Below are 57,671 nucleotides of genomic sequence, written 5' to 3'. Positions count from 1 at the left end.
CTCGGTTTTGGCGCGGTGCCCCCTGCCGCCGAATGGGGCACGCTGATTGCCAATGGCCGACACTTCCTGATCACCGCCCCGTGGGTGTCCCTGCTACCAGGCCTGTTCCTGGTGGCCGTGGTGTTCAGTCTCAACCATATCGCCCGCACCTTCGAGGAAACCCAGCGATGAATGCTTTAGTGGATATTCGCCAACTCAGTGTCCGCTATCGGCACGGCAACACGGCGGTCAATCGCCTGTCCTTGCGCGTCGCCCAGGGCGAAACCGTGGCGATTGTCGGCGAGTCCGGCTCGGGCAAATCGACCCTGGCCAACGCTATCCTGGGTCTATTGCCGGACAGTGCGCAGATCACCGCCGGCCAACTGTGGGTAGACGGCCAGGACGTGACCCACGCCAGTGAACGCCAAAAGCGTGCCTTGCGCGGCCGCACCATCGGCCTGGTGCCCCAGGACCCGATGGTCAGCCTCAATCCCACGCTGCGCGTGGGCCAGCAAATCGCCGAGGCGCTGATTCTGGCCAAGGGCAAACGCTACCCCGCTGTGGATGCAGACATTGTCGAGCTGCTGCAACAGGTAGGTATCGACAAGCCCGTGCTGCGCGCACGCCAGTATCCCCATGAACTGTCCGGCGGCATGCGCCAACGCGTGTTGATCGCCATTGCCCTGGCCGGCAACCCGCGCCTGATCATCGCCGACGAGCCCACCAGCGCCCTCGACGTCACCGTGCAGCGCAAGATCCTCGACCACCTGCAACGCCTGGTCAGCGAGCGTGGGATTTCGCTGCTGATCATCACCCACGACCTCGGCGTGGCCAGCGACCGCGCCGACCGGATCCTGGTGATGCAACAAGGCGAACTGGTCGAACAGGGCGCGCCGCGGCAGATTCTCGACGCGCCGCAACACGACTACACCCGCGCACTGATCGCCGCCGCGCCCGCGTTCGCCAAGCGTCGCGAACCGCTGGTGCGGGTTGATCCGACGCAGCCACCCATCCTGAGCCTGAAAAACGTCGGCAAGACCTTTGCGCTGCCCAAGGTAAAGGGTGAGCATTCGACTTTCGTGGCGCTGGAAGAGCTCAACCTGCAGGTGTACCCCGGCCAGACCTTGGCCATCGTCGGCGAATCAGGCTCGGGCAAAAGCACCGCATTGCGCATCGCCCTGGGCCTTGAGAAACCGAGCCAAGGCCAGGTCTGGTTCGAACAACAGGATGTCACGCACCTGAGCTGGCGCGACTTCCGCCCGCTGCGCCAGCGCCTGCAACTGGTGCAACAAAACCCATTTGCCGCGCTGGACCCGCGTTTCACGGTGTTCGATAGCATCGTCGAGCCGTTGGTGTCATTCGGGCTGCTCAAGGGACCCGCGCTGGAACAGGCCGCCCGCGAGTTGATTTCCCGCGTACACCTGCCAGCCAGCTACCTGGACCGCCTGCCACGCGAATTGTCCGGCGGCCAATGCCAACGCGTCGCCATCGCCCGGGCCCTGGCGTTGAAGCCGGACCTGTTGCTGCTCGACGAGCCGGTGAGTGCACTCGATGTCTCGGTGCAGGCGCACATTCTTGATTTGTTGGAAGAGTTGCAACGGGAGATGGGCATTGCGTATGTGCTGGTGTCCCATGACCTCTCGGTGGTGGCCAACTTTGCCCATGAGGTGCTGGTGTTGCGCAATGGCAAGGTAGTCGAACAAGGCAGCGTGGAACGGATCTTCAACCACCCCGCCAACGAATACACCCGTGAATTGATTGCTGCGATCCCTGGCCGACACGTCGCCACAAGGGCCGCATAATCAAGGCGCGCTCGCGAGAACACCGGCGAGCGCGCGAGTTCCTTGCAGTCCATGCAACGGTCCTTTGTCATCACGCCTATTGATAGCCCCCTAACGAAACCCCCATGCTAGAGGGCTAATCTCGCGCTTATATCATTCCGAATGATAGTTACCTTTGCTTCATTCGATTCGTGACATAGCACATCGCCGCGCATGATCCGCCCATCTCAAATACATTGGCGGATGCACCTCATGGAACAGTCACTCAAACATTTGCGCTTCCCCCTGGCGATTTTGGCCGTGGTGGTGATGAGCGCGTGCGGCAAGACCCCGGAACAAGCGGCCGCCATGCCAGCTGCCAAAGTCAGCGTGGCCAAGGTGCTGGAACAACCGGTCAACGAGTGGGATGAGTTCACCGGTCGTCTGGAAGCCCCGGAAACCGTGCAGATCCGTCCTCGGGTCTCTGGCCAGATTGACCAAGTCGCTTTCACCGAAGGCGCTTTGGTCAAGAAAGGCGACCTGCTGTTCCAGATCGACCCGCGTCCGTTCCAGGCTGAAGTGCGTCGCCTTGAAGCTCAGTTGCAACAAACCCGCGCCGCCGCCACCCGTAGCGATAACGAAGCCCAGCGTGGCGAACGCCTGCGCCAGAGCAATGCGATTTCCGCCGAACTGGCCGACTCGCGCACCACCGCCGCTCAGGAAGCCCGCGCCGCTGTCGCCGGGATCCAGGCGCAGTTGGACCTGGCCAAGCTGAACCTGAGCTTCACCCGCGTCACGTCGCCGATCAGCGGCCGTGTCAGCCGTGCCGAAATCACCGCCGGCAACCTGGTGACCGCTGATGTCACCGCGCTGACCAGTGTGGTCTCCACCGACAAGGTCTACGCCTACTTCGATGCCGATGAACGCGTGTTCCTCAAGTACACCGAACTGGCTCGCCAAGGCCGTCGCGGTGCGACCACCCCGGTGTACCTGGGCCTGTCCAACGAAACCGGCAACCCGCACCTTGGCCAGATGAACTTCGTCGACAACCAGGTCAACCCGGCCACCGGCACCATCCGTGGTCGCGCCGTGTTTGACAACAGCAAGGGCGAATACACCCCTGGCCTGTACGCCCGCCTGAAGCTGGTCGGCAGCGGCACCTACTCCGCCGTGTTGATCAACGACGAAGCCGTCGGCACCGACCTCGGCAAGAAGTTCGTACTGGTGATGGAAGGCGACAAGCCGGCGTATCGCTCGGTAGAACTGGGGCCGAAAATCGAAGGCTTGCGCATCGTGCGCAGCGGCCTCAATAAAGAAGACACCATCATCGTCAAGGGCCTGCAACGCGTGCGCCCAGGATCGCCGGTCGCTCCGGAAACCATTCCGATGGCCAGCAAGGAAACCCTCGCCGCCTTGGCCCAACAACGACAAGCGCTTGAAGCCAGCAACCTGGAACAAGTAACGCCGGATAAAGCCGCGCCGAAACTTGCCAGCGCTGCGACTCCACGCGGTTAAGGGATACGACTCAAGATGAATTTTTCCAAGTTCTTCATTTCGCGGCCGATCTTCGCAGCGGTGCTTTCGCTGCTGATCCTGATTGCCGGCGCGATCTCGCTGTTCCAATTGCCGATCAGCGAATACCCGGAAGTGGTGCCGCCGACCGTCGTGGTGCGTGCCAACTTCCCGGGCGCCAACCCCAAGGTCATCGGTGAAACCGTGGCCGCGCCGCTGGAGCAGGCGATCACCGGCGTCGAGAACATGTTGTACATGTCCTCGCAGTCGACCGCCGACGGCAAGCTGACCCTGACTATCACCTTCGCCCTGGGCACCGACCTGGACAACGCGCAGGTGCAAGTGCAAAACCGCGTGACTCGGACTCAGCCGAAACTGCCTGAGGAAGTGACGCGCATCGGTATCACCGTGGACAAGGCCTCCCCCGACCTGACCATGGTGGTGCACTTGACCTCCCCGGATCAGCGCTACGACATGCTCTACCTGTCCAACTACGCCTTGCTCAACGTGAAGGATGAGCTGGCGCGTCTGGGCGGTGTGGGTGATGTGCAACTGTTCGGTATGGGCGACTACTCCCTGCGTGTATGGCTGGACCCGAACAAGACCGCTTCGCGCAACCTGACGGCCACTGACGTGGTGACGGCAATCCGTGAGCAGAACCGTCAAGTGGCCGCCGGTGCCCTGGGTGCACAACCTGCCCCGACCGCTACCGCGTTCCAGTTGTCGGTGAACACCCAAGGTCGCCTGGTGACCGAGGAAGAGTTCGAGAACATCATTATTCGCTCCGGCGATAACGGTGAAATCACCCGCCTCAAAGACATCGCACGGGTTGAGCTGGGTTCCAGCCAATACGCCCTGCGTTCGTTGCTGAACAACCAGCCGGCCGTGGCGATCCCGATCTTCCAACGCCCAGGTTCCAACGCGATCGAGATCTCCAACGAAGTGCGCGGCAAGATGGAAGAGCTGAAAAAGAGCTTCCCGCAAGGCATGGACTACAGCATCGTCTATGACCCGACCATCTTCGTGCGCGGCTCCATCGAAGCGGTGGTGCACACCCTGTTCGAAGCGCTGATCCTGGTGGTGTTGGTGGTGATCCTGTTCCTGCAGACCTGGCGCGCCTCGATCATTCCGTTGGTGGCGGTGCCGGTATCGTTAATCGGTACGTTTGCGGTGATGCACCTGTTCGGCTTCTCGCTCAACGCGCTGTCGCTGTTCGGCCTGGTACTGGCGATCGGTATCGTGGTGGACGACGCCATCGTGGTGGTGGAGAACGTCGAGCGGAACATCGAGCTGGGATTGGAACCGTTCCCGGCCACTGAAAAAGCCATGAGCGAAGTGACCGGCCCGATCATCGCCACCGCGTTGGTGCTGTGTGCGGTGTTCATCCCGGCTGCATTCATCAGCGGCTTGACCGGACAGTTCTATAAACAGTTCGCCCTGACTATTGCGATCTCGACGGTGATCTCGGCGTTCAACTCGCTGACCTTGTCCCCTGCCCTGGCCGCCGTGTTGCTGCGCAGCCATGACGCGCCGAAGGATCGTTTCTCCAAGGTTCTCGACAAGCTCTTCGGTGGCTGGTTGTTCAAACCGTTCAACCGTTTCTTTGACAAAGCCAGCCACGGCTACGTCGGCACCGTGCGTCGGGTCATTCGCGGCAGTGGTATCGCGTTGTTCCTGTATGCGGGCTTGATGGTGCTGACCTGGTTCGGTTTTGCCCACACCCCGACCGGTTTCGTACCGGCCCAGGATAAGCAATACCTGGTGGCCTTCGCCCAATTGCCGGACGCCGCAAGCCTGGACCGCACCGAAGACGTGATCAAGCGCATGTCCGACATCGCGCTGAAACAGCCGGGCGTGGAAGCCGCCGTGGCCTTCCCAGGCCTGTCGATCAACGGTTTCACCAACAGCCCGAACAGCGGCATCGTGTTCGTGACCTTGAAACCGTTCGACGAGCGTAAAGACCCGAGCATGTCTGCCGGAGCGATTGCCGGTGCACTGAACGGCAAGTACAGCAGCATCCAGGAAGCCTACATGGCGATCTTCCCACCGCCGCCGGTACAGGGCCTGGGTACGATTGGTGGTTTCCGCCTGCAGATCGAAGACCGTGGCAACCTGGGTTACGACGAGCTGTACAAAGAAGTGCAGAACATCATCACCAAGAGCCGCACCACGCCGGAACTGTTCGGCCTGTTCACCAGCTACACGGTCAACGTGCCCCAGGTCGATGCCGCCATCGACCGTGAAAAGGCCAAGACCCACGGCGTGGCGATCAGCGACATCTTTGACACCCTGCAGATCTACCTGGGCTCGTTGTATGCCAACGATTTCAACCGCTTCGGCCGGACCTACCAGGTCAACGTGCAGGCTGAGCAGCAGTTCCGCCTGGACGAAGACCAGATCGGCCAGCTGAAAGTGCGCAACAACAAAGGCGAGATGATCCCGCTGGCGACCTTCATCAAGGTCAGCGACACCTCCGGGCCGGACCGCGTGATGCACTACAACGGCTTCATCACCGCAGAAATCAACGGCAACGCTGCACCGGGCTACAGCTCGGGCCAGGCTGAAGCGGCGATCGAGAAACTGCTGAAAGAAGAACTGCCCAACGGCATGACCTACGAGTGGACCGACCTGACTTATCAGCAAATCCTCTCGGGCAACACCGCACTGTTCGTGTTCCCGCTCTGCGTACTGCTGGCGTTCCTGGTACTGGCCGCCCAATACGAAAGCTGGAGCCTGCCATTGGCGGTGATCCTGATCGTACCGATGACCCTGCTGTCGGCGATTACCGGGGTGATCATCTCGGGTGGCGACAACAACATATTCACCCAGATCGGCTTGATCGTACTGGTGGGCCTGGCGTGTAAGAACGCGATTCTGATCGTCGAGTTCGCCAAGGACAAACAGGCAGAAGGCCTCGACCCGCTCGCTGCGGTACTGGAAGCCTGCCGTCTGCGTCTGCGGCCGATCCTGATGACCTCGTTCGCCTTCATCATGGGTGTGGTGCCACTGGTGTTGTCCAGCGGTGCCGGTGCCGAGATGCGTCATGCCATGGGTGTGGCGGTGTTCTCCGGGATGATCGGTGTGACCTTCTTCGGTCTGTTGCTGACGCCAGTGTTCTACGTACTGATCCGTCGCTATGTGGAGCGCCAAGAGGCACGCAAAGCGGCCAAGGCCTTGAAGCTGGAGACACAGCAATGAGTGTGAAAGTATTCCTGCCGAGCTTGCTGGTACTGGCGCTGAGCGCCTGTGCCGTAGGCCCGGACTACAAAGCCCAGACCCCGGAGGCGGCAAACATCACGGCCGCTGCCGATGCCAAGCAGTATGACCACGCCAAGTTCGAAGGCATCTGGTGGCAGCAGTTCGAAGACCCGACCCTCAACCAGTTGGTGACCCAGTCGCTGCAAGGTAACCGGGATCTACGCGTCGCCTTTGCCCGCCTACGGGCAGCGCGTGCGATCCGCGATGACGCCAGCAATGACGCCATGCCGACCATCACCAGCCGGGTCAGCAGTGACCAGGGCAAAGGCCAGATCCCGGGCCAGACCACTAGCCGCGTCAAGACCGAGCGTTACGACCTCGGCCTGGACATGGCCTGGGAACTGGATCTGTTCGGCCGCATCCAGCGCAACCTGGAAGCCACCGACGCCGACCAGCAAGCCGCCGAGGCTGACTTGTACCAACTGCAAGTCACCATGATTGCCGAACTGGTGGATGCCTACGGCCAACTGCGTGGCGCGCAACTGCGTGAACGCATTGCCCTGGACAACCTGAAGAACCAGCAGGAATCGCGCACCATCACGGTCAGCCTGCGGGATGCCGGTGTGGGCGACCAACTCGACGTGGAGCGTGCCGACGCACGCCTCGCGGCAGTCGAAGCCAGCGTGCCGCAACTACAGGCCGAGGAAGTGCGCGAGCGTAACCGCATCGCTACCCTCCTCGGCCAGCGTCCGGACAAGCTGACCGTCGACCTGGGCCCTAAAGACCTGCCGGCGATTGCCAAGGCGTTGCCGATCGGCGATCCAGGGCAACTGCTGCAACGTCGCCCGGACATCCTCAGCGCCGAACGCAAACTGGCCGCCGCCACCGCGCGTATCGGCGTGGCCAAGGCCGACCTGTTCCCACGGGTCAGCCTCAGCGGGTTCCTCGGCTTCACCGCCGGGCGCGGCTCGCAGATCGGCTCGTCCGCCGCGAATGCCTGGGCCCTGGGCCCAAGCATCACCTGGGCAGCCTTCGACCTGGGCAGCGTGCGCGCCCGTTTGCGCGGCGCCGATGCCGAGGCGGATGGCGCCCTGGCAACCTACGAGCAGCAAGTGTTGTTGGCGCTGGAAGAGTCCGAGAACGCCTTCAGCGACTACGGCAAGCGCCAGCAACGTTTGGTTTCGCTGATCCGCCAAAGCGAATCCAGCCGCGCCGCCGCCGACCTGGCCGCGATCCGCTATCGCGAAGGCACCGTGGACTTCCTGGTATTGCTCGACGCGCAACGTGAGCGCCTGGCCGCCGAAGACTCCCAGGCCCAGGCCGAAGTGGACCTGTATCGCGGCATCGTCGCGATCTACAAGGCGCTGGGTGGTGGTTGGAAGCCGGATACGGTGGTCGCCAGCGCCAAGTGATGTAAAGAGCTCCTTTGGTTGGTCGCATCCAGCCAATTTTTTGCCCCGTGATCCATTCGGTCACGGGGCTTTTTTTGGTCCTTGATTAACCAGCTTCACCCAGAATCAAACTCCGGTAATGCCCCGGATTCGACCCACTCCACTTACGAAACGCCTTATAAAACGAACTCGTATCAGCAAACCCCAGCCGCGCCGCAATCTCGGCAAAGCTGATCTGCGGCTCCGCCAACCACACAATCGCCAATTCCTTACGCACGCTGTCCTTGAGCCCCTGATAGGTCTGCCCTTCCTCCGCCAGGCGACGGCGCAAGGTTGAGGCCGAGATGCACAGGCTCACCGCGAGGCCTTCGGTTTCCGGCCAGGTTTCGGGGGGCATTTGGCGTAAATCGTGTTTGATCCGCGTGGCGAGGCTGTCGGGGTCGCGGTACTTGACCAGGATATTGGCCGGTGCATGGGCCAGGAAACGCTTGAGTTCTTCCGGGGTACGCTTGATCGGCAGGTCCAGGCAGTCGGCAGAGAAGATCATCCGCGTGCGGGGTCGGTCGAAACGCAGGTTGTCGGAAAACATCACCTGGTAGTCGTGACAGAATTCCGGCTTTGCGCAGCGCAGCTCTATCGCCAGGATTGGAATACGTCGTCCTGCCAACCAGCACGCGACACCGTGGACGATCATCCAGTAAGTGAAGTAAGTGAAGGCCCGATTAGGTTCAGCCTCGGGCTCGACCAATACGATCTCCGCCAGACTTTGTTGACGCACCAACTCAGCGGGCAGTCGCTCCAGCATGAGTGACAGGAACTCCAGCCCGGCCTCCAGGGCGGTGGCAAGCGTTGGCTGCGCCATTGCAGCGCGGCAGAGAAACGCCAGGCTGCCGGACCTGAGCTTGCGCGGGTCCATACCGAAGAACTCATCATCGGTGCGCCGTGCCAAAAGGCGCCACAGCCGTGCGTAGGTGGTGGCCGAAACCCGCGCGGCAGGCTCGGCCAGCCACTGCGGGTCAATCCCGGCTTTGTGCAGCACTTCGGCACTCGTCGCCCCCGGCGCGCAGCTTTGTAGCAAGGCTTCGCGCACAAGGTGAATAGAGATGGTGTCTTTTTCCGACATGGTGGACCGCGTATCCAAAGCTGCGCAAAGAATGGCACGCATCATAAGGGCGGATGCGCTTTGCCACCACCGTTCAGCCACTGTTCAGCAAACGTCAAGAATTGTTGTTTAGCAATGAGTATCATTATGTTACAACTTAGCACCCTATCTAGTTGTCACGCGGTGCCGAATGCTCGTTCCTTTCCTCATCATGCTGCGCGAAGGCATTGAAGCCGCATTGATCGTTGGCATTATCGCCAGCTACCTGCAACAGACCGGCCGTGGCCAGTGGATGCCGGCCGTATGGATCGGCGTATTTCTCGCCGCCGCACTGGCCCTGTTGGTCGGTGGTGGCCTGGAACTGGTCAGCGCCGAGTTCCCGCAAAAACAACAGGAATTGTTCGAAGGCATCGTCGGCCTGGTCGCCGTGGGCATCCTCAGCTCCATGGTGTTCTGGATGCGCAAGGTGGCGCGTTCCATCAAGCATTCCCTGCACGAATCTCTCGATCACGCGTTGGCCGGTTCCAAGCACCAGGTCACCACGCTGATCCTCATGGTGTTTTTCGCCGTGGCCCGCGAAGGCCTGGAAACCGTGTTCTTCCTGCTGGCCGTGTTCCAACAGAGTGAAGGCCCAGGCGCGCCGATTGGCGCCCTGCTCGGCTTGATCCTGGCGATCATCGTCGGTTTCCTGATCTACACCGGCAGCATGCGCCTGAACCTGGGCGCGTTTTTCCGCTGGACCGGCTTGTTTATCCTCGTGGTGGCCGCCGGCATCCTGGCCAATTCGGTGCAAGCCCTGCACGAAGCGGGGGTATGGAATCACCTGCAAACCGTGCTGTTCGACTTCAGCGCCGCGCTGCCCATGGACAGCCCGTTGGGCTCGGTGCTGGCCGGGATGTTCGGCTATCAGGAAGCGCCCACCATCAGCACCCTCGGCGCCTACCTGATCTACCTGGTGGTAGCCCTGGTGATGTTCTTCCTGCCCACCGCACCGTCCAAGCCTGCCGCCTCACCTTCTTCTGTTGCCAACCAGTAAGGACCGCCTCTTGTCCAACCCTACTCCTCAATCGTCCTCGCCACCCCGCGCCCTGCGCTGGGCCGTGGCGGGCTCGGTGGTCGTGATGATCGCCGCTGGAGGCCTGTTCTATTACGCCTCGCAACTGGCGGCCAGCAAGCGCCAGACCAACCACAATGAAATCGCCGTGACCATCCATGGCCGCGCCTGCGAACCGAATGAACTGACCGTGCCCGCCGGCCGCGCCAGCTTTCGCATCATCAACCGCTCCGACCGTGCGGTGGAATGGGAAATCCTCGACGGCGTGCTAGTGGTCGAAGAGCGCGAAAACATCGCCCCCGGCCTGAGCCAGGTGATCAACGCTAACCTGCTGCCCGGCGACTACGCGATCACCTGCGGCCTGCTGAGCAACCCGCGCGGCACCTTGCACGTAACGCCGACCGCCGAGTCCGATGCGCAAGCCAAGGCCAAGCCGTCGATGGTGGCGTTTATCGGGCCATTGTCGGAATTCCGCGTGTACCTGAGCAGCCAAGGCAGCGCACTGGTCAAGGCCGTCACCGCCTTGCAACAGGCCGTCGACGCCGGCGAGCTGGCCCAGGCTCAAGCGCTCTATGTTCCGGCGCGCGAGGCTTACCAACGCCTGGCCCCCGCATCGCAACGCCTGGCCGAGCTGGACAACGCGATCAACGCCCGCGCCGACTACTTTGAAAAGCGCGAGCAGGACCCGGCCTTCAGCGGCTTCCATCGCCTGGAATACAGCCTGTTCCAGCAACGCAGTCTCGATGGCTTGGCGCCGGTTGCTCAGCGTCTGCTGACCGACGTCACCACCCTCAAGCAACAACTGCTCGCCCAGTCGCTACCGCCGGAGCAACTGGTCAGCATTGTGGTGCGCAACCTCAACAGCCTGGCCGATGTACGTGCCATCAGCGGTGAAGAAGAGCGCTACAGCCACGTCGACCTGAACGGTTTCGCCGCCAACCTGGAGGCCGCCCACAAAGTCGTCGACCTGATGCGCCCTTTGCTGACCAAGTCTGCCGCAGACCTGCTGCCTAAAGTCGACAGCGCTCTCACGGCCTTCGACAGCCAACTCAACGAATTGAAAGTCGACGGCCAGTACCGCCGCTACGACAGCGTAACCGACGATCAGCGCAAGCAGATCGCCGACAAGGCCAAGGCTCTGGCCGCTGCACTCGATGGAATCGACCCCGCCCTTGGCCTCTCCGGCCTGCAGTGAAGACGACCGCAAACATGAGTGATTCAGAACAATTTGACCTTACTCGCCGCCGTGTCCTGCTGGGCATGGCCGCCACCGGCGCCGCCATTGCCGGCAGCACCCTGACCTGCCCGGCCATGGCCGCCGAGCAAGTCACCACCGCACCGCGCAGCGACAAGACCCAAGACCACCACGATTTTTTTGGCAAGCACCAGAGCGGTATCGTCACGCCGCGCCCAGCCTGCGGCATGCTCGTGGCGTTCGATGTGCTGGCCAGTGATCGTGAAGACCTGGAGCGCCTGTTCCGCACCCTGAACGAACGCATCGCTTTCCTGATGACCGGCGGCACCGTGCCGCAAGTCGATCCGAAGCTGCCGCCGACCGACTCCGGCATCCTCGGCCCGGTGGTCACGCCGGACAACCTGACCATTACCGTGTCCGTCGGAGAGTCACTGTTCGATGAGCGCTTCGGCCTCACCGCAGTCAAGCCCAAGCGCCTGAGCCGCATGGTTGGCTTCCCCAACGATGCACTGGAACCGGCGCAGTGCCACGGCGACCTGAGCCTGCAATTGAGCTCCAACACGCCGGACACCAATATCCACGCCCTGCGCGACATCGTGAAGAATCTTCCGGACTTGCTGCTGGTGCGCTGGAAGCAGGAAGGCAGCGTGCCGCCCCAAGCGCCGAGCAAACCCGGCGAGCCTGCGCAGAGCGCGCGCAACTTCCTGGGTTTTCGTGACGGTTCGGCCAACCCGAACTCCAACGATGCCAAGGCCATGGACCAGATTGTGTGGGTACAACCGGGCAGCGACGAACCGGCCTGGGCGGCCAACGGCAGTTATCAGGCCGTGCGCATCATCCGCAACTTCGTCGAGCGCTGGGACCGTACCCCGCTGCAAGAACAGGAGAGCATCATCGGCCGCATCAAGCCGACCGGTGCGCCCATGGACGGCGACAAAGAGACCCAGGTGCCCGACTACAGCAAGGACCCCGAAGGCAAAGTGACCAAGCTCGATGCCCACATCCGCCTGGCCAACCCGCGCACCCCGCAGACTCAGGCCAACCTGATCCTGCGCCGGCCGTTCAACTACTCCAACGGCGTCAACAAAAACGGTCAGCTGGACATGGGGCTGTTGTTCATCTGCTACCAGGCTGACCTGGAGAAAGGCTTTATCAGCGTGCAAACCCGGCTCAACGGCGAGCCCCTGGAGGAATACCTAAAGCCGGTCGGTGGCGGGTACTTCTTCACCTTGCCGGGGGTCACGGGGCCGAAGGATTTCATCGGGCGCACGCTGCTGACTGCAACGCACCCTCAAACCACTGCCCAGACCTAAAACAAACCCAGAGCGGAAATCGTCCCATGAAAAAGTCGTCTATCGCGTTGTCGTTATTGCTGACCCTTTCGCCGCTGGCAGCCTTCGCCGCTACCGCGCCGCTGGACCTGGTAGGGCCGGTGTCGGACTACAAAATCTACGTCACCGAAGAAATCGGCGAGCTGGTCACCCAGACCCAAGCCTTCACTGACGCCATCAACAAAGGCGACCTGGCCACCGCCAAGAAGCTCTACGCGCCGACCCGCGTGCACTATGAGTCCATCGAGCCGATCGCCGAGCTGTTCAGCGACCTTGATGCGTCCATCGACTCCCGCGTCGACGACCACGAAAAAGGCGTGACCGCCGAAGACTTCACCGGCTTCCACCGTATCGAATACGCGCTGTTCTCGCAGAACACCACCAAGGGCCTGGAAACGCTGACCGCCAAGCTCAACACCGACGTCAACGATCTCAAGACCCGCGTCGATGGTCTGACCTTCCCGCCTGAGAAAGTCGTGGGCGGTGCCGCAGCATTGCTGGAAGAAGTCGCCGCCACCAAGATCTCCGGCGAAGAAGACCGCTACAGCCACACCGACCTGTATGACTTCCAGGGCAATATCGACGGGGCGAAGAAAATCGTCGACCTGTTCCGTGGCCAGATCGAGAAACAAGACAAAGCCTTCCTGGCCAAGGTCGACAAGAACTTCGCCACCGTGGACAAGATCCTGGCCAAGTACAAGACCAAGGACGGTGGTTTCGAGACCTACGACAAGGTCAAGGAAAACGACCGCAAGGCCCTGGTGGGCCCGGTCAACACCTTGGCTGAAGACCTGTCAACCCTGCGTGGCAAGCTGGGCCTGAACTGATAACAAGTCCTCGTCCATGCATTGCGACCGTGTTGCAATGCATGGACGAGGCTTGCGCATGTTTACCCTGCAGGCGTGTCTGGCGTGAAATGTTCAAGCGGCGTGCCGGTCGGCTTTTGCGTGATCGGGTCAATGGCGTACCAGTCAACGCCGAGTTTCACGGCGGATAACGGCTGATTTTGACTCGCGCCCATCTGGCTTCCCGGGTATGCACGGCTCTCGGGCAGAGGTGATAACGCGTTGTAGGCCCCTATCCCCCAGCGGCATTTCTCAAAGGCCGTGGTCGTCAGAAAAAAACCTCGTCCGACAGAAACCAGTTCGCCCTTCATCACCCGCTGGGCTGCACCCATTGCCTTCGGGCCGATTCGGAGCACATCCGAAAAGCCATCCAGTGGATTGAACAAACTGCGAAAGAAAGGTGCTGCCTCTTTCGCAGCCACCATCCTGAATGCACGGCCGCTGAAGGGAACAAGCGCCTTGAACCCACTGAAAAAACGTCTTGTGCCGGACACCCCGCCGGTCACGATGAATGATGCAAAGTCGATCAACAACCCTTTGACCCCTGCGCCAATGTTCCCATCGGCGATATCAGCGAGGCCGCCCACGAATGGGATAAGGCTTAACACCATTTTCAGGTTTTCCTTGGTGAAGATCTTTCCGGAATCAAATGGGTAGCTGCGTCTTGTATTCAGCGCTGTCGGCTGGTTGGCGTACTCCATCAACGGCCCAGACTCTTCCTTGAACGTCGCATCGACGATGGCCTTGGCGATATCGTTCGTTTTTCTCGACGCCCAACTGTTGGGCACAGAACGCGCCGTGCCGACCGACCTCCTCGATTCCGTCTGACCCGGCAAGGTCCTCCCGAACTTTTCAACAATGGCGTTAGTCCGCACTCCCGTGCGCGGCGCGCTGCCGGTCTTGTAGGCGTCGAGGTCGAAGTCAACCAGTGTTGCCTTGCGAAAGTCCATTTCTACGTAGGCGAAAGGACCGTAGGGTACGAAGCCTTTTTCAACCACGCCGTCCAACTTGAGCGTTGAGAACAGCATAAAGCGCTTGGACACCTTCATTGATCCCGGGAACATTTCCAGATAGGTGAACCAGCCGTTCGACCCCTCGTCTTTGTAGCGTAACAACACCCCCTGCCTGGCCCTCTTTTCGGCAACGTTCGAGCTTTCCCCATCGTCCTGTGCCAGGGGGTCTCCGGTCTCCTCACGCAAAGTGAAGATTTCCACATCGCCATTCTCCAATCCCTGCCGGACATCCAGGGGGGCATTGGAGATCATCAGCTTGATCACTGTTTCCTGGGCTTTACGCTGGTCAGCCAAGTATTGCTTCACGGCCGGCGCAACCAGCGGCTCGATGATGGGCAGTTGCTTGATTCTTTCGTTGAAGGTTTCCTGAGAGACTCTGGGGTGGGTGAATGTATATTTCTTCACCCCGGACACTGTATCGTTCAGCCACTTCTGGAAGGCAAGAAATGGGTCCAACTTAGCTTGTTCTGTCAGGATCAATTCAGTCAGTAACGGAGTACGCGTTTCCAGGTGCGCCTCATTTCTGGGATTGAACGGCTTGTCGGTATCGAGCTCCAGCTTGAACGCGGCGATCTCCTCTCGGGTCATTTCGGGAAACAGCACAACCAATTGATCAATCAACAGGCTCATCTGAGTGGGGGGTTCCCTCGTCAAGCTCTGGAACGCAGCAAGCGTAACGCTCTCGCGATCGGCAAACGCCTGGGCGGCTGCGCTGTAATCCCCAGGTGAATAGAGTCCATCGGATCTTTTCGGAAACACACCGCTCATCACCGCCCAATCCAGCAGTGGCGATACGCCGAGGCACTTGAAAAGCACCTCGTGATCCGGCCCCATGGGGTTGAGCCGGGTGAGCGCCTGGGCTTCGGCGATGTTCAATGCCCGCGAACTGCCTGCCCCTCCCAGTTTTTCCGCTATTTCACAACCCTGGCGCAGGTTCATCCAGGCTGTCGACCCAATGCTCACCAGCCCCGGAGACAGCTTAAGCGACTCAGGCGCGTCTACCGACAGGTTGGGATCAGGTTTGAGCAGAAACTCTGGAGCAGCTTGTGCCAACATCAAATGGGCGATCAAGGGCGCGGTCCTGACGTCGGCACCCTTGGTTTTCAATTGCGTTTGAATGTCGTCGCGCACGTCACGCATTGCGCGACCAAGGTTGCCGGGTTGATAGATTTCGTAGCCGGCAACCACGCCCGGCTTGCCTGGCACCTCATCGCTGACGCTGGCCTTGATCGCGGCTGCCAGGAGTTGATGACGGATTGCCTTTGGCAGCGGAGCGCCGTCCCTGACCTCCACCATGTTCAGTTGCTGCGCCAACGCTTGGGCCTTGACGACTGCTTGGGGCGAGTCGAAAAACCGTTGCAGTTGCAGGTCCGGATCATTCGGCAAGCCCTCCCCGGCCATGTAGTTGGTCAACAGTTGAGTCACCGAGCCAGCCGCGGCGGCCGCCACCTTCAACGCGGTGAAATCACCCGCAGACAGCCCCCCAGGGCGCCAGTTATAGGGCGACAAACCGGCATAGTCACCCGCCATTGGCGAAGGCGGCAGCTTGATCGTCAACCAGCCAATGGCCGAGTTCACCTGGGCAACCGTTTCGGGGCTACCCAACCCGGAGAACGCCAGCATCTGTCGCATGTCATACAGGGGCTGGGAATACAGAACGTTCCCGGTTACCCCGCTCATCTCTACCAGTTGGTTGAAATCGTGATTGAGGGTGTTGACCGCCGCTTTCTCGGCCGGGCTACCGCCTGCAGAGACCTTGCTGATCTCATCGTCCAGAAAGACTTGCAAGGAGATCCATTGATTGGCGGAGTCGCGCAGTTCAAGGTTCCCGTCGGCTATCCGGTAAACGTTATCCGCAGCCGCCAAGCCAATCTTCTCGATGAAGGCCTTGAACGCCGGCAGTAGCAGCCACTCAACCAAACGCTCACGGGGTAGCAGGCTTTTCTGCGCCAGCGTCGATCCGGGGGAAACGAGCGCGGGCTGGCTGCTCAAGGGGAGCGTGTCCCCCTCGCTCTTGCCTTTGACCAGTGCTTGCAGGTTTGACGCCAGCTGCGAGCGATCGGCGACGTCACTGTGATTTTGCGTCAGTTGCTCGAACTGTTGCCGCCAGTCGGTACGTTTCTCATTGGCGATGGCCGGCCAGCCGTGTTCTTTTAGCCGCTCGCCGATCTGCTTTTTATTTTCTGAAGGGCTGGACATTTCCACGCCGTAAAAATGAAGGACCGCATCTAAATCACGGAATGGGACCGCATAGTCACCCGGCAGTAAAACGCCCCCATTATCCGGGCGCAGCATTTTCGCTGCCTCACTGAGGTTTGCGCCCACCTCCCACCAACCGGAACCATCCGTCGTCGTAAATCTTCGCGTAACGTGTTTGCCATCAATCAACACCGGGCCTTCAACGCCGTCGCTGAAAACACGCATCGTCGCCAAATCCAACCCCTTGGACTGCAACCAAGCCTGGACCCGTGGCTCGCGCGCGGCGTCGACAAAGGCATCCATGAAGGGACGAATCGACGCATCTGGAGGAAAGGGGTAAATCTTGAGCCTGCCTGTAAGCAAATAGTGGGTGAGGTTACTTTGCAGGCTGGCATCCGCTTTTTTCGCGGCCTCGACCGTTGGATAAACCGCGACGTTGCGCCCGGTTTCAGCCGATAAGTCCGCCCGTTTGTGGCGTACCAAGGGTTGCTCAAGCCTGAGTTGGGTCAGTTGCCCGCCGCGCTGACGTAGCACGCCTGTAACCGATGACTGCCCACCCGCACCCGACAGGTCCTGAGAACGCGGTACGTTCGTGAGGCCATGGGATTCGCCCCCGCCCCCCGCCAAAACAACAGCCTGCGTGGCGCTACGATTTTCATTGACTGTCAACATATCAAGCTCTCTAAAGGTTAACCGTAAGAGGTCTCGTCCTTAAGAACCGGCCCCCAAAATCCTACGGTCTACCCCGGAGCCCAGGCATAGGGAGTTTCTCAATACATTGACGGAAGAATATGAACACAAAGGCGCCCCATTACGGCAAGCCTAGGCGCACTTACAAGATGCGGTAGAGCAACCGTTCGATCCGCACCCGGCTGACCCGACGCAAAAACTTGCCGACCGCCTCGGGATAGTCCGGCAGCGTTTGCAGGTCCTGATAACGCTCGATGCGAGCGGTGTGCTGGAAAATCTGCGCCAGTTCGGTACGTCGCGGCCCCAGCCACTCGCTCTTGGGATCATCGATCAACAAGGCGTTTTCCAGGTCGAGACGGAACGCGCGCGGGTTGAGGTTGTTGCCGGTAAGCAAGGTGTAGCGCTGGTCGACCCACATCCCCTTGAGGTGGTAAGTGTTATCGCCGTCGCGCCATAGGTGCAGGTTCAACTGGCCGCTGTCGATCATCGGCTGATGGCGCTTGGCAAAGCGGCGCAGGCTGATTTCGTAGAGGTAGGGCAGCGCCGCAATGACCTTGAACGGCTCGCTGGGCGGGATGTAGAAGTCGTTGGCGGTCTTGTCGCCGACGACGATGTCGATCTTCACCCCACGCGCCAGCGCGCGGTTGATTTCGCGGGTTACCGGCAGCGGTAGGTTGAAGTATGGGGTGCAGATAGTCAGCTGATGTTGGGCGCTGGCGATCAGTTCGAGAATCACGCGGTTCAGGGGGTTGTTCTTGCCGACCCCGAGCAAAGGGCTGACTGAGAGGTGACCATTGGGCAGTTGCCCGGCCGTGGTGTCGTAAGCCGCGTGTTTCAGGCGGCTGCGCAAATCGCCGATGTCGTTGCGCAGGCTGCGGGTGGTGGGCGGATTGGGCAGGTCCAGACGATTGACCGCCTTGGACGCCACCAGGCCGTGCTCCACCAGGTGCTGCATCGAGTCGGCGAGCGCTTTGCTGTGGATCAAGTGGTACCGGTCGAAGCGGTACTTGTCGAATTTGTGCAGGTACACGTTGTTCAGGCTGGCGCCGCTGTACAGCACCGTGTCGTCAATCACGAAACCCTTGAGGTGCAACACACCGAACAACTCGCGGGTTTGCACCGGCACGCCATACACCGGCACTTCGCTGCTATGGCTTTGAGTCATCGCCTGGTACCAGGCGCTGTTGCCCGGCTGCTTGCCGGCACCGATCAAGCCGCGCTGGGCGCGCAACCAGTCGACCACCACCACGATGTCCAATTCCGGCCGCGCAGCTTTGGCGGCGTGCAGGGCGTCGTAGATCTCCTGCCCCGCTTCGTCCTGCTGCAAGTACAGCGCGACGATATAGATGCGCCGGGTGGCATGGGCAATCTTCTCCAGCAGGCAACGACGATAGGCGTCGGCGCCGGACAGCACCTCAAGGGCATCGGGAGTGAGGGGGAAACCGCGCAGTTTTGGCAACAGGGAGCGTTTGAAGAACGACGGCATAAGGCTCGCAATGGGTCGAATCCGAAGAGGCCTCGAGCTTACACCATGGGGGTGCTCAGGTCTCGCTGCGGCGCATGGAAAAATTTTAATTGACCAAGAAGAACGATCATTCTACTGTTCACGGCATGAACGACATGACCCGTAATGAAACCCGCGACATTATTCTCGACGTCACTGAAAAGTTGATCTATCGCCATGGCATCGCCGCCACCGGCATGGACTTCCTGGTGAAAACCGCCGGCGTGTCGAGAAAAAGTATTTACCGCTACTTCGCCAATAAAGACGAGCTGGTGATTGCCGCCCTGCAACGTCGCGATGAACGCTGGATGCAGTGGCTGCGCACTGAAGTGGAACGCCGCGAAGACACCGGAGAACGCCTGCTGGGGCTGTTCAGCGCGCTCAAGGACTGGTTCGGCACTCCCGACTTCCGGGGCTGCGCGTTCATCAACACCAGTGGCGAAACCGGTGATCCGCACGACCCGGTGCGCCTGCTGGCCAAGGCGCACAAACAAAAACTGTTCGAGTACGCACTTGAACTGTGTCAAGCACATGGCACCCCCGATCCCGAGCGGCAGGCCGCGCAACTGCTGATCCTGATCGATGGCGCCATTACCGTTGCCCTGGTGATGGGCGATTCAACAGCTGCCGATAATGCGCAATGCATGGCGCAAACGTTATTGGGACTGTGAACCCACAAGTAGGCGCAACTTCCGATACATCCTTATTCATCGAGGAACTGCCCAATGTCATCGACTGTAGAAACACGTCCGCCCCTGCCGCCGTTCACGCGCGCGTCGGCCATCGAGAAAGTCCGTCTGGCCGAAGACGGCTGGAACTCCCGTGATCCGCAGCGGGTGTCCCTGGCCTACACGCTGGACACAAAATGGCGTAACCGCGCCGAATTCGCGCATAACCGCGAAGAAGCCAAAGGTTTCCTCACCCGCAAATGGGCCAAGGAACTGGACTACCGCCTGATCAAGGAGTTGTGGGCATTCACCGATAACCGCATCGCGGTGCGTTATGCCTATGAGTGGCGCGACGATTCGGGCAACTGGTTCCGTTCCTACGGCAATGAAAACTGGGAATTCGACGAGAACGGCCTGATGGCCAATCGTTTTGCCTGCATCAACGATCTGCCGATCAAGGAAAGCGAGCGCAAGTTCCATTGGCCGCTGGGCCGACGCCCGGATGATCATCCTGGGCTGTCTGAACTAGGCCTTTGACCCCTCCCTTGTAGGCGCCCGGCTTGTCGGCGATGACGGTATCAAACTCGCCATCGCCGGCAAGCCGGGCGCCTACGGAGTGTATGGAGCTTCAATCCTGGTTCAGGCCAACTCGATACAACACGCCATCATCCTCGTCCGTCAGCACATACAAAAAGCCATCTGGCCCTTGCCGAACATCACGGATCCGCGCTTTTAATCCACCGAGCAAGCGTTCCTCGTGGATCACCTTGTCGCCATCAAACTGCAAGCGGATCAACTCCTGGCTGACCAGCGCACCGATAAACACGTTGTGCTGCCAGGGCTTGAAGCGATCCGCATCGTAAAACGCCATGCCACTGATACCCGGCGACTTTTCCCACACATGATGGGGCGGCACTGTGCCTTCCACCGTTTTGCCCTTGGCTTCGGGAATCGGTGTCAGGGAGTAGTTGATGCCGTGGGTTGCCAATGGCCAACCGTAGTTCTTGCCGCGTTCGATGATGTTGATCTCATCACCTCCGCGCGGCCCGTGTTCGTTTTCCCAGATCGTGCCACTCCAAGGATTCAGCGCCAGCCCCTGAGGGTTACGCTGGCCGTAGGACCAGATCTCCGGGCGCACGCCTTGCTGACCGACGAAGGGGTTGTCATCCGGCACGCGGCCGTCCGGGTAGATGCGTACGACCTTGCCTTGCAACTTGTCCAGATCCTGGGCCGTCGGGCGATCGTTGTTTTCACCCAGGGTCACGAACAGGTAGCCATCGCGGTCGAACGCCAGGCGCGAGCCGAAGTGGTTACCGGTCGACAGCTTAGGCTCCTGGCGCAGGATCACCTTGAAGTCGGTCAAGCCACTGAGGTCTGCCGCCAGGCGCCCACGGCCCACTGCTGTACCGGCAGTACCGCCTTTGCCCCCGCCTTCCGCGTAGGACAGGTAGACCATGCGGTCCTCTTTGAAGTCCGGCGACAACACCACATCCAGCAGACCGCCCTGCCCTTTGGCCCAGACTTCCGGCACGCCCTTGAGTGGCGCGGACAGCTTGCCGTCGGGGCTGACAAAGCGCAGGTGACCAGGACGCTCGGTCACCAGGAAGCCTTGCTTGTCCGGCAAGAAGGCCACCGCCCATGGGTGGTCCAGGCCTTTGGCGATTGGCGTTGCAGTGATGCTGCCCTGTTCGCTTGGGAACTGCTGGGCATCGGCGGCGTAAGTGGCCGTCAACGGCAGCAGCGTGGTGGCGCAAAGGGCGGCTAGCAGGCTTTTGCGTAGAAACATAAGGCGAGATCCTTACCGGCGATTGCCGTTGGCATCATAAGTGGGGGCTTTGGTTTCGGTGGCCGGGCGGCTGGGGGCAGCGTCGCGTTTTGGATAGCTGTTGCCGATGCCGCCGTTTTCCAGGGTCGGTGTGCGCGTGGTCGGCCCGGTCTGGATACCGCGAACGGCCGGCGCATTCGGCTGGGTGCCCTGCATGCTGTTGGGATTGGCCCGGTGGATCGGGCCGTTGTTGCCGTTGTTGTTGCCGGGCAGGTTTTGCGCCTGGGCCACAGGCATAAGGGCCAGACCCAACAACAGCGCTGCTACGTGACGCGTACAACTGTTCATGACAAAGCCTCTCTGGGGCGAGGAGTACGTGCTTTCGATAACACGCTACGCCTTGGGTTCGGCTTTCGACACTAAATAGTTTCTCATCAGGTGTAACACGATCTGTCCGCGCATCTGCTTGGGGAAACTTTTCCCACATCATCCGAGTCACCAGAACACAGCCTCTTCGTAAGGAATCGCACCTATGCCACGGGCAATCTGGAAAGGCGCCATCAGCTTTGGCCTGGTGCATATCCCGGTCTCACTGGTTTCGGCCACCTCCTCTCAAGGCGTTGACTTTGACTGGCTGGACAAGCGCAGCATGGACCCGGTGGGTTACAAGCGCATCAACAAGACCACCGGCAAAGAAGTGACAAAGGACAACATCGTCAAAGGCGTCGCGTTCGAGAAAGGCCGCTATGTGGTGCTCAGCGAAGAAGAAATCCGCTCGGCTCACCCCAAATCGACCCAGACCATCGAGATCATCGCGTTTGTTGCCAGCGACCAGATCCCGTTGCAGAACATCGATACCCCCTACTTCCTCGCACCGGACAAGCGTGGCGGCAAGGTCTACGCCTTGCTAAGGGAAACCCTTAAAAAAACCCGCAAGGTCGCCTTGGCCAATGTGGTGCTGCACACCAAGCAGCACCTGGCGGCGTTGATGCCCCTGGACTCGGCGCTGGTGCTGGTGATGCTGCGCTGGCCCGCCGAGGTGCGCAGCCTGGACGAACTGGAGCTGGGCAGTGACGTGACCAAACCGAGCCTGGCCAAGGGCGAATTGGACATGGCCAAGCGCCTGGTGGACGACATGAGCGCCGACTGGCAGCCGGATGACTACCGCGACAGCTTCCAGGAAAAAATCATGGCGCTGGTGGCCAAGAAGGCCAAGGCCGGCAAGATCGAGGATGTGGAGACCGGGGACAGCGAAGAGCGCAAATCCGCCGATGTGATCGACCTGACGGAACTGCTCAAGCGCAGCCTGGCCGGCAAACCCGCGAAGAAGCCTGCCACGAAGAAATCCACCAAGGCCTCCTGAGTCATGTCCAAGCCCCTCAGCGACTACAACCGCAAGCGTGATTTCGGTATTACCGGCGAACCCGCAGGCAACTCGCCTGCACGCAAGCGCAAAGCCTCGGCACTGTCCTTCGTGATCCAGAAGCATGACGCACGCAACCTGCACTATGACTTTCGTCTGGAACTCGACGGCGTGCTGCTCAGTTGGGCCGTGCCCAAAGGGCCGAGCCTGGATCCCAGTCAGAAGCGTCTGGCCGTTCACGTCGAAGATCATCCCCTGAGCTACGGCGGCTTTGAAGGCAGCATTCCCGCCGGCCAATACGGCGCCGGTGACGTCATCGTGTGGGACCGTGGCATCTGGCAGCCCCATGACGAACCCCGCAAGGCCTACGCGACCGGCAAGCTCAAATTCACCCTGGTAGGCGAGAAGCTCTCCGGCGACTGGGCGCTGGTGCGTACCCGCTTGAAAGGCAGCGGCGACAAGGAACAATGGCTGCTGATCAAGGAAAAGGACCAGCAGGCGCGTGCGGCCGACGACTACGATATCGTCCTGGCCCAGCCGAACAGCGTGCTCAGCGATGCCTCAGTGGGTAAACCCAAGGCTCAGCCCAAAGTCAGAAAAGCCGCCCTCCCCGAGCAATTCAATCCGCAATTGGCCACCCTGGTGGATCGCGCCCCGGAAGGCGATTGGCAATACGAGATCAAATTCGACGGCTACCGCATGCTCGCACGCATCCGCGACGGGGACGTGCGCCTGTTTACCCGCAACGGACACGACTGGACCGACCGTCTGCCCCGACAGGTCAAGGCATTGCAGGCTCTGAAGCTCAAGGACAGCTGGCTGGATGGCGAGGTGGTCAGCCTCAATGGCGATGGCCTGCCGGACTTCCAGGCGCTGCAAAATGCGTTTGATATCGGCCGCAGTTTGGACATCGTTTACTACCTGTTCGACGCGCCCTTTCTCAATGGCCAGGACCAGCGCCAGACGCCGGTCGAGGATCGCCGCGCCGCCCTCAAAGTCGCGCTGGCCGCTAGCCGCAGCAAATTGCTGCGGTTTTCCGAGGCATTTACCGCGCATCACCGCGACATCTTTGAAAGCGCCTGCGACTTGGCCCTCGAAGGCGTGATCGGCAAGCGCCTGGGCAGTCCGTACGTCTCTAGTCGCAATGCCGACTGGATCAAACTCAAATGCCGGTTGCGCCAGGAGTTTGTGATTGTCGGTTATACCCGGCCCCAAGGCTCACGCACGGGGTTCGGCGCGTTGTTGCTGGCGGTAAATGATGAGACCGGCCTGGTGTACGCAGGCCGCGTAGGCACGGGTTTTGATCAAGCGTCGCTCAAGACTATTTATGCGCAACTCACACCGTTGGAGCGCAAGACATCGCCGCTTGAGAAACCGCTGACCAGCACCCAAGCACGTGGCGTGCATTGGGTAGCGCCCACGTTGGTCGGTGAGGTGCAGTTTGCCGAGTGGACACGCGAGGGCTTGGTCCGCCAAGCCGCGTTCGTCGGGCTGCGCACCGACAAACCCGCAGCGCAGATCGTTCATGAACAACCACGAACGGCCAAATCCATGAAGCCCGCCAAAAAGACCCGCGGTGATGTCAATATCACCCACCCAGACCGTGTGATCGACAAACAAAGTGGCACACAAAAACAGCAACTGGCGCAGTTCTACGACAGCATCAGCCAGTGGATTCTGCCCTATTTACGTCACCGGCCGGTGTCCCTGCTGAGAGCGCCGGAGGGTATCGAGGGCGAGCAATTCTTCCAGAAACACTCGGAGCGCCTGGCCATCCCCAACATCAAGCAACTGGATCAGGCACTTGATCCCGGCCATGCGCGGCTGATGGAAATCGACAACGTCGGCGCCCTGATAGGCGCGGTGCAAATGGGCGGCGTAGAGTTTCATACCTGGGGCGCCACCTCGGACAAGATCGAAACCCCGGACCTGTTTGTGCTGGATCTCGACCCGGACCCGGCGTTGCCTTGGAAAACCATGCTCGAAGCCGCGCAACTGACCCTGTCGGTACTGGATGAGTTGGGGCTGCAAGCCTTCGTCAAGACCAGCGGCGGCAAAGGCCTGCACCTGATCGTGCCGTTGGCGCGCCGAGACAATTGGGACACCGTAAAAGCGTTCGCCAAGGCTATCGCCCAGTTCATGACCGAGCAGTTGCCGGAACGTTTTACCGCGACGTCGGGGCCCAAGAACCGGGTCGGCAAGATCTTTATCGATTACCTGCGCAATGCACGGGGAGCCAGCACTGTAGCGGCGTATTCCGTGCGCGCACGGCCAGGCTTGCCGGTGTCGGTGCCGATCAGTCATGAGGAGTTGAAGGGGTTACGCGGTGCGCAGCAATGGACAGTCGCCAATCTGCAGCAGCGCTTGGACGCTTTGAAAACGGATCCCTGGGCGGGGTATGCCAATCGACAGAAGATCAGCAAGAAGATGTGGGACAAACTGGGCGACCATCCACCGAAGTGAACGGCGCCCGCACAGCGACACTCAGATCAGCAGGAAAATCGCCGCCAACCCAGCAAAGATCGCCCATTTTTCCAGGTAGTAGCGCGTACGATTGCGCTTTTTCAGCTCTTTACCGCGCAGACGAATCTTGTACAGGCGCGTGAACGCGCGGTTGAGCCCACCGGTCTTGTCACCGTCATCGTTGGGCGAACCTGCAGCCGCCATCACGTTACGGCTGAACCAGCGGTTGAACGCAGCGGCCCAGCGGTACTTCATCGGGCGCTCGACGTCGCAGAACAGAATGATGCGGTTCTGCTGCGTGGTGTTTTCGGCGTAGTGGATGTAGGTCTCGTCAAACATTACCGGCTCACCGTCACGCCAGTAGTAGTTTTCGCCATCCACATTGATGTAGCAGCCGGGGCCATTCGGGGTATCCAGGCCCAGGTGATAGCGGTACGAGCCGGCATACGGATCACGATGGCGTACCAGTTTGGAACCGGGTGGCAGCTCGGCGAACATCGCGGCCTTGATCGAACCGATGCTTTGTACCAACTCAGTGGTGCGCGGGCACAGCTTCATCGCTGACGGATGGCTGTCGCCATACCATTTGAGGTAGAAACGCTTCCAGCCCGACTTGAAGAACGAGTTGAAACCCACGTCGTTGTATTGGTCCGAGCGCTTGATCTCGCCGGCACGCATCAAGTTCTGCCCTTCCAGGCGGATTTCTTCCCAGTGTTCCTGGAGCGGGCTCAGGTCAGGGAAATCGCTGGGCGACAGATACGGCCGGCTGGGCAGTTTGGAGAAGAGGTAGAGAAAGCAGTTGATCGGCGCCAGAAAGGTCGAATGATCACTGAGCTGGCGGCCCAGCTTGTGCCGCACCCGGCCACGCAGGTGTACATACGCAATCGAGGCAACGTAGAGAACAACAATGATGAGTTTCAAGAGATTTCGTCACATGTCAGAAGAGAACAGGCTGCTCCTGCGTGCCCACAACGGCCGAGGTTGGATAGCAGCACCTGAAATCACGATTCACACAATCGGCTCGACCGGCTCAGTGACAACCCGGTTCGTGGCCCTTTGCTAGTTATTTAGCCACAGGTTGTAACTAAAAGTTAACTAGGAATTGTGAAAAGCTGTCTTGTGAATGTGATGCGCAATCAGCGCTCAAATGATAAAAATGCGCCGCTTTGGCGTCGCCATCGACGATTCACCCTTCAGCAAAAAGGAATTTGTATGTCATCCGTTACAGATGCGGACTTTCAAGCCCTCCAAGGTGCGTGGGAGCAGACGTCACTCGAAGACAGCGGCATGCTCAACCCCATCGATGCCCACAGTGCCCCTGGCGCGATCACCACGATCAGTGGCGACTGCTTCGAAGTGAAGACTGTCAGCGGCGAGGTGTTGCTGGCAGGACGTTTTTTCCTGGACAGCAGCACCGTGCCAAAGAGCATTACCTGGATTGACTCCATGGGAGATGACGCAGGTAAACACTTGCCCGCCAGCTATCGCCTTGACGGTGATGAATTTGCATTCATTGCAGCCGACGAAGGTATGCCCAGGCCAACCATTTTCAGTACGGGCCCAGGGCAAACCATGCGCACGTTCCTGCGACGCCACTGAAAAGCCCCTCAATCGGGACGTTTGGTGGCAGTCAACGTAAAACACATCGGCAATTGCGCAGGCTGCTGCTCGTACTGGTCGTACACCTCTTCGCGGTTGGAATGCGGATACTCCTGCAGGTGGCTGATCTGCAACTGTGCGCAGATCGCGGCAGTGATCACGTCGCCCAAAGTGTGCACGTACCAATAAGAAGTCGGCCCAGCAACCTCGCCCTGGCCTTCGTAGACAATTGACTCCTGCAGCACAAACGGCTCGCGCTGAAAGTAGGAACTGGCCGGCAGGAAAGGGTTCTGCGCCCGTGGATCAAACACCTCCAGGAACGGGTGGGTTTCATACATCACCAAGGTGCCACCGGGCTTCAAGGTGCTGGCGACATGGCGCATGAACTGCCCCACATCCGGCATCCAGCCCAACACGCCAATGGTCACCAAAGCGATATCGAAGCGCGCCTGCAACTCTTGCGGCAACTGGTGGATATCACTTTCTATAAACTCAGGGTTGTGCGGTGAGACCTCGGCCAGTTCACGGGCCTGTTCCAGAAACGCACGGGATTGATCGACGCCCACCACCGAACGCGCGCCCAGGCCGTACAGCGAAAGGCTTTCGCGGCCATTGTTGCAGCACAGTTGCAGCACATCCTTACCGTCCACGCCCACTTCTCGCAACACGCCGGTCAGCGTGGGGTCCAGGCAAGAAAAGTCAGCCGCGCCGACACTGTTGAGCAACGCGCTCCAAGTGTCAGTGGCTTTGTGCAAGTCGGCGGATTGGTCCCAGGCGTCCTTGTTGCTGGCAATCGCCTGTTGAGCTGAAGGCATGTCCATTGCTTCTCCAAGTATTCACGAAAGCGGGGGTCAGAAAATAAGCCAAGTGCCCTCGGATTAAAACCCGAGCAGCGCACGAAACTTAACGCAGGCCCCACAGGTCATTAACGCAATGCGTGTTCAGCCCTTGAACGCCATCTCCGAAGACCGCGCCGTGGCCAAACACTCCGATCTGCGCAACACCTTGTCCCTGGACAGCCTGAACTTCTTCCTGGCGGATGTGCGCGACGGCCTCGGCCCCTATCTGGCCATTTATTTGCTGGCCGTACACAAATGGGACCCGGCCAGCATCGGCGTGGTCATGACCCTGGCAGGCATCGCTGCCCTACTCACCCAAGGACCGGCGGGTGCACTGATCGACCGCACCCGCAGCAAGCGCGCGGTAGTCGCATTGGCCGCCATCGTGGTAACCGGCAGCTGCCTGCTGCTGCCCTTTGTCAGTTCCTTCAGCCTGGTGGCGTTGACCCAGGCCGCCAGCGCCGTCGCCGCGTCCGTATTCGCACCGGCCATCAGCGCGATCTCCCTGGGCATTACCGGGCCACGCGCGTTCACCCGCCGTACCGGGCGCAACGAAACCTTCAACCACGCCGGCAACGCCGTGGCGGCGCTGTTGGCCGGCGGCTTGGCGTATCTGTTCGGGCCGGTGGTGGTGTTCTACCTGATGGCGTTTATGGCGGTGGCCAGCGTTATTGCGATCAGTTGCGTGTCGGCTGAGGCGATCGACCATGAAGTCGCCCGAGGTTTTGACCCGGAGCATCACACTGACCACGAACAACCCTCCGGTATCCGCGTGTTGCTCGCCAACCGCCCACTGCTGCTGTTCGCCATCTGCTGTGCCCTGTTCCACCTGGCCAACGCCGCGATGCTACCGCTGGTCAGCCAGAAACTCTCGCAGATCAACCTGCAGATGGCCACGCCGCTGACGTCGGCATGCATCGTCGCCGCGCAATTGGTAATGGTACCGATGGCTTGGCTAGTCGGGCTCAAGGCCGACATCTGGGGACGCAAGCCCTTGCTGATGGCTGGCTTCATGATCCTGCCGCTGCGTGGCGTGCTCTACACGCTGTCCAGCGATCCGTACTGGCTGGTGGCCGTGCAGATGCTCGACGGCATCGGCGCCGGGATCTTCGGTGCGCTGTTCCCGGTGATCGTCAAGGACCTGACCCAAGGCACCGGACGTTTCAACGTCAGCCTGGGCGCCCTCTCCACCGTCTTCGGCCTGGGCGCGGCATTGAGCAGCAGCCTGGCGGGTTTCGTGGTGCAACAGGCCGGCTACAACGCGGCCTTCCTGACCCTGGCCGGCGTGGCGGCGCTGGCGTTGGCACTGCTGTGGCTGGCGATGCCGGAGACCTTGGCAAAACCATCCTTCGCCGGACATACAACTGTCGCCTGACATATGCGACAATGCGCGCCAAATTCCAACACACATCCAAAATTTTCTGCTCAGCGACCGGGTTTCGCGCCTTGATGTCGCTGTTGACGCATGCCTGAAGGCTCCTGCCGCCACGCTCGCAACCCATTGATAGGTAAAGTAATTGATCTCCACAGCTAACATCACCATGCAGTTCGGCGCCAAGCCGCTCTTCGAGAACGTCTCGGTCAAGTTCGGCGCCGGTAACCGTTATGGTTTGATCGGTGCCAACGGTTGCGGCAAGTCGACCTTCATGAAAATCCTCGGCGGCGACCTCGATCCGTCCGGCGGCCAGGTCATGCTGGAGCCGAACGTACGCTTGGGTAAACTGCGCCAGGACCAGTTCGCCTACGAAGAATTCACCGTGCTCGACACCGTGATCATGGGTCACGAAGAGCTGTGGAAGGTCAAGGCCGAGCGCGACCGCATCTACTCGCTGCCGGAAATGAGCGAAGAAGACGGCATGGCCGTGGCCGAGCTGGAAACCGAGTTCGCCGAGATGGACGGCTACACCGCCGAATCCCGTGCCGGTGAGCTGCTGCTGGGCCTGGGTATCCCGTTGGAGCAACACTTCGGCCCGATGAGCGAAGTGTCTCCAGGCTGGAAACTACGCGTATTGCTGGCCCAGGCGCTGTTCTCCGATCCTGAAGTGCTGTTGCTCGACGAACCGACCAACCACTTGGACATCAACACCATTCGCTGGCTGGAAAACATCCTGACCCAGCGTTCCAGCCTGATGATCATCATCTCTCACGACCGTCACTTCCTGAACAGCGTGTGCACCCACATGGCTGACCTGGACTACGGCGAGCTGCGCCTGTTCCCGGGCAACTACGACGAGTACATGACCGTAGCGACCCAGTCCCGCGAGCAACTGCTGTCGGACAACGCCAAGAAGAAGGCGCAGATCTCCGAACTGCAATCCTTCGTCAGCCGCTTCTCGGCCAACGCCTCGAAAGCCAAGCAGGCCACTTCCCGTGCCAAGGCGATCGACAAGATCCAGCTGGCCGAAGTCAAGCCATCGAGCCGCGTGAGCCCGTTCATCCGCTTCGAGCAGAACAAAAAGCTGCACCGTCAGGCAGTCATGGTCGAAAAAATGGCCAAAGGCTTCGACGGCAAGCCGCTGTTCAAAGACTTCAGCTTCCAGGTTGAAGCTGGCGAGCGCGTGGCGATCATCGGCCCGAACGGTATCGGCAAGACCACCCTGCTGCGTACCCTGGTCAACGAATTGACCCCGGACGCCGGCAGCATCAAGTGGACCGACGCTGCAGAACTGGGCTACTACGCCCAGGACCATGCCCACGACTTCGAAGACGACGTGACCCTGTTCGACTGGATGGGCCAGTGGACCCAAGGCGAGCAAATGATCCGTGGCACCCTGGGTCGCATGCTGTTCTCCAACGACGAGATCCAGAAGTCGGTGAAGGTGATTTCCGGTGGTGAGCAAGGCCGCATGCTGTTCGGCAAGCTGATCCTGCAAAAGCCGAACGTGCTGATCATGGACGAACCGACCAACCACTTGGACATGGAGTCCATCGAGGCGCTGAACCTGGCGCTGGAGAACTACCCGGGCACGCTGATCTTCGTCAGCCACGACCGTGAGTTCGTATCGTCCCTGGCCACCCGCATCATCGAGCTGAGCGCCACAGGCGTGATCGACTTCAGCGGCACCTATGATGATTACCTGCGTAGCCAGGGTGTAGTGTTCTAAGCACCGCGCGCCGAATAAAAAACCCCGTCCTATGACGGGGTTTTTTATTGATGCATACCCTGTAGGAGCCCGCCCGAGTTTATCGTTAGGCAGCTTCCTTTTCTCTCCTCCCCTTGCCATGATGCCCTCACCGCCCGCCCGCGAACGAGTGCCCATGCCTGCCGCCGCCCCCAGCTCCCTGTCGATCACCTTGCAGATCGTCTCCATTGTCTTCTATACCTTCATCGCGTTTATCTGCATCGGCCTGCCAATCGCGGTGATTCCTGGCTATGTGCATGAGCAACTGGGTTTCAGCGCCGTGGTGGCCGGGGTTACGATCGGCTCGCAATACCTGGCGACCTTGCTCAGTCGGCCCATGGCCGGGCGCATGTCGGACAACGTCGGCACCAAGCGCGCGATTGTGTTGGGGTTGGCGGGGATTCTGGTCAGCGGCGTGCTGACGTTCTTTGCGACATTGCTACAGAGCATGCCCGCCTTGAGCCTGGGCATTCTGATCGTCGGCCGACTGTTGCTGGGTGTGGCTCAAGGGCTGATCGGCGTGGGCACCATCAGTTGGTGCATGGGCGCGGTGGGCGCGGAACACACGGCACGCTCGATCTCCTGGAACGGCATCGCGTCCTACGGCGCCATCGCCATTGGTGCGCCGCTCGGCGTGGTGATGGTGGCTGAATACAGCTACAACAGCCTCGGCATTGCACTGGCCGTATTGTCCGCGCTGGGCCTGGTACTGATCCGCAATAAACCCTCAGTGCCGGTAGTGCGCGGTGAGCGTTTGCCGTTCTGGGCGGTGTTCGGGCGTATCGCACCCTTTGGCGCCAGCTTGTGCCTGGCCTCCATTGGCTACGGCACCCTCACCACCTTTATTACGCTGTACTACCTCAATCGCGGCTGGGCCGGTGCGGCGTACTGCCTGACGGTGTTTGGCGTGTGCTTTATCCTGTCGCGGTTGGTGTTTATCTCTGCCATCAGCCGGTTTGGCGGCTTTCGTGCCGCCATCGCCTGCATGACCATCGAGACCCTGGGCCTGACGCTGCTATGGCTGGCGCCATCGACGGGCGTGGCGTTGATTGGCGCAGGGCTGACCGGTTTTGGCTTGTCGCTGGTGTACCCGGCGCTCGGCGTGGAAGCCATCAAGCAGGTGCCCAATAGCAGCCGAGGTGCAGGCCTGAGTGCTTACGCGGTGTTCTTTGATTTGGCCCTGGCGATTGCAGGACCGTTGATGGGCGCCGTGGCACTGAACCTCGGCTATGGTTGGATCTTCTTCTGCGCCGCGCTGTTGTCGGTGACGGCCTTGGGCGTGACCGTTCTGCTCAAGCGTCGCGCTTACTGATCTGCCGTCTGCATCCCGGCGCGGGTGGATTGGCCGAGTGTGTGGCTGAAAAATCGCCCCGCCTCGGAAATCAGGTCACGGTGAATACCTTCGCGGTCGACACCATCGGCATCGGTGCAAATCGCGGGCATGGCCGCCAACTGATCGCTGTCACACGGCGCCATGAACACGAAGTGCCCTGCCCCGGCCAATAGCTTGAAGTCCGGCGGTTCCGGCAGTTTGCGCGCCAGCGCCGCAGCGTTCTTGTCCACGGCCACCAGCTTGTCGCCGTCGCCACTGTAGAGCAGCACCGGCACATGCACGTCGGCCAGGGTGTGACGGCCGAACATCAGGCTCAACGGGGCCATCAACATCAACGCATGAATACGCGGATCGGATTGCGGTTGCAGGTCGTCGCGGTCCACCACCAGTTCGCCTTTGGTGGTGCAGGCGTCACGGTCTTCCGGGCGTTCCTGGCAGTAGCGGCGCAGGCGGTCGAAGTCCGGCTTGGCCCCCGCCAGGATCAACGCCGTTTCGCCGCCCGCTGAATAACCGATCACGCCCACCTGATCCACATTGACGAACGGCGATAGCATCGGGTCGCCCAAGGTGGCGGTGATCGCTTCGGAAATCTGGATCGGCCGGCCATACAGGTTACTCACCGTGCCCAGGCGGCTGTGGTCTTTGTAGTTGTCGCCAGGATGCAGCACTGCCACCACCACAAAGCCTTTGCGCGCCAGCGAGGTGGCCAGGTCGTGCAAGGCCAGCGGCGTGCCGGTGTTGCCGTGCGACAGCATCAGCATCGGGAAACGGCCGATGGCAATCTTGGAATCTTCCGTGGCGGCGACGCGATAGGCGCCCAGCGGAGTGCTGTGCTCAAGCCCGGTGGAGGGATAGAAGGCGATGGCCTTCATCGGCTGCAAATCCAGCGGATCAAGGAAGGTCATGCGATGGAAGCCCACACTCCAATGGGGGTGCGGCGCAGGTGCGGCGTGCACTGAAACCAGGCCACCGAGCAAGGAAAGAACCATAACAGCACAAAGACGCATCATGAGGATGTCCACCTTTGCTGCATAAAGACCAGCATGTCGGGTTGAAAGTCCATGGTTCAAGGCGCTCGACCGGGTGATAAACCCATGCGTGCATAACCTGGGCCAAAGTAATGACAGCGGGTAAACGAAAAAACTCCGTAGTCCGGTCGTTTTGAGGCGATCAGAATACAGAGTTTAGACGTCCCGTTTCAGAATGAAACGGTGAAAGTCAGGGTTTTACCTAAGCTTTACGCAGCCGCGAACAATTGTTCGTTGATGAGTACGTTGGCGTCGCTCAGGGACTTGCTGCGGAACTCATCGCCATACGCCAGGCCGTGGGCGCGGACGAATTCGATGTCGGTGATGCCGAGGAAGCCCAGCAGCACTTTCAGATAATCTTCATGGGCCACGCCGGTCGCTTGGCCGGCGTGCAGGCCGCCCGACGTCGACACAACGATGACTTTCTTGTTGCCGCACAGGCCTTCGGGGCCGGCTTCGGAGTAACGGAACGTTTGGCCGGCGACGGCGATGCGGTCGATCCAGGCTTTCAATTGAGTCGGGATGGTGAAGTTGTACATTGGGGCGGCGATGACCACCGCGTCGGCGGCGAGGAATTCAGCCAGGGTCTTGGCGCTGAGCTCAGCTTCATGTTGCTGCGCAGCGCTACGCTGATCAGCCGGAGTGCCCAGGGCGCCCAGGGTTGCGCCGGAGAAGTGGTTGAAGCCTTCGGCGGCCACGTCACGGTAGGTCACTTCCACGCCCGGCTCAGCCGCTTGCCAAGCCTTGACCACACCAGCGCTGAGCTGACGGGACGCCGAGTTGTCGCCGAGGATGCTGGAATCGATATGCAACAGTTTCATGTGGGATCTCCAAGTGAGGATCGCGACGTGGCGATCAAGTGGGGTTGATCCTACAGATGATTCGAATGAACGATTAGACAGCTGAAATGCGACTGTTTGTCCTGCTGGCAGGACAATGCTCAGTGCGACGACACATAGATCGACGCCGACGTCGGCGCGGGCAAAGCGTAGGTACGTTTCATCCACTGGATCTCTGCCTGGGGCGTGCGCCCAAAAAAGCGTTTGAACTCGCGGCTGAACTGCGAGGCGCTTTCGTATCCGACCTGAGCACTGGCCGTGGCGGCGGTAATATCGCTGCGCAGCATCAATAGGCGCGCCTGGTGCAAGCGCGTTGACTTGAGGTACTGCATCGGCGAGGTGTCGGTGACGGTGCGAAAATGCGCGTGAAAGCTCGGCACACTCATCATCGCCTCCCGAGCCAGCACTTCTACGTCCAGGTGCTGGTGATAGCACCCATGGATCTTGCGAATCGCACGCGCCACCTTGCCGAACTGGCCCTGGCGATTCAGGGCCGCGCGCATCGAACCACCCTGCTCGCCCGTCAGGATTCGATAGTAGATCTCGCGCATCAAGGCCGGCCCGAGAATCTGCGCATCCATCGGCACGCTCATCGCTTGCAGGAAGCGCAGCAATGACTCACTGAGCCGGTCATCCATGGGTGACGAATACATGCCCCGTGGTTTGGCCTCGATCAATTGGGGGAAGTCATCCAGCGCCACCATCAGCTCCGCCGCGAGGGTGAAGTCCAGGCGCAGGTACACCGCGAGCATCGGCTCGGCTTCACTGGCGTCGGTCTCCATGGTGAAGGGCACCGGCACCGACACCACCAGGTAGTGCTGGGCGTCATACAAGTAAACCTCATCCCCCAGGTAACCACGTTTTTGCCCCTGGCAGACAATCACGATGCCGGGGTCGTACAGCACCGGGACCCGATGTAATGGGCGATTGGAGCGCAGGAAACGCACGTCATCCAGTGTGCTCAGGTTATAGCCTTCCACAGGCGCTAAAGCGCCCATCAGCTCGATGATTCTGCCTGTGCGATCCATGGCTGCTGGCCTTTGCGTAAAACGCCACGTTAACGCGCAATCCGCCAAGAGGCTACGGACTAATAGGAATAGGCAATCAGCACATTGGAATGGATATTCGCTCGAATACCGCACTTGCGTAGCCTGAAACAGCACTTTCAGCCCTCGGAGATCTCCCCATGCTTATCGTCTACAACCCTGCCAACGGTGAAGAAATCGGCCGTGTCGCCAAGAACACCGCAAACGAGGTCAAGGCTGCCGTCGACCGCATCTGTGTCGCCTTCCCTGACTGGTCCTCCAAGCTTGCCAAGGAACGCAGCGACATCCTGCGCCGCTGGCACGACGCGGTAAAAGCCGACAAGGAAGCCTTCGCCGAACTGCTCTGTCGCGAAAACGGCAAGTGCCTGAGCGAAGCCCGCGGCGAAATCGACTACGGCCTGGGCTTTATCGAGTGGTACGCCGAAGAGGCCAAGCGCGTGTACGGCGACACCATTCCCACTCACGACCGCAATGCCAATGTGATGGTGACCAAGGAAGCCATCGGCCCCGTCGCCGCCATCACTCCGTGGAACTTCCCGTTCATGATGATCACCCGCAAGGTCGCCACGGCGCTGGCGGCCGGCTGCACCATGGTGATCAAACCCGCTGAAGACACCCCACTCACCGCCCTCAAGTTGCTCGAGTACGCGCGCAAGGCCGGGATTGAGGAAGGCGTTCTGGAAGTGGTGGTGGGCGACCCGAACGAAATTGGCCCGATCCTGACCGGTGACCCACGCATCCGCAAAATCTCGTTCACCGGCTCCACCGGCGTCGGAAAGTTGCTCGCCGCACAATGCGCTGCCAGCATCAAGAAGATGACCCTGGAACTGGGCGGCAATGCGCCGTTTATCGTGTTCCAGGACGCCAACCTCGACGAAGCGGTGAAAGGACTGGTCAGCGCCAAACTGCGCAACTCCGGCCAGGTGTGCATCTCTCCAAACCGCATCTTCGTGCAACACAGCATCCTCGAGGATTTCATCAAGCGTTTGAAGCGCGCCGTGGCCGAGATCGAAGTGGACCAAGGCTTGCGTGAAGACTTTGTGGTCGGACCAATGATCAATCAACTGGGCTTCGATAAGGTGACGCGCCTGGTGGCAGACGCCAAGGCCGCCGGGGCCAAGGTGTTGATGGGCGGCAAGCCCCACGCCAAAGGCGGTCTGTTCTACGAGCCGACGGTATTAACTGGCTTGCAGGACGATTCTCCCCTGGCGACCGAGGAGATCTTCGGCCCGGTGTTCGCTATCTATTCGTTCAAGAATGAAGCCGAAGTGATCAACCGCGCCAACCAGACCGAATTCGGCCTGGTGGCCTACGCCTACACCAGCGCACTGGGACGGTCGTTGCGCCTGTCGCGCCAGTTGGAGGCCGGCATGGTGATCCTCAACTCAGGATCAGTGGGCACCGCTTCCGTGCCGTTTGGTGGCATCAAACAGTCCGGTTACGGCCGTGAAGGCAGCTATTACGGCATCGAGGAGTATGTGCACGTGAAGTACGTGTTGATGGCCGGCGCACATTTGTAGTGGATTTGCCCTCGTCAGACGCGGATAGTTCGTCCCACTGACAGGACAATAGGTTGCCCATGCAAGACCTCAACGACCTCTACTATTTCGCCAAAGTGGTGGAAGCCGGTGGCTTCGCCGCCGCCGGCCGGCTGCTGGGGATTCCCAAGTCGCGGCTGTCGCGGCGCATCGCCGAGCTGGAAGAACGCCTCGGTGCGCGGCTGCTGCAACGTACTACACGCCAACTCACCCTCACCGCCGTCGGCGAGCGCTACCTGCGGCATTGCCAGGCGATGCTGCTGGAAGCGGAAATGGCCGATGAGGCGGTCGCCAGCATGTCCAGCGAGCCCCGTGGACGGCTGCGGGTCAGTTGCCCGGTGGGCATGGCCCAGCACATCCTGCCGGAATTGGTGGCCGGGTTTCTGGCGGCTCACCCCCAGGTGCAACTGGAGATGACGCTGGTCAACCGCCGCGTCGATCTGGTCGCTGAAGGCATCGACGTCGCCTTGCGGGTGCGCGAATTGGGGGACGAGGACCCGCTGCTGGTCACCAAACGCCTGCGTCAAGCCCAGACGGTGCTGGTGGCCAGCCCCGTGCTGATGCACGGCCGCCAGGTGGCGACCCTTGAAGATCTCAAGCAGCTACCCATCCTGGGTGCGTTGGAGGCGGATCGCCTGGTGCATCAACGCATCCTTGACCCCCAGGGCAACACCCACGACCTGGCGATGGAAGCACGGCTGGGTATCGACGATTTCATCGTGCGCAAGGCCAGCGCCATCATGGGCCTGGGCTTTACCGTACTGCCGATGATGTATTGCGAAGAGGAATTGGCCAACGGCCGGTTGGTGCAACTCCTGCCGGAGTGGTCCTTGCCCGGCGGCTGGTTACAGGCGGTGTACCCGCATCGTCGTGGCGTGTTGCCGGCCATTCGTGCCTGGATCGATTATCTGGAAGAAGGTTTCAAAGGTTGTGGAGACCGCCTGCTATGAAGATGACCGAAGAACAAGTCGCCGCGTTCTGCCTAAGCCTGCCGGGCGCGCGGGAGGACTATAAATGGGGCGGTGTGCGCGTATTTTCGATTGCGGGCAACAAGATGTTTGCCCTGCAGAACCTGCGGGGTGAGTCGTTGGCGTTCAAGGTCGACAAGGAGTTGTTCCTCGGCCATGTGGACCGCCCGGGCATTCACCCGGCGCCGTACCTGGCGCGGGCGCAGTGGGTCATCATGAATACGCCGTATCCGCTGGGTGCTGAGGAGTTGCGTGGGTTGTTGCGGCGTTCTCACCAGCTTGTCGTCAGCAAGTTGCCCAAGCGTACGCAGATTGGGTTGTTGCTGGACGATTGACGCAATCGCACCTAGGTATCTAAGTGAATATCGGTTGCTCTGCTTTTGATTTGCTTTTGATCTCAGGCGCCCCGTCAACCACGCTGGCCGGAGTGAGGGCACACCGAGCCTAGGCGAGGTGCCGAGTGGTGGGGCGAAGCGTTTTTGGTTACTTTTGGCGCTCTTCCAAAAGTGACCCGCCGTAAGGGCGGAACCAATATCAGCCGTTACCAAATAAATGGATATGTACTCCGATCTCAGAACTCTAGCGCCTGACACATAGCTTTCGCGGGCAAGCCCGCTCCCACATTTTGATCTATTACACCTGATACAGCTCGGTCGACCATCAGAGCAAGCTCCCTCACCACAGGTCTGGCCCAAGCCTAGAGCACTGAAAGCAAGGTGCCCCCCAGGACCAACTGATCCAGCCAGAACACCTGATGCAGCAACACAATCACCCAAAACAACACCTGGTAAGACACCTTGCGCGTCTTGTGCCGGAACACCTGCTGGGCAATCAACGCCCCCGGCCATCCGCCCGCCAGTTCCACAGCGTGCAGGATATTTTCCGGGGTGCGCCAACTGTCGGTGCGCGCCTTGCGCTTGTCGCTCCAGTAAAGGAAGAACGCGATCACGCTGACCACGCCATAAGCCGCCAGCGGAATCACAGTCTCGCCGCGCTGCCACACCAGCACCGAGCCGAGCAACGGCGCTGCGCACAGCAGCACGAAGATCGCCGCCTTCAGGCGGGGGTGCTGGATCATCATGCCTTGGCGGCCGCCCAGTCGATCCAACCGAACTGCCAGGTCGCCAGGATCAGCAAACCGAACGCAATGCGGTACCACGCAAACACCGCGTAGCTGTGGCTGGCAATGAATTTGAGCAAGCCCTTCACTGCGATCATCGCGAAGATGAACGAGGTCACAAAGCCAATGGCGAACACCGGCAAGTCCGCAGGCTGGAACAGGTCACGGTACTTGTAGCCCGAATACACCGCCGCACCGACCATGGTCGGCATCGCCAGGAAGAACGAGAATTCGGTGGCGGTCTTGCGCGACAGCCCAAATAGCAAGCCACCAATGATGGTCGAGCCGGAACGCGAAGTCCCTGGGATCATCGCCAGGCACTGGGCCATGCCGACCTTGAGCGCGTCTTTCCAAGTGATGTCATCGACGGTTTCGGCATGCACTTCATGCTCGCGGCGCTCGGCCCACAACATGATGACACCACCCACCACCAACGCCGTGGCTACGGTGATCGGGTTGAATAGGTAGTGGTGAATCAGGTCGGCAAAAATCACCCCCAGCACCACCGCCGGCAGGAAGGCGATCAGCAGGTTGACGGTAAACCGCTGGGCCTTGCGCTGGGTCGGCAGGCCGCTGACCACTTCGAAAATCTTGCCGCGAAACTCCCACACCACCGCCAGAATCGCGCCCAGCTGGATAATGATGTTGAACGCATTGAAGCGATCGCCGGTAAAGTCGAGCAAGTCGGCGACGATGATCTGGTGGCCGGTGCTGGATATCGGCAGGAACTCGGTCAGCCCCTCCACAACGCCAAGAATCAATGCCTGTATGGCGGTCCAAAAATCCATGCTTCCCCCAAAGGTCTTGCGCTATGGCAAGCCTCGTTAATCTTTTTAATGGTTCACTGACGACAAGACGCGGTGTTGAGTTTCAACCCCGACCTGCAAAAATCTTGTGAAAAATCAGACAGTACTCAGGTTTTCCGAATACAGGCCGAAAGCCTATCAGACAAGGCGGAAAAGTCGATGCAGCACCCACAATTATAAAAGCACGGAGTGACAGGACGATGAACAGTTTGCGCAATATGTCGATCAGCCGGCGCCTGTGGCTGATCCTGATAGTCGCCGTGCTGATGCTGCTGGCCTTGGGTTTGCTGATGCTCAAGCAGATTCATGACGACCTGTACCAGGCCAAGAGCCAGCAGACCCAGCACGTAGTCCAGACCGCCAGTGGGATCCTGACGTTTTATCATGGCCTCGAAACCACGGGCGTGATGACCCGCGAAGCCGCCCAGAAGCAAGCCTTGAGCGCGGTGCGTGGCTTGCGTTACGACCATGACGACTATTTCTGGATCAATGACCTCACGCCCGTGATGATCATGCACCCGGCCAACCCCAAGCTCGACGGCCAGAACCTCTCGGCCATCCGCGACCCTGACGGGTTTGCCGTGTTCAACGAGTTCGTGATCCTGGCCAAGGCCAAGGGCGCCGGCATCGTCAACTATCGTTGGCCAAAACCGGGCGCCGAAGCGCCGGTGGCCAAGACCTCGTATATCCAACTGTTCGAACCGTGGGGCTGGATCATCGGCTCCGGTGTGTACGTCGACGATGTGCAGGCCGAGTTCAGCGGCCAGGTCTGGAAAGCCTCGTTCATCGGCCTGGGGATCGCACTGGTGATGGCGCTGCTGGTCTCACTGATCGCACGCAGTATTGTGCGGCCGTTGCAGGACGCGGTGAACGCCATGGGTAACATCGCCAGCGGCGAAAGCGACCTGACCCGCAGCCTCGATACCCACGGTCAGGACGAAGTCACCCAACTGTCCCGGCATTTCAACAGCTTCACCGCCAAGCTGCGCCAGGTAGTGGGCCAATTGCAGGTGTGCGCCAATGCACTGGGCCAGTCGTCCCAAGAACTGGGCAGCAACGCGACCCAGGCCCATGACCGCAGCCAGCAACAATCCCAGCAGATGGAACTGGTGGCCACCGCCATCAACGAAGTCACCTACGGCGTGCAGGACGTGGCCAAGAACGCCGAACACGCCGCCAGCGAAATGCGCGACGCCCAGGCTCAGGCGCAGCAAGGTCAAGTGAATATCGACGGCAGCCTGCAGCAGATTGACCAGCTCTCCAGCACCATCAGCCAGGCAGTGGAGGTGATTCGCACCCTGTCTGCGGAAAGTACCCAGATCGGCAGCGTGCTTGAAGTGATCCGCTCGATTGCCGACCAGACCAACCTGCTGGCCCTCAACGCCGCGATTGAAGCAGCCCGCGCCGGTGAACAAGGACGTGGCTTCGCCGTGGTGGCCGATGAAGTGCGGCTTTTGGCCCAGCGCACGCAAAAATCCACTGCCGAAATCCAGGGCATGATCGAACGCCTGCAAGGCCACTCGGAAGCCGCGGTCAAGGTGATCAGCGACAGCCACAGCGCCTCGCAACTGACCATCGAACAAGCCGGCCAGGCCGGGGCCAGCCTGACCGCCATCGGCCAGGCGCTGCGCAACCTCAATGGCCTCAATGCCTCGATTGCCAGCGCCACCCTGCAACAGGCCCACGTGGTGGAGGACATCAACCAGAACGTCACCCAAGCCGCGGGCTTGTCCCACAGCACGGCGTTGGCGGCAGAACAGTCGAGTGTGGCGAGTGTGCATCTGCGTGGCCTGAGCGAACAGCTCGACGGCCTGCTGCGCCAATTCAAGGTCTGACCCTGTGGTGAGCGGGCTTGCCCCGCTCACCACAGAAGCCCGCTCACCACAACCACAGCAGTTAATTCCTACGCCAATCTTCTTTGGTTACAATCACCGCCCTCTTCCACTCTCCCAAGGAACCACCATGTCCGGGCTTGAACTGTTCGCCGCCGCCCTCGGGGTGATTGCCGTGTGGCTGACCGTCAAGCAAAACCCCTGGTGCTGGCCCATCGGCCTGGTAATGGTGTTGCTCTACACCTGGGTGTTTTTCGACGTGAAACTCTATTCCGACATGCTGTTGCAGGTGGTCTATGCCGCCTTGCAAGTCTACGGCTGGTGGCAGTGGACACGTGCCGGCGAGGTCAAGCAAGGGCGCCAGGTCAGCAGCCTCGGCGTGCCAGCGATCATGGCCAGCCTGGCGGTGGGCGCAGTTGGCAGCCTGTTGCTCGGCGCCGCTATGGCGCACTGGACGGATGCCGCCCAGCCCTGGCTCGACGCCGCCCTCACCGGCTTCAGCCTGGTGGCGCAGATGTGGATGGCGCAGAAACGCGTGCAGTGCTGGCCACTGTGGATCGCCGTGGATGTGATCTTCGTCGGACTGTTTCTCTACAAAGGTCTCTACCTTACCGCCGCGCTCTACGCGCTGTTCACCGTGATTGCCGTGCAAGGCTGGCGCGAATGGCGCGCCGACCCGGCGTTGCACGCATGAAGGTGGTGGTACTGGCCGGCCCGGAGTCCAGCGGTAAAAGCTGGCTGGCGGCGCAGTTGCAAGCGCATTTTGGCGGCTTGGTGGTGGATGAATACGTACGTTATTTCATCGATCATCATCAACGCGACACCACCCTGGCCGACATCCCGGCCATCGCTCGTGGCCAACTGGCCTGGGAAGACGCCGCCCGCGCCCAGCAGCCGGGACTGTTGATCCTCGATACCCATCTGCTGACCAACAAGCTCTGGAGCCAGACCCTGTTCGGCGACTACCCGGCCTGGCTCGACAGCGAACTGCTGGCTCGTCATTACGACCTGCACTTGCTGTTGTCACCAGATGATGTGGAATGGACGGCCGACGGCCAGCGCTGCCAGCCGCAACTGGCGGATCGCCAGGCGTTTTTCCAGGAAAGCCTCGCGTGGATGCAGCAGCATCAACAGGCAGTCGTGGTGATCAAGGGGAATTGGGAAGAACGCCGAGTCGCGGCCTTCAAGTCCGTAGAAGAATTATTGTAGTGAGCGGGCTTGTCCCGCGCTGGGGGGCGAAGCCGCCCTAAAACCAAACACCGCGTTCTGACTGGCAGACCGCGGTGTTTTTATTGGGGCCGCTACGCAACCCAACGCGGGACAAGCCCGCTCACTACAGCGGTGCTTAGTAGCCCAGGGACAGGCCCGTGTTGCGACGCGGGTCATTCGCGCCATAGAAGCGGTTGTTACCCACCGGCTTGCCACCCAGGGACGGCGCACCGACCAGGATCGCCGCCAGGTGGTTGGCATCCTGAGGCCCGGCAAACTTGTGGCCCCAGCTTTCAAGGATCTTCTGGGTGTCCGGGCTCACCGCAAAGGTTTCCAGGTTGGTGGTTTCCGGCATCCATTGCTGGTGGAAACGCGGCGCATCCACGGCTTCCTGGATGTTCATCTTGTAGTCGATGACATTCAGGATGGTCAGCAAGGTCGCGGTAATGATGCGACTGCCACCCGGCGTACCGACCACCATCACGGCCTTGCCATCCTTGGTTACGATGGTCGGGCTCATCGACGACAGCGGCGCCTTGCCTGGAGCGATGGCGTTGGCTTCACCCTGGACCAGACCGTACATGTTCGGCACGCCGACCTTGACGGTGAAGTCGTCCATTTCATCGTTGAGGATCACCCCGGTTTTGCTCGCCATTACGCCCGCACCGAACCAGTCGTTGAGGGTGTAGGTGACCGACACCGCGTTGCCCCACTTGTCGACGATGGAATAGTGGGTGGTGTTATTGCCTTCATGGGGCGACACGCCTGGCTTGATCGCCTGGGAGTCACCGGCTTTTTGCGGTTCGATGGCGTCGCGAAGTTTCGCCGCGTAGTTTTTGTCCAGCAGGTGCTCGATCGGGTTCTTCACGAAGTCCGGGTCGCCGAGGTAGCTGTTGCGGTCCACGTAGGCGTGGCGCATGGCTTCGATCTGGTAGTGCAGGCCCTGGGCCGAGTGATAGCCGAGGTCGGCCATCGGGTAACCTTCGAGGATGTTCATGATCTGGCAGATCACTACGCCGCCGGAGCTTGGAGGCGGTGCCGAGACCACGTGGTAGCCACGGTAGTCGCACTCGATGGGCGCCAGTTCGCGGGTCTTGTACTTGTCGAGGTCAGCCTGGGTGATGATGCCTTTGCCGGCCTGGCTGGAATCGACCAGGGCCTTGGCCACCCAGCCTTTATAGAAACCGTCGCTGCCCTTGGCCGAGATTTCCTTGAGGGTCTTGGCCAGGTCTTTCTGCACCAGCTTCTGGCCGACCTGCATCGGCTGGCCGTTGTGCAAGAAGATCCCGCGCATGTCCTTGTCTTTTTCGAACTCGCCGGTGGCGGTGTGCAACAGGTCGATATCGCCCTGCTCCAGCTCGAAGCCGTTCTCCGCCAGTTTGATCGCCGGGGCGATGACTTGGGCGCGCTTGAGGGTGCCGTATTTGCTCAGGGCCAGCTCCATGCCCGAGACAGTGCCGGGCACACCAACGGCCAGGTGGCCCTTGGCGCTGAGGCCCTCAATGACATTGCCGTCTTTGTCCAGGTACATGTTGGCGGTGGCCGCCAGCGGGGCTTTCTCGCGGAAGTCGAGGAAGGTCTTGCGCCCGTCCGCCAGTTGCACGGTCATAAAACCACCGCCGCCCAGGTTACCCGCCGCCGGGTACACCACGGCCAGTGCGTAGCCCACGGCCACCGCCGCATCGACCGCATTGCCGCCGGCCTTGAGCACATCCACGCCGACATGAGTTGCCAAATGCTGAGCCGTCACCACCATGCCATTTTCACCGGCCACCGGGGCCTGGGAAGCGGCGTGTACACCACTGACCGTCAACACCAGGGCGGTGGCTATCAAGGTACGGCTGAAGGGTTGGTATTTCATCCATGGCTACTCTAGTTATTGAGACGCACCAAAATAGCCCGTTGCGAATTTAATCCCCAGCGCAATGGCGTTTTTATTACAGAACTTGTCGGCCATAGAACGGACGCGAAAAAGCCCATGCTATATTTCGCGCCCAGACTGTGTTGCAAGGCCCCTTTGACATGGCGATCAAGAAGACCGGCATCCGCGCCCAACAGGCCGACCAGACCCGCGCGCGCATCCTCCAGGCGGCGGTCAAGGTGTTCACCCGCGACGGTTATTCCGGCGGACGCGTCGACACCATCTCGAAGGAAGCCGACTCCAACGACCGCATGCTTTATTACTATTTCGGCAGCAAGGAACACCTGTTCGTCTGCGTGCTGGAGCACATCTACGAGCAATTCAACAAAGCCGAAAGCAAGCTCAAGCTCAACCTCGACGCACCGGAGCAGGCCCTGCGTGACTTGGTGGCGTTTATCTGGAACTACTACGTCAAGCACCCGGAATTCGTGGCGATCCTGAGCATCGAGAACCTGCATCAGGGCAAACATGCCCAGCAGTCTGGCGAGATGCGCAGGTTGTCGGGGGAAGCCGTGGGCGTGCTTAAGCCGATCATCGAAGCCGGCCAGGCCCAGGGCGTGTTTCGCCAGGATGTGGACCTCAAGCACGTGTACTTGATGATTGCTTCGCTGTGCTACTTCTATAACTCCAACCGGCACACGCTGAGTTCGTTTCTTGGGGAAGACCTGTCGGACAAGGGGCAGCAGCAGGATTGGCTGGGGTTTATCAGTGATTTGGTGGTGCGTGGGGTATCTCCCATCCCCCTGTAGAAATGCAATCCAAATGTGGGAGCGGGCTTGCTCGCGAACGCGGAGTGCCAGTCGCTGCAGATGTTGACTGGACAACCGCATTCGCGAGCAAGCCCGCTCCCACAGTTTTTATCGCGCAGTGTCAGTGAGTACCGGGGTTGGCGCGCAGGTGGGCCACCTTCTGTTCCAGACCCTTCCACTGCGGCGCACTTGGCGCGAATTGCCCGCGCAGGTACGCCGCCAAATCCGCCACCTGGCTATTCGACAAACTGTCCTTGAACCCCGGCATATACCCCAGATCCTTGGTCGCCGGCGTGCTGATACCTTGCAAAATCACTTTGATCAAATTATCCGGCTGATCGCTGTGCACATTGGTATTGGTTGCCAACGACGGGCTTACCCCAAACAATTTCGGCCCCAGGCCGTCGGCATGGCAGGCCTTGCATGATCCCTCGAACACCCGCCGGCCATTGGGATTTGGAACGGTAGCGGCAGCTGCCACCCGGGCCTCGGCCGCCGCTTCGCTGTTAAGTGACGCCAGGTACACCGCCATCGCGCGGATATCCGCCTTAGGCAGTTTCGACAACTCACTCACCACCGGTCCCATCGGGCCTGCGGCCACGCCGTGGGCGTCGGAATAGCCGGTGCTCAGGTAGGTAAACAATTGGTCTTCGGTCCACGGCGTCGGCGCCTTCGACAGCCCTGTCAACGCTGGCGCCTCCCAGCCATCGACCCTGCCGCCCGCCAGGAACGCCTTACCGCCCTTCTCCGCCCCCATCAGGTTGCGCGGCGAATGGCACGCGGCGCAGTGGCCCAGGCCGTTGACCAGATAATTACCGCGATTCCATTGCTCACCGCGTTCAGGCTGCGGCGTGATTTCACCACGCCGCAAATTCAGGGCATTCCAGCCCGCCATCAACGGCCGCAGATTGAACGGAAAGCTCATCGCATTCGGCGTCGGCGCCTGGCTCACCGGGGCCTGGGACATCAAATAGGCATACAGGGCCTGCATGTCCGCGTCGTTGATATTGCGAAACGCCGTATAGGGAAACGCCGGATACAGATTGCGCCCGTCACGACCAATGCCGTCCCGCATCGCCCGCTCGAACGCCGGGTAGGACCAGGCGCCGATGCCCGTCTGCACATCCGGCGTGATATTGCTGCTGTACAGCGTGCCGAACGGCGTCTGCATCGCCAGCCCACCGGCGTTGGTCGCGCCACCGGGGGCCGTGTGGCACACCGCGCAGTCGCCCACCGCGGCCAACAACCGCCCGCGTTCCAAGGTGGCCTTGGACCAGGTGCCGGCGCTGGGGGGTGCAATTGGCGCGATTTCACTGTGGAACGGCCAGGCCGTCGCCAGCAACGCACCCAACGTGGCGAACAGTGCACCAAACCAGCACTTGCGGCGTTTCTCCGGCGACTTGGCAGGCTCGCCCAAGCTGCCCGCGTTCAATGCCGCCAGCACCCGCTCCGGGGTGATCGGCAGTTCGCGAAAACGGATGCCGGTGGCGTCATAGATCGCATTGGCGATTGCTGCCGCACTGGGTACCGACGCCGACTCACCGGCACCCATGGGTGGCTGGTCCTGGCGCGGCATCATCATCACGTCGATCTTTGGCACTTCGGGGAAGGTCAGGATCGGATAACCGCCCCACTCCTTGCTCGCCACCGTCGACTCTTCAAAGGTCACCCGCTCCTTCAACACACGGCTGGTGGACTGGATCACATTGCCGTGGATCTGGTGCTGCACCCCGGCCGGGTTGATCATCATCCCCGAGTCATGCCCGATCACCACGCGGGTCACCGACACATCGCCGGTCTGTTTGTCGATGGCCACATCCGCCACCCACGCCGCCCAGGCCGCACCGAAACCAGGGAATTTGCTGTGGATATAGCGCGCATAGGCGAAGCCACGGCCACGCAACAGGTGATCCTCGTTCGCGGCTTGCATCGGCGCCGTGCGCGGCACCCAGTTGGCGCGTTCGGCGGTGGATTTCACCAGGTCGATGGCGCGCTCGTCCTTGAGGTAACGCAGACGGTATTCCACCGGGTCGACGCCGGCGGCGAAAGCCAGTTCGTCGATGTAGGACTCGTGGGCAAAGGTATTAGGCAAGGCCGACACGCCGCGCATCCACGAGGCGCGCACGATGGGCGCCATGTCGTTGATGGTCACGCGCAGGTTGTCGATGTCATAGGGCGGGATCGAGGTGCGGTCGCCCATCTCGAACATCGCCGCCACCGGCTCGACGCGGCCGGTCAGCAACAGCGCCAGGGTCGGCGCGCCATTGGAGGGGTAGCTGGTTTCAAAGTCGTAGGCGGCGATGCTGCCATCGGCGTTGAGGCCGCCGTCGACATCCATCAGTTGCGCCGTGCCCTTGGGCTCCCACAGGTGTTCCTGCTCGCGGGTCAATTGCACGCGCACCGGCTTGCCCACCGCACGGGACAACAGCAAGGCATCGGCGCAGACGTCATCCGCGCAATTGCGCCCATAACAACCGGCGGCCTCCATGCGGATCACATCGATCAGCGCTTCATCGCACTCCAGCAGCCATGCCAGGTCGGCCCTCAGCAGGTGCGGATTCTGGCTGCCTGACCACACCCGGCTGCCGGCTGGCGAATAATCCGCCACGCCGCAGGAGGGGCCGATCGAACCGTGCATCTGGTACGGCCAGAGATAACTGCGCGGCATGCGTTGGCTCGCGCCTGCCAGGGCTTCGTCGACATTGCCCTGGTCAAGCACGGTGCGGCGTACGCGGGGATTGTCGCGGATCGCCTGTTCGACATCGCTCATGTCCGGTAACGCGTGGTGCCAGGGTTTCCAGTGCACCTGCAACTCGCTGGCAGCCTTGACGGCCTGCTCTTCACGCAGCGCCACCACGCCGACAAAATCCCGGATCACCACCACCGCAACAATACCGGGGATATGCGCGATGGACGCTTCATCCACACTCAACAGACTGTTGCCGACAAAGTCGCCGCAATCAAGCCCTGCATACGGCGGGCGAATCACCCGGCCATGCAGCATGCCCGGCACGCGCATGTCGTGTACGTAGGTCAGCTCGCCAGTGGCTTTGCCGGGGATATCCACCCGAGCAGTGCCCTTGCCCACCAGGCGATAGTCCTCGATGGCCTTCAGTGGTGCATCACCGCTGATGCGCAGTTGATCATGCTGGCCGCTGACCAGTTCGGCATATGTCGTGGAGCGCCCATCTGCCGCGTGAATGACGCCGGCGTCGACCTTCAGACTGGCCGTGCTCACACCCAGGCGCCCCGCCGCCCGCGCCAACAGGAACCGCCGCGCTTCGGCTGCGGCATTACGCAGCGGCACTGCAGATATCTGCAAAGTTGCACTGGCGATGGTCGCCCCTTGGTTGGGCACACGCTCGGTGTCGCCAAGCACCATCTTCACCTGTTCCATCGCCAGGTCGAGCTCTTCGGCGACGATCTGCGCCAACGACGTGCGAATGCCGGTGCCCAGGTCCACATGGCCATTGAACGCGTACACCAGACCATCATCGTTTACCGCAATAAACAGCCCAAGTTCCTTGGGTTTCACAGTGGGCGTACCGCCCTTGGCCACCGGCCCCGAAGGCGGCAACACATCATCGATGATCAACAAAACGCCAGCCTTGGCCAGCCACTGGTCACGGGTAAGGGGGGTGTCGGTCATGGTCATCAATCCACGGTCATCAGGCGGGCCGCACGCAACACGGCGCGCAGGATTTCGATATGGGTGCCGCAACGGCAGAGGTTGCCCGACAGCTCGTTGCGCACCTCGGCTTCGCTGGGGTTTGGGTTACGGTCGAGCAAGGCCTTGGTGGTCATGATCATGCCGTTGAGGCAGTAGCCACATTGCGCGGCCTGCTCGTCGATAAAGGCTTGTTGCACCGGGTGCGGCGCCTGGCGCGTGCCCAGGCCTTCCAGGGTGACAATCTCGCGGCCTGCGGCACCCGACAACGGAAACACGCAGGAACGGGCCGCCACCCCATCGATGATCACGGTGCACGCACCGCACTCCCCCAGGCCGCAGCCGTATTTGGGGCCATTGAGTTCCAGGTCATTGCGCAGCACCAGCAACAGCGGTGTGTCCGCCATGGCGCTGACGTCGCTTTTTTGCCCATTGACCTCAAGCGTTACCGTAATGTGCTGGCTGATCATTCGCTTCGCCCGTAACAGTTGGTGAAGTAGGCACTACATCAAACAGTCAAAAAAAAGCGTCGTGGACCTGGGGTCTCACGACACACTTGACGGATGAAGTGGCTACTACATGAACTCAAAGCAAAAGCGGTGCCAGAAGGCGGATAGATACCCTGTGGTGAGCGGGCTTGCCCCGCGCTGGGTGGCGCAGCCGCCCCAATAATGCCACTGAGTTCTTCCAGATGAATTGCGGTGTCTGGTTTCAGGGCCGCTTCGCGCCCCAGCGCGGGGCAAGCCCGCTCACCACAATTATTCCTGCGGGTCGTCGATCATCTTGCGCAACAGGAACAGCACCGCAACCCGTTCGGCCGGGTTGAGATTGCTCAGGGTCAATTCGCTGATCTGCGCGGCGCGCGGCGCAGTCTGGGCGACCAGTTCGGCGCCTGCCGGGGACAGGTCGACCACCACTTTGCGCTTGTCCTGCGGGTCCGGTTCCAGGCTGATCAGTTCCTTGGCCTTGAGTCGCTCGACGATGCCGCGAATGGTCGCCTGATCCACGGCCGTAGCCTTGACCAGTTCGGTCAGCGAGCTTGCACCGTGATCGCGCAACGCGCACAGGGTGACGAACTGCACGGCGGTGAGCTGGGAGTCGCCGACATTCTGCTGAAAGATCGCCAAGTGGCGCTGGTAGGCCTTGCGCAACAGGTGGCCGACTTGTTCAGAAAAGACGTAGGAATCTGGCACGGCGGGGCTCGGTGGGTGGTTAAGGTGGGGAGGCATGATACTCCATCCCCACACCGATGATCAGCGTGCGAGGGAGGCTGGCGGCGCAACCACATCACCGGCGATGACCACCGCCTCATCATCCAGGTACACGTCGCAATTACGCAGCGGAATATCCATATGGCACGGCGTCTTGCGCGTCCCGCCCACTTCGGTATTCGGCCCGGTGGAGAACAGGAAATTGCCATAGAACGCCCGTGCGTCCATGCACATGCCGTCGTTCTTGTCATGCAAGCCCATCGCCGTCCACTGCGCCCGTGGCTGCAGGCCCCAGCCGATATGGGAGATGCCGTACACCTCAGGGTCGTTGAAGTACTTCATGTAGTCACGCAGGTACTCGGCCTCGAATCCCCCGTGGATCTTGGTGATGAAGCCCTTCTCGATCTCCAGGGTGATCTTCTCGCGGGTGTAGGTCTTGAACGGCAGCAGGATGTCGCCGATGTCCAGCACCAGCACGCCTTCGGCGGTTTCTTCGTTGGGCCAGGAGAACAGGAAACCACTCGGCCAATGATCCCAGCGCCCCGGCTCATCGGCAAAACCGTATTCGGTCACCGACGGGTACTGCCCCAAGGCGGCGCGGAAGTCACTGCCGGCGCGGGATTTCACGTGGATCGAACGGGCCTTTTTCAGCAACTGCTCGGCCGCCAGCACGCGCACTTTGTCTTCTTCGGTCGGCAGCATGCGCGCCAGCACTTCCGGCGGCTCCACCGCCAGCAGAATGCGCGTGCCGGTCTTGAGGATCTGCTCCTGCTCCGGCGAGTGCAGCAGCATCATGGTGTCGACGATCAGGTCGGCGGCCTCCAGGGCACGCTGGGCGGCGATATTGCCGGTAAGCGCGGTGTCGCCGCAGTAGGCGGTCATGTCGTTGCCCATCGCCCTGGGATGATTGAACGACGGCAACTCCACCGCATACACCTTGGCCCCCAGGCGCTGCGCAGCGTCCATCGCGGCACGCACGGTGCGCGGGTCGGAGTAATGGCTCTTGAGCACGGCAACGCTCTGGGTCGGGTCGACCTTGGACAGCGTCAACACGTGTTCAAACATCTGGGTCAGTTCGCAATCGCTTACCGGCATTTTCCTGTCTCCTGTGGGCCTGCACCAAGTTCAGGCACTGCGCTTCACTCTAGTGCATTTTTATAGCGTATACGCCATTTCATAACGATAAGACCCGAATTAGCGGCAGACTGCAAGCGGCACACAAAAACGTTACCTATCGAAACAAGCCCGGCATTTACTAACCACAAAACGTTACACAGGACAAATACGGCCAAAAAATAAATTTGCAAACACAGGCTTCCCATTTCAAAAAATGAGCGTATACACTTTAAAAACCTTGCGGACAGACACCGCCAAAAATCAAAAAGAGAGAGGAATACGCCCCATGGGAAGCACTCAGAAAATCGCCATCGTCGGCGCAGGCCTGGGCGGAGCCGCCGCGGCCACCCTGTTGCAGCAAGCCGGCTTCGACGTGGATGTCTACGAACAGGCGCCGGAGTTTTCCCGATTGGGCGCGGGGATCCATATGGGCCCCAACATCATGAAAATCTTCCGCCGCATGGGCATCGAAAAGCAGCTGGACCTGATGGGCTCGCACCCCGAGCATTGGTTTAGCCGTTGCGGCGAAACTGGCGACTACCTCTCGCGCATCCCGCTCACCGGCTACGGCGCGTCCTACATCACCGTGCACCGTGGCGACCTGCATGCGCTGCAGATGTCCACCCTCAAGCCCGGCACCTTGCACTTCAACAAGCGCCTGGAAACCCTTGAAGAAACCGACACCCAGGTGCGCCTGACCTTCGCCGACGGCCAAGTGACCTACGCCGACATCGTGATCGGTGCCGACGGCATCAACTCCAAGATCCGCGAAGAACTGCTCGGTGTGGAAAAACCGCTGTACAGCGGCTGGGTCGCACACCGTGCGCTGATCCGGGGTGACCAGCTCGCCAAGTACGACCTGAAGTTCGAAGACTGCATCAAGTGGTGGACCGAAGACCGCCACATGATGGTCTACTACACCACCGGCAAGCGCGACGAGTACTACTACGTGACCGGTGTGCCCCATGCCGAATGGGACTTCCAGGGCGCGTTCGTCGACAGCAGCCGCGAAGAGATGTTCGACGCCTTCAAGGGCTACCATCCCACCGTCCAGGCCCTGATCGAGTCCACAGAAAGCGTGACCAAATGGCCGCTGCGCAACCGCAACCCGCTGCCGTTGTGGAGCCGTGGCCGCCTGGTACTCCTCGGCGATGCCTGCCACCCGATGAAACCGCACATGGCCCAGGGCGCCGGCATGGCCATCGAAGACGCCGCCATGCTCACCCGTTGCCTGCAGGAAACCGGCATCAGCGACTACCGCACCGCGTTCCAGCTCTACGAAGCCAACCGCAAGGAGCGCGCATCCCGCGTGCAGGCCGTGTCCAACGCCAACACCTGGCTGCGCACCCAGGAAGATCCGGCCTGGGTCTACGGCTATGACCTGTACGCCCAGGAACTCAAATCAGGAGTGGCCGCGTGAGCACTTTTCTCTATGGCGGCAACGTGCAGGCCAACGGCATTCGCCAACACTACCTGCGTTACGGCGGCAAAGGCCCGGCGCTGATCCTGATCCCCGGCATCACCAGCCCGGCCATCACCTGGGGCTTTGTCGCCGAGCGCCTCGGCGCGCAGTTCGACACCTATGTGCTGGATGTGCGCGGTCGCGGCCTGTCTTCGACCGGTCCCGAGCTGGATTACAGCGCGGACGCCTGCGCCGAGGACATCGCTGCCTTTGCCAACGCATTGAACCTGGACAGCTACCACCTGATGGGCCACTCCATGGGTGCACGCTTTGCCGTGCGCAGTGCAGTCAAACACCCTCAAGGCGTGAAGCGCGTGGTGCTGATCGACCCACCGGTCTCCGGCCCGGGCCGACGTGAATACCCGAGCAAGCTGCCGTGGTACGTCGACTCCATCCGCCAATCCCTGGTGGGTATGGACGCCGAGGCGATGCGCGCCTTCTGCGCCACCTGGACCCAGGAACAACTGCAACTGCGCGCCGAATGGCTGCACACCTGCTACGAGCCCGCCATCGTGCGTGCCTTCAATGACTTCCACGAAGTGGATTTCCATCAGGACCTGCCCCACCTCAAGGCCCCGGCCCTGTTGATGGTGGCCGGGCGCGGTGGCGTGATCCTCGATGAGGACATTGCCGAGATTCAGGCGCTGCAGCCGAGCATCCAAGTCGCCCGAGTGCCGAACGCCGGGCACATGATCCCGTGGGATGACCTCGACGGCTTCTTCATCGCCCTCGGCTACTTCCTCACACAATAAGAATGGAGACAACCATGCAGAAGCCTTACCGCATCGGCCAGATCGTGCCGAGCTCCAACACCACCATGGAAACCGAAATTCCGGCGATGCTCACCGCGCGCCAGGCGATCCGACCCGAGCGCTTCACCTTTCACTCCAGCCGCATGCGCATGAAGCAAGTGCGCAAGGAAGAACTGGCGGCCATGGACGGCGAATCCGACCGCTGCGCCGTCGAGTTGTCCGACGCCAAGGTCGACGTACTGGGTTATGCGTGCCTGGTGGCGATCATGGCCATGGGCTTGGGTTATCACCGCAACTCCGAACAGCGCCTGCGCAAAGCCACCGCTGACAACGACGCCAACGCGCCCGTGATCACCAGCGCCGGCGCCTTGATCGAAGGCCTGAAAGTGATGGGCGCCAAGCGCATCGCGATTGTCGCGCCGTACATGAAGCCGCTGACTGAGCTGGTGGTGAACTACATCCGTGAAGAAGGCTTTGAAGTCGTAGATTGGCGTGCCCTTGAGATCCCCGACAACCTTGAAGTAGCCCGCCACGACCCGGCCAACCTGCCAGCCATCGTCGCCGGCATGAACCTGGAAGGCGTCGACGTGATCGTGCTGTCGGCCTGCGTGCAGATGCAGTCGCTGCCGGTAGTGGCCAAGGTCGAGGCACAAACCGGCAAACCGGTGCTGACCGCCGCCATTGCCACCACCTACGCGATGCTTAAGGCATTGGACCTGGAGCCCATCGTGCCCGGCGCCGGCGCCCTGCTCTCCGGGGCCTACTAATTTCCGCGAGAACTGAGCGGCTGTTGTGGTGAGCGGGCTTGCCCCGCTCACCACAGGGAATGTGTAAAGCCTAAAGATGAGGGGTTGAAAGATGAGTGAACAATCCGCCGACGCCAACTACCAGGGCGTGTGGGGCAACCGCATCGGCTTTGGCAAAAAGGCCGCACTGCTGATGATCGACTTCATGCAGGGCTACACCACCGAAGGCGCGCCGCTGTTCGCGCCCGGCGTGGTCACGGCCGTGGCGCAAAGCGTCGAGCTGCTCGCCACCGCACGCCAACACGGGATTGCGGTAGTCCACACCAATATCCGCTACCATCCCGGCCATTTCGTCGATGGCGGGATCTGGGTGAAAAAAGCCCCGGTGATGAAAGACATGGTCGAAGGCAACCCACTCGCGGCCTTCTGTGCCGAGGTGTTGCCGCTGGCCGAGGAAGTCGTCATTACCAAACAGTACGCCAGTGCGTTTTTCGGCAGCAGCCTGGCGCCGATGCTGCATGCCCAGGGCATCGACACCGTCGTGCTGGCCGGCTGTTCCACCAGCGGTTGCATCCGCGCCACGGCGGTGGATGCGGTGCAGCACGGGTTTCGCACCATCGTCGTGCGCGAATGCGTCGGCGATCGACACCCGGCGCCCCATGAGGCCAACCTGTTCGATATCGACAGCAAGTATGGCGACGTGGTGAGTAAGCAGGAGGCAATGCGTAAGTTCAGGGAGCAATAAGGATTCATGAGAACCGTGCCAAAGAGCACGGTCTTGAAAAAACTGAGCGTCCACTTTGGAATGCAATCCAATGTGGGAGCGGGCTTGCTCGCTCCCACACTTGATCACCTCCAGCAGGACCGACTCAGTCTTCTGACACTGCCTTTGGAAGTCGCTTCTACAGCACTCCGAAGTGCTGGAACAAAAGCGGCTGTATAAAAACCATAAGTCACCGCCAGGAGACACCCAATGCCCATTGCGAATGCAGCGCCCGCGACCACGGTCGCAGACCCCGTCAACACGCTTTACCACAAGATCACCTGGAAGCTGATTCCCTTCCTGTGCTTCTGCTACCTGGCCGCCTACCTGGACCGCATCAACATCGGCTTCGCCAAGTTGCAGATGCTCGACCAGTTGCAGTTCAGCGAAACCGCGTTCGGCCTCGGCGCCGGGCTGTTCTTTGTCGGCTATATCATCTTTGAGGTCCCAAGCAACCTGATTCTGGAGCGGGTCGGCGCGAAGATCTGGATCGCGCGGATCATGATCACTTGGGGCCTGCTCTCTGCCTGCACCATGCTGGTCACCTCCACGACCCAGTTCTACATCCTGCGTTTCCTGCTCGGCGCCGCCGAGGCGGGCTTTCTGCCGGGCGTGCTGTACTACCTGACCACCTGGTTTCCCACCCACCGACGCGGGCGCATCATTGCGTTGTTCATGATCGGCCTGCCGCTCTCCAGCGTGATCGGCGGCCCGCTGTCCGGCTGGATCATGGGCCACTTCGATCATATGGGTGGCCTGCGTGGCTGGCAGTGGCTGTTCCTGATCGAAGCGGTGCCCAGCGTGTTGCTGGGCGTGCTGACCTTCTGGGCCCTGCCCAACACCTACCAGCAAGCCAAATGGCTGTCGGACGAGGAAAAGGCCCTGCTGGAAACCGAGTTGCGCAAGGACGACGCCGACGGCTCCGCCAGCAAGCACAGTTTCCGTGACGGCTTCTTCAACCTCAAGGTCTGGATGCTTGGCGGTATCGACTTCTCGATCCTGCTCAGCGCCTACGCCATGGGCTTCTGGATGCCGACGTTCATCCGCAACGCCGGGGTCACCGACACCTTCCATATCGGCGTGCTCACTGCACTACCGAGCGTCGCCGCCCTGCTCGGCATGCTGCTGATCGGCGCCAGCTCCGACAAGCACCGCGAACGCCGCTGGCACATCATCGTGCCGTTTTTCATCGGCGCGGCGGCCATGGCCACGAGCACGTTCTTCACCCATAACGTGGCGGCCACGGTAGCGCTGTTTGCGATTGCTTCGGCGGCGATCATCGGCGCGGTGCCGGTGTTCTTCAGCCTGCCGGCGACCTTTCTCAAAGGCACCGCGGCGGCCACCGGCTTTGCTTTGGCCTGTTCGGTGGCGAATATCGCAGGCTTGGTGAGCAACTCGTTGATGGGCGTTGCGATCGACGTCACAGGCAGCAGCGCGGGTGCCTTGTGGTTTTTCGCCGGCTGCCTGATCCTCAGCAGCTTCCTGGTCATCGCCTTGCCGGCGAAACTGGTGAACCGTTAACAACAATAATTTTCGGATGAATCACCATGCAAGGTTTCCTGAAAAGCTGCGCACTGCTTGTTGCCGTAGGCCTGTGTGCCGGCACCGCCCAGGCCACGGAGAAAGTCATTTTTGATACCGACTTCAACGTGCTCAACGATGACGGCCAGGCCTTCATCATGCTCGCCCAGCTCCACGCGCAAAAACGCATCGAACTGCTGGGCATGACCCTTGTCAGCGGCAACGCCTGGGTCGACCAGGAGCAGGTCGATGCGCTCAAGGCCGTGGAACGCATGGGCGTGGAGAAAGAGGTCGGCGTCTACTCCGGCGCCGCCTACCCGCTGCTGCATGACTACGCCACCTACGAGGCGGAGAAGGCGCTGTTCGGTTCCGGCTGGCCGGGGGCATTCAAGAACCCCCGCCCTACTTCGCCCAAGCAGTTGATCGCGCCACCTGATGGCCTGGCGACGCACACCCAATTGCGCAAGGAAACCGCCGCGCAATTCATCGTCGACAGCGTGCGCGCCAACCCGCATCAGGTAACGATTCTGGCGGTCGGGCCGCTGACCAACATCGCCCTGGCGATTCGTTCGGCGCCGGACATCGTGCCGCTGATCAAGCGCATTGTGTACATGGGCGGTGCCCTGGAGATTCCGGGCAACACCACGCCAGCGGCGGAATTCAACTGGTGGTTCGACCCGGAGGCCGCGAAGATCGTGTTGCGCTCGCCGATCGAACACGTGATTTTCCCCAATGATGTGTGCGAGAAAGTCACCTTCGACAAAACGGTGTACCAGCGCGTGATTGCCCAGAAAGGCGCGATTGCCGATCTGTACAAGCACGAGTTCGGCCCCTTGTTCGACAAGGACCCGAGCTACCACAGCTTTACCTGGGACAGCTTGCCGGCGCTGTACCTGGTCAACCCGGACATCGTCACCGAGTCCCGGGATCTGTGGGTGGATGTGGATGCCACCTTTGGCGCCGACTACGGCCGCGCACTGGGCTACCAGAAAGGCGCACCTGTAGGCACGCAAAAAGCCAAGGTGGTGTTCGGCGTAGACCAGAAGAAATTCTGGGATGGCTACGTCAACCTGGTGACCTTGCCAACGCCAGTCAAGCACTGACCGGCCAAGCGCTCCCACGCAAGGTGGGAGCGCTTTTTCTGTCTCAACCCGCCAGCGCGAACCCGCGATGGGTTGCCGCGGTTGCCGGAGGTGACGTATTGCCTTTGGGTTTGGCCGAATACGGCGAATCCGATTGCCAGGAAGGCTTATGATTTGATTCGGGGGAGTCGGGAGTCGGGGGTTGTGATTGGGGGCATATCCGTTATTTGGGTGATGGCGGGTATTGGTTCCGCCCTTACGGCGGGTCACTTTGGAAAAGCCCCAAAGTAACCAAATGTATGGTCAGCCCACCTTTTGCTATCCAGTCACGATGAACGGTAAATCAGGCTTGCGCTAATGTATCCGGGCT

At 60.8% G+C, this 57,671-nt stretch carries 47 protein-coding genes and 1 pseudogene (1 of these 48 running past the window's edge); 31 read left to right on the top strand and 17 right to left on the bottom strand.

Going from position 1 to position 57,671, the window contains the following annotated elements; genetic code table 11:
• The 5 genes from EJ576_RS09265 to EJ576_RS09245 form a co-directional block, all read left to right on the top strand.
• On the top strand, positions 1-171 hold the final stretch of the coding sequence (locus tag EJ576_RS09265) for an ABC transporter permease (RefSeq protein ID WP_122726877.1). The gene continues 729 nt to the left of window position 1, outside the view; the window shows 171 of its 900 coding nt (coding positions 730-900); its start codon lies beyond the left edge, outside the window; its stop codon occupies positions 169-171.
• Complete coding sequence (locus tag EJ576_RS09260; protein ID WP_126570148.1) at positions 168-1,781, top strand: ABC transporter ATP-binding protein; 1,614 nt, start codon at positions 168-170, stop codon at positions 1,779-1,781. The genes EJ576_RS09265 and EJ576_RS09260 overlap by 4 nt, the downstream gene beginning before the upstream one ends.
• A gap of 231 nt (positions 1,782-2,012) precedes the next feature.
• The gene (mexE, locus tag EJ576_RS09255) at positions 2,013-3,254 is read left to right on the top strand and encodes a multidrug efflux RND transporter periplasmic adaptor subunit MexE (protein WP_122726873.1); all 1,242 of its coding nucleotides are present in this window, start codon (positions 2,013-2,015) and stop codon (positions 3,252-3,254) included.
• A 15-nt stretch (positions 3,255-3,269) separates the two neighbouring features.
• Entirely contained in the window at positions 3,270-6,449 is a 3,180-nt protein-coding gene (locus EJ576_RS09250) for an efflux RND transporter permease subunit (RefSeq protein ID WP_122726871.1), read from the top strand.
• Positions 6,446-7,861, top strand: a complete 1,416-nt coding sequence (locus EJ576_RS09245; RefSeq protein WP_126570146.1) for an efflux transporter outer membrane subunit — start codon at positions 6,446-6,448, stop codon at positions 7,859-7,861. Before EJ576_RS09250 ends, EJ576_RS09245 begins: the two co-directional genes overlap by 4 nt.
• An 85-nt stretch (positions 7,862-7,946) precedes the next feature.
• Here EJ576_RS09245 and EJ576_RS09240 read toward each other — a convergent pair whose 3' ends face one another.
• Positions 7,947-8,963, bottom strand: a complete 1,017-nt coding sequence (locus EJ576_RS09240; RefSeq protein ID WP_126570144.1) for an AraC family transcriptional regulator — start codon at positions 8,961-8,963, stop codon at positions 7,947-7,949.
• A 169-nt stretch (positions 8,964-9,132) separates the two neighbouring features.
• Here EJ576_RS09240 and efeU point away from each other — a divergent pair, with 169 nt between their 5' ends.
• From efeU to efeO (EJ576_RS09220), 4 genes are read left to right on the top strand one after another with little or no spacing between them, the layout of a single operon-like run.
• Positions 9,133-9,978 carry an iron uptake transporter permease EfeU gene (efeU, locus tag EJ576_RS09235; RefSeq protein WP_126570142.1) on the top strand — a complete coding sequence of 282 codons (846 nt, stop codon included), beginning with the start codon at positions 9,133-9,135 and terminating at the stop codon, positions 9,976-9,978.
• Between the two features lie 10 nt (positions 9,979-9,988).
• A complete protein-coding gene (gene efeO / locus EJ576_RS09230) occupies positions 9,989-11,191 on the top strand; it encodes an iron uptake system protein EfeO (RefSeq protein ID WP_126570141.1) in 1,203 nt (400 codons plus the stop codon).
• A gap of 14 nt (positions 11,192-11,205) precedes the next feature.
• Positions 11,206-12,504, top strand: a complete 1,299-nt coding sequence (gene efeB, locus EJ576_RS09225) for an iron uptake transporter deferrochelatase/peroxidase subunit (RefSeq protein WP_126570138.1) — start codon at positions 11,206-11,208, stop codon at positions 12,502-12,504.
• Positions 12,505-12,530: 26 nt separating this feature from the next.
• Complete coding sequence (efeO, locus tag EJ576_RS09220; RefSeq protein ID WP_123477282.1) at positions 12,531-13,349, top strand: iron uptake system protein EfeO; 819 nt, start codon at positions 12,531-12,533, stop codon at positions 13,347-13,349.
• A 62-nt stretch (positions 13,350-13,411) separates the two neighbouring features.
• Here the strand turns inward: efeO (EJ576_RS09220) and EJ576_RS09215 are convergent, their stop codons facing one another.
• Together EJ576_RS09215 and pssA are read right to left on the bottom strand one after the other, a co-directional pair.
• Positions 13,412-17,251 (bottom strand): hypothetical protein, encoded by a 3,840-nt coding sequence (locus EJ576_RS09215; RefSeq protein ID WP_126570135.1) that lies wholly within the window; start codon positions 17,249-17,251, stop codon positions 13,412-13,414.
• A 160-nt stretch (positions 17,252-17,411) separates the two neighbouring features.
• Positions 17,412-18,755, bottom strand: coding sequence for a CDP-diacylglycerol--serine O-phosphatidyltransferase (gene pssA / locus EJ576_RS09210; RefSeq protein WP_122726858.1), 1,344 nt, complete (start codon positions 18,753-18,755; stop codon positions 17,412-17,414).
• A 125-nt stretch (positions 18,756-18,880) separates the two neighbouring features.
• On the opposite strand from pssA, the gene EJ576_RS09205 reads away from it, so the two are divergent.
• Both EJ576_RS09205 and EJ576_RS09200 read left to right on the top strand, forming a co-directional pair.
• Positions 18,881-19,444, top strand: a complete 564-nt coding sequence (locus EJ576_RS09205) for a TetR/AcrR family transcriptional regulator (RefSeq protein ID WP_122727433.1) — start codon at positions 18,881-18,883, stop codon at positions 19,442-19,444.
• A gap of 54 nt (positions 19,445-19,498) precedes the next feature.
• Positions 19,499-19,978: a nuclear transport factor 2 family protein gene (locus EJ576_RS09200; RefSeq protein ID WP_122726855.1), complete on the top strand. Its 480-nt coding sequence runs from the start codon at positions 19,499-19,501 to the stop codon at positions 19,976-19,978.
• Positions 19,979-20,069: 91 nt separating this feature from the next.
• On the opposite strand, the gene EJ576_RS09195 is transcribed toward EJ576_RS09200, so the two are convergent.
• Both EJ576_RS09195 and EJ576_RS09190 read right to left on the bottom strand, forming a co-directional pair.
• Positions 20,070-21,227 (bottom strand): PQQ-dependent sugar dehydrogenase, encoded by a 1,158-nt coding sequence (locus EJ576_RS09195; RefSeq protein ID WP_126570134.1) that lies wholly within the window; start codon positions 21,225-21,227, stop codon positions 20,070-20,072.
• A gap of 12 nt (positions 21,228-21,239) precedes the next feature.
• Positions 21,240-21,554 carry a hypothetical protein gene (locus EJ576_RS09190; protein WP_122726851.1) on the bottom strand — a complete coding sequence of 105 codons (315 nt, stop codon included), beginning with the start codon at positions 21,552-21,554 and terminating at the stop codon, positions 21,240-21,242.
• A 184-nt stretch (positions 21,555-21,738) separates the two neighbouring features.
• Between EJ576_RS09190 and EJ576_RS09185 the strand changes: the two genes are divergently transcribed.
• The gene (locus tag EJ576_RS09185; protein ID WP_126570132.1) at positions 21,739-22,569 is read left to right on the top strand and encodes a Ku protein; all 831 of its coding nucleotides are present in this window, start codon (positions 21,739-21,741) and stop codon (positions 22,567-22,569) included.
• Between the two features lie 3 nt (positions 22,570-22,572).
• Positions 22,573-25,032 carry a DNA ligase D gene (ligD, locus tag EJ576_RS09180; RefSeq protein WP_126570130.1) on the top strand — a complete coding sequence of 820 codons (2,460 nt, stop codon included), beginning with the start codon at positions 22,573-22,575 and terminating at the stop codon, positions 25,030-25,032.
• 21 nt (positions 25,033-25,053) lie between these two features.
• On the opposite strand, the gene lpxO is transcribed toward ligD, so the two are convergent.
• Complete coding sequence (lpxO, locus tag EJ576_RS09175) at positions 25,054-25,953, bottom strand: lipid A hydroxylase LpxO (RefSeq protein WP_126570128.1); 900 nt, start codon at positions 25,951-25,953, stop codon at positions 25,054-25,056.
• 291 nt (positions 25,954-26,244) lie between these two features.
• On the opposite strand from lpxO, the gene EJ576_RS09170 reads away from it, so the two are divergent.
• Positions 26,245-26,631, top strand: coding sequence for a TIGR03067 domain-containing protein (locus EJ576_RS09170; RefSeq protein ID WP_126570126.1), 387 nt, complete (start codon positions 26,245-26,247; stop codon positions 26,629-26,631).
• An 8-nt stretch (positions 26,632-26,639) separates the two neighbouring features.
• Here EJ576_RS09170 and EJ576_RS09165 read toward each other — a convergent pair whose 3' ends face one another.
• A complete protein-coding gene (locus EJ576_RS09165) occupies positions 26,640-27,452 on the bottom strand; it encodes a bifunctional 2-polyprenyl-6-hydroxyphenol methylase/3-demethylubiquinol 3-O-methyltransferase UbiG (RefSeq protein WP_126570124.1) in 813 nt (270 codons plus the stop codon).
• Positions 27,453-27,606: 154 nt separating this feature from the next.
• On the opposite strand from EJ576_RS09165, the gene EJ576_RS09160 reads away from it, so the two are divergent.
• The 3 genes from EJ576_RS09160 (at position 27,607) to EJ576_RS09150 (ending at position 31,904) form a co-directional block, all read left to right on the top strand.
• Positions 27,607-28,845, top strand: a complete 1,239-nt coding sequence (locus EJ576_RS09160) for an MFS transporter (protein ID WP_123477823.1) — start codon at positions 27,607-27,609, stop codon at positions 28,843-28,845.
• 142 nt (positions 28,846-28,987) lie between these two features.
• Positions 28,988-30,574 carry an ABC-F family ATPase gene (locus EJ576_RS09155; protein ID WP_028616043.1) on the top strand — a complete coding sequence of 529 codons (1,587 nt, stop codon included), beginning with the start codon at positions 28,988-28,990 and terminating at the stop codon, positions 30,572-30,574.
• Between the two features lie 154 nt (positions 30,575-30,728).
• Complete coding sequence (locus tag EJ576_RS09150) at positions 30,729-31,904, top strand: MFS transporter (protein ID WP_123477263.1); 1,176 nt, start codon at positions 30,729-30,731, stop codon at positions 31,902-31,904.
• On the opposite strand, the gene EJ576_RS09145 is transcribed toward EJ576_RS09150, so the two are convergent.
• From EJ576_RS09145 to EJ576_RS09135, 3 genes are all read right to left on the bottom strand, one after another.
• A complete protein-coding gene (locus tag EJ576_RS09145; protein WP_028616041.1) occupies positions 31,898-32,935 on the bottom strand; it encodes a dienelactone hydrolase in 1,038 nt (345 codons plus the stop codon). The genes EJ576_RS09150 and EJ576_RS09145 overlap by 7 nt on opposite strands.
• 227 nt (positions 32,936-33,162) lie before the next feature.
• Positions 33,163-33,774 carry an FMN-dependent NADH-azoreductase gene (locus tag EJ576_RS09140; RefSeq protein ID WP_122726835.1) on the bottom strand — a complete coding sequence of 204 codons (612 nt, stop codon included), beginning with the start codon at positions 33,772-33,774 and terminating at the stop codon, positions 33,163-33,165.
• Positions 33,775-33,893: 119 nt separating this feature from the next.
• Complete coding sequence (locus EJ576_RS09135) at positions 33,894-34,820, bottom strand: AraC family transcriptional regulator (protein ID WP_122726833.1); 927 nt, start codon at positions 34,818-34,820, stop codon at positions 33,894-33,896.
• 158 nt (positions 34,821-34,978) lie between these two features.
• Between EJ576_RS09135 and EJ576_RS09130 the strand changes: the two genes are divergently transcribed.
• The 3 genes from EJ576_RS09130 to EJ576_RS09120 are packed head-to-tail and all read left to right on the top strand — an operon-like array spanning position 34,979 to position 37,679.
• On the top strand, positions 34,979-36,358 hold the full coding sequence (locus EJ576_RS09130) for an NAD-dependent succinate-semialdehyde dehydrogenase (protein ID WP_126570122.1): 1,380 nt from the start codon (positions 34,979-34,981) through the stop codon (positions 36,356-36,358).
• A 59-nt stretch (positions 36,359-36,417) separates the two neighbouring features.
• Complete coding sequence (locus tag EJ576_RS09125) at positions 36,418-37,326, top strand: LysR substrate-binding domain-containing protein (protein WP_122726828.1); 909 nt, start codon at positions 36,418-36,420, stop codon at positions 37,324-37,326.
• Positions 37,323-37,679, top strand: a complete 357-nt coding sequence (locus EJ576_RS09120) for an MmcQ/YjbR family DNA-binding protein (RefSeq protein WP_123477255.1) — start codon at positions 37,323-37,325, stop codon at positions 37,677-37,679. Before EJ576_RS09125 ends, EJ576_RS09120 begins: the two co-directional genes overlap by 4 nt.
• Positions 37,680-38,041: 362 nt before the next feature.
• On the opposite strand, the gene EJ576_RS09115 is transcribed toward EJ576_RS09120, so the two are convergent.
• Both EJ576_RS09115 and EJ576_RS09110 read right to left on the bottom strand, forming a co-directional pair.
• Positions 38,042-38,425, bottom strand: a complete 384-nt coding sequence (locus tag EJ576_RS09115) for a DUF1294 domain-containing protein (RefSeq protein WP_122726823.1) — start codon at positions 38,423-38,425, stop codon at positions 38,042-38,044.
• On the bottom strand, positions 38,422-39,252 hold the full coding sequence (locus tag EJ576_RS09110; protein WP_122726821.1) for an undecaprenyl-diphosphate phosphatase: 831 nt from the start codon (positions 39,250-39,252) through the stop codon (positions 38,422-38,424). Before EJ576_RS09110 ends, EJ576_RS09115 begins: the two co-directional genes overlap by 4 nt.
• Positions 39,253-39,470: 218 nt before the next feature.
• Here EJ576_RS09110 and EJ576_RS09105 point away from each other — a divergent pair, with 218 nt between their 5' ends.
• The 3 genes from EJ576_RS09105 to EJ576_RS09095 all read left to right on the top strand — a co-directional run bounded on the left by EJ576_RS09105 (position 39,471) and on the right by EJ576_RS09095 (position 42,311).
• On the top strand, positions 39,471-41,105 hold the full coding sequence (locus EJ576_RS09105) for a methyl-accepting chemotaxis protein (protein ID WP_122726819.1): 1,635 nt from the start codon (positions 39,471-39,473) through the stop codon (positions 41,103-41,105).
• Positions 41,106-41,232: 127 nt separating this feature from the next.
• A complete protein-coding gene (pnuC, locus tag EJ576_RS09100; RefSeq protein ID WP_016977988.1) occupies positions 41,233-41,796 on the top strand; it encodes a nicotinamide riboside transporter PnuC in 564 nt (187 codons plus the stop codon).
• The gene (locus tag EJ576_RS09095; protein WP_126570361.1) at positions 41,793-42,311 is read left to right on the top strand and encodes an AAA family ATPase; all 519 of its coding nucleotides are present in this window, start codon (positions 41,793-41,795) and stop codon (positions 42,309-42,311) included. Before pnuC ends, EJ576_RS09095 begins: the two co-directional genes overlap by 4 nt.
• Before the next feature lie 136 nt (positions 42,312-42,447).
• Here the strand turns inward: EJ576_RS09095 and ggt are convergent, their stop codons facing one another.
• Positions 42,448-44,172, bottom strand: coding sequence for a gamma-glutamyltransferase (gene ggt / locus EJ576_RS09085; RefSeq protein WP_095016062.1), 1,725 nt, complete (start codon positions 44,170-44,172; stop codon positions 42,448-42,450).
• Positions 44,173-44,333: 161 nt separating this feature from the next.
• On the opposite strand from ggt, the gene EJ576_RS09080 reads away from it, so the two are divergent.
• Complete coding sequence (locus EJ576_RS09080) at positions 44,334-44,981, top strand: TetR/AcrR family transcriptional regulator (protein ID WP_126570120.1); 648 nt, start codon at positions 44,334-44,336, stop codon at positions 44,979-44,981.
• Positions 44,982-45,102: 121 nt separating this feature from the next.
• Here EJ576_RS09080 and EJ576_RS09070 read toward each other — a convergent pair whose 3' ends face one another.
• From EJ576_RS09070 to EJ576_RS09055, 4 genes are all read right to left on the bottom strand, one after another.
• Complete coding sequence (locus tag EJ576_RS09070; protein ID WP_126570119.1) at positions 45,103-48,630, bottom strand: molybdopterin cofactor-binding domain-containing protein; 3,528 nt, start codon at positions 48,628-48,630, stop codon at positions 45,103-45,105.
• A gap of 5 nt (positions 48,631-48,635) precedes the next feature.
• Positions 48,636-49,118 carry a (2Fe-2S)-binding protein gene (locus EJ576_RS09065; RefSeq protein WP_028616030.1) on the bottom strand — a complete coding sequence of 161 codons (483 nt, stop codon included), beginning with the start codon at positions 49,116-49,118 and terminating at the stop codon, positions 48,636-48,638.
• Positions 49,119-49,406: 288 nt separating this feature from the next.
• Entirely contained in the window at positions 49,407-49,841 is a 435-nt protein-coding gene (locus EJ576_RS09060) for a MarR family winged helix-turn-helix transcriptional regulator (protein ID WP_016977981.1), read from the bottom strand.
• 60 nt (positions 49,842-49,901) lie between these two features.
• Positions 49,902-50,954 (bottom strand): 2,5-dihydroxypyridine 5,6-dioxygenase, encoded by a 1,053-nt coding sequence (locus EJ576_RS09055; protein ID WP_078048281.1) that lies wholly within the window; start codon positions 50,952-50,954, stop codon positions 49,902-49,904.
• A 307-nt stretch (positions 50,955-51,261) separates the two neighbouring features.
• On the opposite strand from EJ576_RS09055, the gene EJ576_RS09050 reads away from it, so the two are divergent.
• The 7 genes and pseudogenes from EJ576_RS09050 to EJ576_RS29950 form a co-directional block, all read left to right on the top strand.
• Positions 51,262-52,395 (top strand): FAD-dependent monooxygenase, encoded by a 1,134-nt coding sequence (locus EJ576_RS09050; RefSeq protein ID WP_068933471.1) that lies wholly within the window; start codon positions 51,262-51,264, stop codon positions 52,393-52,395.
• Positions 52,392-53,189 carry an alpha/beta fold hydrolase gene (locus EJ576_RS09045; protein WP_126570116.1) on the top strand — a complete coding sequence of 266 codons (798 nt, stop codon included), beginning with the start codon at positions 52,392-52,394 and terminating at the stop codon, positions 53,187-53,189. Before EJ576_RS09050 ends, EJ576_RS09045 begins: the two co-directional genes overlap by 4 nt.
• Positions 53,190-53,203: 14 nt before the next feature.
• Positions 53,204-53,956, top strand: coding sequence for an Asp/Glu racemase (locus tag EJ576_RS09040; protein ID WP_010210656.1), 753 nt, complete (start codon positions 53,204-53,206; stop codon positions 53,954-53,956).
• A 91-nt stretch (positions 53,957-54,047) separates the two neighbouring features.
• Entirely contained in the window at positions 54,048-54,680 is a 633-nt protein-coding gene (locus EJ576_RS09035) for an N-carbamoylsarcosine amidohydrolase (protein ID WP_028616027.1), read from the top strand.
• Between the two features lie 228 nt (positions 54,681-54,908).
• Positions 54,909-56,219: an MFS transporter gene (locus EJ576_RS09030; RefSeq protein WP_068933475.1), complete on the top strand. Its 1,311-nt coding sequence runs from the start codon at positions 54,909-54,911 to the stop codon at positions 56,217-56,219.
• A 26-nt stretch (positions 56,220-56,245) separates the two neighbouring features.
• Entirely contained in the window at positions 56,246-57,322 is a 1,077-nt protein-coding gene (locus EJ576_RS09025; RefSeq protein ID WP_126570114.1) for a nucleoside hydrolase, read from the top strand.
• 66 nt (positions 57,323-57,388) lie between these two features.
• A pseudogene (locus EJ576_RS29950) lies at positions 57,389-57,493 on the top strand (LysR family transcriptional regulator); the annotation flags it as partial.
• Between the last annotated feature and the right edge of the window lie 178 nt (positions 57,494-57,671).

It is taken from the genome of Pseudomonas sp. C 49-2 (genome assembly GCF_003970195.1).
GTDB classification, from domain to species: Bacteria; Pseudomonadota; Gammaproteobacteria; order Pseudomonadales; family Pseudomonadaceae; genus Aquipseudomonas; species Aquipseudomonas canadensis.
The sequence above is the reverse complement of the archived record's forward strand: the minus strand, read 5'-3'. Positions and strand labels throughout refer to the sequence as shown.

Bases quoted from the DNA above. Each gene is read 5' to 3' on its own strand.
- EJ576_RS09260 (WP_126570148.1), top strand. From the start codon at position 168: ATGAATGCTTTAGTGGATATTCGCCAACTCAGTGTCCGCTATCGGCAC.
- mexE (WP_122726873.1), top strand. From the start codon at position 2,013: ATGGAACAGTCACTCAAACATTTGCGCTTCCCCCTGGCGATTTTGGCC.
- EJ576_RS09250 (WP_122726871.1), top strand. From the start codon at position 3,270: ATGAATTTTTCCAAGTTCTTCATTTCGCGGCCGATCTTCGCAGCGGTG.
- EJ576_RS09245 (WP_126570146.1), top strand. From the start codon at position 6,446: ATGAGTGTGAAAGTATTCCTGCCGAGCTTGCTGGTACTGGCGCTGAGC.
- EJ576_RS09240 (WP_126570144.1), bottom strand. From the start codon at position 8,963: ATGTCGGAAAAAGACACCATCTCTATTCACCTTGTGCGCGAAGCCTTG.
- efeU (WP_126570142.1), top strand. From the start codon at position 9,133: ATGCTCGTTCCTTTCCTCATCATGCTGCGCGAAGGCATTGAAGCCGCA.
- efeB (WP_126570138.1), top strand. From the start codon at position 11,206: ATGAGTGATTCAGAACAATTTGACCTTACTCGCCGCCGTGTCCTGCTG.
- efeO (WP_123477282.1), top strand. From the start codon at position 12,531: ATGAAAAAGTCGTCTATCGCGTTGTCGTTATTGCTGACCCTTTCGCCG.
- EJ576_RS09215 (WP_126570135.1), bottom strand. From the start codon at position 17,251: ATGTTGACAGTCAATGAAAATCGTAGCGCCACGCAGGCTGTTGTTTTG.
- pssA (WP_122726858.1), bottom strand. From the start codon at position 18,755: ATGCCGTCGTTCTTCAAACGCTCCCTGTTGCCAAAACTGCGCGGTTTC.
- EJ576_RS09205 (WP_122727433.1), top strand. From the start codon at position 18,881: ATGAACGACATGACCCGTAATGAAACCCGCGACATTATTCTCGACGTC.
- EJ576_RS09200 (WP_122726855.1), top strand. From the start codon at position 19,499: ATGTCATCGACTGTAGAAACACGTCCGCCCCTGCCGCCGTTCACGCGC.
- EJ576_RS09195 (WP_126570134.1), bottom strand. From the start codon at position 21,227: ATGTTTCTACGCAAAAGCCTGCTAGCCGCCCTTTGCGCCACCACGCTG.
- EJ576_RS09190 (WP_122726851.1), bottom strand. From the start codon at position 21,554: ATGAACAGTTGTACGCGTCACGTAGCAGCGCTGTTGTTGGGTCTGGCC.
- EJ576_RS09185 (WP_126570132.1), top strand. From the start codon at position 21,739: ATGCCACGGGCAATCTGGAAAGGCGCCATCAGCTTTGGCCTGGTGCAT.
- ligD (WP_126570130.1), top strand. From the start codon at position 22,573: ATGTCCAAGCCCCTCAGCGACTACAACCGCAAGCGTGATTTCGGTATT.
- EJ576_RS09170 (WP_126570126.1), top strand. From the start codon at position 26,245: ATGTCATCCGTTACAGATGCGGACTTTCAAGCCCTCCAAGGTGCGTGG.
- EJ576_RS09165 (WP_126570124.1), bottom strand. From the start codon at position 27,452: ATGGACATGCCTTCAGCTCAACAGGCGATTGCCAGCAACAAGGACGCC.
- EJ576_RS09150 (WP_123477263.1), top strand. From the start codon at position 30,729: ATGCCTGCCGCCGCCCCCAGCTCCCTGTCGATCACCTTGCAGATCGTC.
- EJ576_RS09145 (WP_028616041.1), bottom strand. From the start codon at position 32,935: ATGATGCGTCTTTGTGCTGTTATGGTTCTTTCCTTGCTCGGTGGCCTG.
- EJ576_RS09140 (WP_122726835.1), bottom strand. From the start codon at position 33,774: ATGAAACTGTTGCATATCGATTCCAGCATCCTCGGCGACAACTCGGCG.
- EJ576_RS09135 (WP_122726833.1), bottom strand. From the start codon at position 34,820: ATGGATCGCACAGGCAGAATCATCGAGCTGATGGGCGCTTTAGCGCCT.
- EJ576_RS09130 (WP_126570122.1), top strand. From the start codon at position 34,979: ATGCTTATCGTCTACAACCCTGCCAACGGTGAAGAAATCGGCCGTGTC.
- EJ576_RS09125 (WP_122726828.1), top strand. From the start codon at position 36,418: ATGCAAGACCTCAACGACCTCTACTATTTCGCCAAAGTGGTGGAAGCC.
- EJ576_RS09120 (WP_123477255.1), top strand. From the start codon at position 37,323: ATGAAGATGACCGAAGAACAAGTCGCCGCGTTCTGCCTAAGCCTGCCG.
- EJ576_RS09115 (WP_122726823.1), bottom strand. From the start codon at position 38,425: ATGATGATCCAGCACCCCCGCCTGAAGGCGGCGATCTTCGTGCTGCTG.
- EJ576_RS09110 (WP_122726821.1), bottom strand. From the start codon at position 39,252: ATGGATTTTTGGACCGCCATACAGGCATTGATTCTTGGCGTTGTGGAG.
- EJ576_RS09105 (WP_122726819.1), top strand. From the start codon at position 39,471: ATGAACAGTTTGCGCAATATGTCGATCAGCCGGCGCCTGTGGCTGATC.
- pnuC (WP_016977988.1), top strand. From the start codon at position 41,233: ATGTCCGGGCTTGAACTGTTCGCCGCCGCCCTCGGGGTGATTGCCGTG.
- EJ576_RS09095 (WP_126570361.1), top strand. From the start codon at position 41,793: ATGAAGGTGGTGGTACTGGCCGGCCCGGAGTCCAGCGGTAAAAGCTGG.
- ggt (WP_095016062.1), bottom strand. From the start codon at position 44,172: ATGAAATACCAACCCTTCAGCCGTACCTTGATAGCCACCGCCCTGGTG.
- EJ576_RS09080 (WP_126570120.1), top strand. From the start codon at position 44,334: ATGGCGATCAAGAAGACCGGCATCCGCGCCCAACAGGCCGACCAGACC.
- EJ576_RS09070 (WP_126570119.1), bottom strand. From the start codon at position 48,630: ATGACCGACACCCCCCTTACCCGTGACCAGTGGCTGGCCAAGGCTGGC.
- EJ576_RS09065 (WP_028616030.1), bottom strand. From the start codon at position 49,118: ATGATCAGCCAGCACATTACGGTAACGCTTGAGGTCAATGGGCAAAAA.
- EJ576_RS09055 (WP_078048281.1), bottom strand. From the start codon at position 50,954: ATGCCGGTAAGCGATTGCGAACTGACCCAGATGTTTGAACACGTGTTG.
- EJ576_RS09050 (WP_068933471.1), top strand. From the start codon at position 51,262: ATGGGAAGCACTCAGAAAATCGCCATCGTCGGCGCAGGCCTGGGCGGA.
- EJ576_RS09040 (WP_010210656.1), top strand. From the start codon at position 53,204: ATGCAGAAGCCTTACCGCATCGGCCAGATCGTGCCGAGCTCCAACACC.
- EJ576_RS09035 (WP_028616027.1), top strand. From the start codon at position 54,048: ATGAGTGAACAATCCGCCGACGCCAACTACCAGGGCGTGTGGGGCAAC.
- EJ576_RS09030 (WP_068933475.1), top strand. From the start codon at position 54,909: ATGCCCATTGCGAATGCAGCGCCCGCGACCACGGTCGCAGACCCCGTC.
- EJ576_RS09025 (WP_126570114.1), top strand. From the start codon at position 56,246: ATGCAAGGTTTCCTGAAAAGCTGCGCACTGCTTGTTGCCGTAGGCCTG.